Origin of the sequence: Streptomyces sp. NPDC090021, assembly GCF_044748225.1 — a bacterium.
Lineage (GTDB): Bacteria > Actinomycetota > Actinomycetes > Streptomycetales > Streptomycetaceae > Streptomyces.
Map to the genome: position 1 here is coordinate 73,115 of NZ_JBIVFO010000026.1, position 49,104 is coordinate 122,218.

Here is a 49,104-nt window from a genome sequence, read left to right on the forward strand (position 1 = left end):
CCTTTCCCGTAGCTGATGCCGAAGTCGGTAGGGATAACGACTACTTTGGCCATGGCACTGGCATTGCCGCGATGATCGCTGCAACGGGGAAGCATCCGACGGGGGATGGTGGCTACGGCCTCGCACCAGGTGTGAAGATCCTTCCGATCCGCATCCCCGACATGCTGGAGGCGGCATCGACGCCGTCTATGGTGGAAGCGATTCGATACGCCGCAGACTCGGATGCCAAGGTGATCAACATCTCTATGGGTCTGCACAGTACGGCTGAGCAGGATCAAGGGCGCGCCGCTGCCGTGAAGTACGCCCTTTCCAAGGGAAAGATCATCTTTGCTGCTGTGGGCAACTATGGAAACTCGACGAACGAGATTCAGTACCCCGCAGGGACTCCTGGCGTAGTTGGTGTCGGAGCAGTTGACCCCCAAGGCGAGCCAACCAGCGAGTCTCAGCACGGCCCGCAGGTGGATATGGCCGCACCTGGCAAGGACATCGTTACGGCCTGCAAGGGCAAGACGGGAATCTGTAAAACCAACGGCACCAGTGACGCCTCTGCCCTGGCCTCCGCCTCCGCGGCCCTGCTCTGGTCCGCGCACCCTGAGTGGACCAACAACCAGGTCCTGCGCGTGCTCCTGAATACCGCGGGGAAACCCGTCGACGGGTCTCAGCGCAACGACTACGTCGGCTACGGCATCGTCCGGCCCCGGATCGCGTTGCAGACGCCCGGGGACCCCGGTCCTGCCGATGTCTATCCGCTGCCCGACCTGGCCGCGGCGGCCAGTGGCGGAAAGCCTTCCGCGTCCGCCCCCACCGACCCCACGCCGTCCTCGCACGCCCCCCAGGCCGCCGCCGAGGAGAAGGGCGGCAACCCGCTTCTCTGGGTCGGGCTCGGGCTCGGGGCGTGTGTGCTCATCGGCGGGGCCGTGACCGCGGTGGTCGTACGCCGCAACCGTTGACCCGTCCCTGACCTGACCCGCTCCTGACCTGACCGGCTCCGACACGGAGGTTCCCGCGATGTCGTTCGACGAAGAGTGGTCGGCGGCTCGCGCCGCGGCCGCCTCCAACGCCGCCATGCGGCTCAACCAGGCTCCCGCCCCCACCCCCGGAGGCGGCGCCCCCGACCTCGCGCTCAACCAGGACCAGATCGGAGCGATCGGCTCCGAGGCGTACAAGCTGCACACCCGCCTGCAGACCGACGGCAAGCACGCCGCCACCGCGTCCGGCGAGGCCGCTGCGGCCCTGACCCGGGAGGCGTTCGCGAGCGGGGCCGCCCTCGCCAAGGCCAACACCCTCTGGGAGACCCAGGTGAAGACCCTCGTGGCCGCCTGCGCCAACATCTCCAACGGCCTGAACTACTCGCTCTCCTCCCACGCCAAGGACGAACAGCAACTTCACGCCGACTTCACGGCGTCCGCGATCGACGAGTACCTGAAGTAGGCGGGGGCAGCGCGCATGCTGACGTACGAGAACGTGATGAACGCGCCCCTGGACAAGCTCCAGTCAGCGGTCACCGACTGGACCGTGATGGCCGGCAAGCTGGACGAGATGGCCGAGGCCGCCCGCAACGGCATGAAGGCGAAGTCCGACAAGGCCGAGTGGAGCGGGATCACCGCCGGGGTGGCACGCGGGTTCGTCGACAAGACGGCCAAGGAGTTCGAGGACGCCGCCAAGGCGGCCAAGGGGATGCACCAGGTCCTCGCCGACGCACACGCCACCTTCAAGGCCGCCCAGGACGAACTGAAGAGGCTCGCCGCGGAGGCCCCGTCGGCCGGCTTCCGGATCGACGCCACCGGGCGGGTCAGCGCCATCGCGCTGCCCACCGAGGCCGAGCGGAACGCGGCCCGCCACGACCCCGACTACCAGCAGACCCTCAACGCGAACCGCAACGCCTGGCAGTCCCAGGTCAACCGGGCCGTCGAGAACGCCCAGGACGCCGACGACTCCCTGGTCCGCGTTCTCCAGGCGAACGCGTCGGACGAACACGACTTCAGCGGACCGAAGTTCACCACCCTCGACGCCGAACAGGTCTTCCGCGCAGCCAGCCTGTTGAAGAAGGTTACCGGCGCGGGCGGCACGGCCCGCAACGTCGAGGCGCTGCGCGAGCTGGAGGAAGTGCTCGACGACAACCGTGACGACCCCGAGTTCTCGACGGGCCTGTTCCGGACCATCGGTGCCGAAGGCACCCTGCAGATGTACGCCGCGATGTCCCTGGACGCGACCAGCCTGGGCGCCGCCGGCAAGGACCGGGCGCTCATGGTCTCGAACATCCAGGGCGACCTGGGCGCGATGCTCGGCCTCGCCACGCACAAGGATGTGCCGGGCCACCTCGACGCGGCCTGGACGACCCAGCTGATGAAGGCCGGGCGCAAGGAGATGGACGTCTTCGGCGGCGTCCGGCAGATCTACGGCTACCAGGCCCTCGGTGCGCTGCTGCGCGAGGGGAAGTACGACACGGAGTTCCTGACCTCGGTCGGCCGCGACATGGTCGCGATGGACCGCAAGGACCCGCAGGCCTGGGAGTTCCACACCCCGTACGGCATGGAATCGGTCCTCAACCAGGGGCCGGAGGGCGGCCGCGGCTTCTACCCCCTGACCGGGCTCATGGAGGCGCTGGGCAACAACCCGGACGCGGCGACGGCCTTCTTCAACGAGCCGGTCCGCGAGGACAGCAACAAGGACGGCATCGTCACGAAGGACGACAAGCCGGTCGGCGGCCAGCACGGCAAGGACCGGGGCATGGTCGACTACATGCTCGACAAGCCGCCGTACATGGACGGCTTCGACACCACTCGCACCGGAGACCTGCGCCCGGCCCAGCAGGCCCTCGGGGACGCCCTGATGGCGGCGGTGTCGGGCCGCGTGTCGGGCGACGAGGACGCGAAGCCCGTGCCGCACACCGAGGCGATGACGGCCGTGATGGAGCGGATCGTCGAGAAGGTGGGCGACAAGCCGGAACTGGTCGATGCGAAGCCGGGGGACCCTGAGGGCCCGCTGAACGGCCTGTCCGGTCACTTCGGGCAGATGACTGCGGAGTACATGCCGGACATCCAGGCCGCGGCGGACAACACCAGTCGGCTGATCAAGGCCAACGGTGTGATGGCCGAGTTCAACAAGGCCGACATGGCGGCGTTCGTCGGCGCGGTGGCGCAGGACCCGGACGCGTACGGAGCCATCACCAACGCCCAGCGGGCGTTCACCACGACGCTCATCAACGACGTCATCGCGCACCGTGCCGAGTACGAGGAGATCGACGCGGCGATCACGGTCGCCGTCCACCCGGGTGGCCAGCTCGCGGGCATCCTCTCCGAGGCCAGGGCCGAGGGCACGTTTGCCGAGAACGGCCACAAGGCGGAGGAGTACGTCAAGGGCGTCGAGGACAACGCCAAGTGGGTCAACCGCGTCATCAGCGCGGCGGGCGGCAAGTACGTGGAGATGGTGCCGCTCGCCGGAGACGTCGTGGAGTGGCTTCAGGAGGACATCACGGAGAGCGTGGTCGAACGGGCCAAGAAGGACCAGGCGAGCAAGGCGGGCGATGCCGACCACGAGGCCGTACTCAGCTACACGCAGGCCCAGGTGGAGGCCGGCGAATCCGCCGCGCAATCGGTCCGCAAGGCCGCGGAGGGTACGGGCATGAACCAGCGGAGCATCGACGCCCTGGCTGGCACGGCCGCGGCTCAGACGGCGAACGCGCACGCGGTCGGCCGCGGTCAGGTCGTCACGTCGAACGGCGGTTCCTGATGGGCCGCGCCCCCCGTGCCCGTACCGCACCCCTGCTCGCCGTCGCGCTGGCCGTGGCGGCCGTACTGACGGGGTGCGCCGAGGAGCGGAAGGCGGCGGCGCCGCACCTGCCGGAGCGCACCTGTTTCGGCGTCTTCACCCGCTCCGACCTGGAACCTCTGATGGGCGATGGGCAGACGGTGACGGTGTCCGGTCCGGCCGACGCCCGGCTGACCGCGCAGCGCCGCGCGGCCACCTGCAACGTCGATGTGGACGGCCGGGGCCGTGTCCTGGTCGCGGCGACTCGCCAGCCTGTGGGGCAGAGCTTCTTCTGGCCCCCGACCGACCAGAGCGAACCCGCGCCCGAGTCGCTCGCTCTCGGCGACAAGGGGATCCTGTGGGACACGGGTGCCCGCGTCGCCCTCACCTGCAAGGGGGCCGAGGACTCCTTCGAGCTGGAATTGTCGCTGAGCGGCTCGGTCGAGCACATGAAGCCGGGTACGTCCCGTGCCCTGTTCACCTCGCTCATGACCAAGTACGTCGAGTCCGCCAAACAGCAGACCCGGTGTGGGGTCTAGCCGGTGGTCCTAGGACCACGGGCCGACGTCGGGATACGTCGAATGGACAGGGTCGAAACCGGGCTGTGCACCTTACGCTGGGGCGATGAGCGCCCTCGAACCCCGCGTGCCCCAGAGAACCGCACCCCTCCCGCCCCCGCCCGGGGGCGGGGTCATGGGGTCCGCGTACCGGACGCTCAGCATCGGCATCATCTCCGTCGTCTTTCTCATCGCCTTCGAGGCGACCGCCGTCGGCACGGCCATGCCCGTCGCCGCCCGCGAGCTCGACGGGATCGGGCTCTACGCCTTCGCCTTCTCCGCCTACTTCACGACCAGCCTCTTCGGCATGGTCCTGTCCGGGCAGTGGGCCGACCGGCAGGGGCCGCTCAAGCCGCTGACCGTCGGGATCGCCGCGTTCGCCGCGGGGCTCGTGGTCTCCGGGACCGCCGGCGCCATGTGGGTGTTCGTCCTCGGCCGCGCCGTGCAGGGTCTCGGCGGGGGGCTGGTCATCGTCGCGCTGTACGCCGTCGTCAGCCGGGCCTACGAGGAGCGGCTGCGGCCCGCGATCATGGCCGCCTTCGCCGCGAGCTGGGTCGTCCCCTCCATCGTCGGGCCACTGGCCTCGGGCACGGTCACCGAGCACCTCGGCTGGCGGTGGGTGTTCCTCGGCATCCCCGTGCTCGTCGTCGTACCGCTCGTCGTCGCGCTGCCCGCGATACGCCGCACCGCCTCCGGCCCCGTGGGCGCCGAGCCCCGGGCCGTCGACCGGCGGCGGATCCGGCTGGCGCTCATGATCTCCGTCGGTGCGGGCCTCCTCCAGTACGCCGCCCAGGACCTGCGCTGGATTTCGCTCCTGCCGGGCATCGTCGGCGCGGCCCTGCTGGTGCCCGCCGTGCTCGGGCTGCTGCCCCGCGGGACGTACCTGGCCCGGCGCGGGCTGCCGTCGGTGGTGCTGCTGCGCGGGGTCGCCGCGGGGTCGTTCATCGCGGCCGAGAGCTTCGTACCGCTGATGCTGGTCACCCAGCGGGGGCTGAGCCCGACCATGGCCGGCTTCTCGCTCGCGCTGGGCGGGCTGACCTGGGCCGGCGGCTCGTGGGTGCAGTCGCAGGGGCGGACGGCCCCCTACCGGGAACGGCTGATGGTGATCGGCATGGTGCTGGTGGCGCTGGCCGTCGCGGCCGCGCCCGCCGTGCTCATCGAGTCCGTCCCCGTCTGGACGCTGGCGCCGGCCTGGGCCGTGGGATGTCTCGGCATGGGCCTGGTGATCGGCTCCACCAGCGTGCTGCTGCTGAAGCTGTCCGCACCGCAGGAGGTCGGCGCCAACTCCGCCGCCCTGCAGATCTCCGACGCGCTCGCGAACGTCGTCCTGCTGGCCGCCGGAGGCGCCGCCTTCGCCGCACTCGGCGGCGGCGCGGTCGGCGCCGCGCACGCGGTGACCGCAGGCGGGGCGGGCGGCGCCTCGCACCCCGTCGCCTTCGCCGTGGTGTTCCTGCCGATGGCGTGCGTGGCGCTGGTGGGGGCGTGGGTCGCGACCCGGCTGGAGCCGGCTCCCGAATCCGCGTGACACCGCGTGACACCGCGTGGTACCGCGCGGTACCGTCATTCCATGGCTGGTCTCAACGTCAGATTCACCGAAGAAGAGCTGGACGCCCTGCGCGAGCGCGCCGAGGCGGAGGGCCGGAGCATGCAGTCCTTCGCGCACGACGCGGTCATCAAGGCCATAAACGAGCACTCCCGACTGTTCAACGAGGCGGCGGAGCATGTGCTGAAGGCGAGCGCAGAGCTGAACCGGAGGCTTGCCTGATGCACTACCTCACGCTTCCCGAGCTACTCAACCTCGCGGAGCGTCTGGGAGCGGACGAAGTGCGCGACTACGGTCTCCTCGACTCGGCACTGGCGCGCCCGCAAGCGAGCGTGTTCGGCCAGGACGCCTACCCGGACGTCTGGCAGAAGGCAGCGGCTCTGATGGAATCGCTGGCTCGCAACCACGGGCTGGTAGACGGGAACAAGCGCATTGCCTGGTACGCGACCTGGGTCTTCCTCCACATGAACGGGCATCCGCTCGACCCCGAGTTCGACGTGGACGAAGCCGAGCAGTTCGTGCTGGACGTGTGCCAGGGGGCTCTCGACGTACCCAAGATCGCTGCGCAGCTGCCGAGGTTCGCGCGCTGAGGCAGGCGATGTGACGCTCGCCGCACCGCCCGAGGTCACGGGCCTGTCCCTCCGCGAGGGGCGGGCCCGCCCCGGTAAGGTGGCCCGGTTGTCCTACGTACGACCGCCGCCGAGAGCACGAACCGGAGACCGTGACTACTACCGCCTCCCACCACCTCTCACCCGCCTTCCCCGGCCGTGCCCCGTGGGGCACCGCCAGCAAGCTGCGTGCCTGGCAGCAGGGAGCGCTGGACCGCTATATCCAGAACCAGCCCCGGGACTTCCTCGCCGTCGCGACCCCCGGCGCAGGCAAGACCACCTTCGCCCTCACCCTCGCCTCCTGGCTGCTGCACCACCACGTGGTGCAGCAGGTGACCGTCGTCGCGCCCACCGAACACCTGAAGAAGCAGTGGGCGGAGGCCGCGGCCCGGATAGGCATCCGGCTGGACCCCGAGTACTCGGCCGGACCGCTCAGCAAGGACTACCACGGCGTCGCCGTCACCTACGCCGGTGTCGGCGTACGCCCCATGCTGCACCGCAACCGCTGCGAGCAGCGCAAGACCCTGGTGATCCTCGACGAGATCCACCACGCCGGTGACTCGAAGTCCTGGGGCGAGGCCTGTCTGGAGGCGTTCGACCCGGCGACCCGGCGGCTCGCGCTGACCGGTACGCCCTTCCGGTCCGACACCAACCCCATCCCGTTCGTCACCTACGAAGAGGGCAACGACGGGATCCGGCGGTCCTCCGCCGACTACACCTACGGCTACGGCAACGCCCTCGGCGACGGCGTCGTCCGGCCGGTCATCTTCCTCTCCTACAGCGGCAACATGCGCTGGCGGACCAAGGCCGGCGACGAGATCGCGGCGCGGCTCGGCGAGCCGATGACCAAGGACGCCATCTCGCAGGCCTGGCGTACCGCCCTGGACCCGCGCGGCGACTGGATGCCCAACGTGCTGCGCGCCGCCGACCAGCGCCTCACCGAGGTCCGCAAGGGCATCCCCGACGCGGGCGGCCTCGTCATCGCCTCCGACCAGGACTCGGCGCGCGCGTACGCCAAGCTCATCCGGGAGATCACGGGAACGAAGCCGACCCTGGTGCTCTCCGACGACACCGGGGCGTCGAAGAACATCGACACCTTCAGCGCGAACGACGACCGCTGGATGGTCGCGGTCCGCATGGTGTCCGAGGGCGTCGACGTACCGCGCCTCGCGGTCGGCGTGTACGCGACCACGATCTCCACCCCGCTGTTCTTCGCCCAGGCCGTCGGACGTTTCGTGCGCTCGCGCAGGCGCGGCGAGACGGCCTCCGTGTTCCTTCCGACCATCCCCTACCTCCTCGGCTTCGCCAACGAGATGGAGGTCGAGCGCGACCACGTGCTCGACAAGCCGAAGAAGCAGGGCGAGGAGGACCCGTACGCCGAGTCCGAGAAGGAGATGGACGAGGCGAACCGGCAGGAGGACGAGGACACCGGCGAGGACGAGCAGATGTCCTTCGAGGCGCTGGAGTCCGACGCCGTCTTCGACCGGGTGCTCTACGACGGTGCCGAGTTCGGTATGCAGGCGCACCCGGGCAGCGAGGAGGAGCAGGACTACCTGGGCATTCCCGGCCTGCTGGAGCCCGACCAGGTGCAGATGCTGCTGCAGAAGCGGCAGTCCCGGCAGATCGCGCACAGCCGGCGCAAGCCGGACACCGAGGCGGACCTGCTGGAGCTCCCGGCCGAACGGCGGCCCGTGGTTTCGCACAAGGAACTGCTGGAGCTGCGCAAGTCGCTCAACACGATGGTGGGCGCGTACGTCCACCAGAGCGGGAAGCCGCACGGGGTGATCCACACGGAGCTCCGCCGCGTCTGCGGCGGGCCGCCGAGCGCGGAGGCGACGGCGGGGCAGATCCGCGAGCGCATCAAGAAGGTCCAGGAGTGGGCCACCCGTATGCGGTGAGTGCCCGGGGTGCCGGGGGTGCCCGGAGTACCCGGAGTACCCGGGGTGCCGGGAGTGCCCGGAGTATCGGGAGTGCCCGGAGTGTCGGGAGTGCTGTGTGTGCGGCGAGTGCCGCGAGTGCGGTGGGTTCGGTGAGTTCGGTGAGTTCGCCCAGAACGTGGGACGGGGTCCGTGCGGAGGTTCGCACGGACCCCGTCCTCGTTCCGTCGGTACCGCGTCCGTGCGAATCGTTGTCACAAAACGACACTTGAGCCGATCAGGAAACGGCATAAACGGGTAGCACGCGCCCGGATTCTGGACGAGCCCTTCCGCTGAGCGGACCTGCTCGCTACATTCCCCGCATCGAACGCACCGTGGCAGCGCCGCCGCGGGAGCGCAGCCGGTGCAATGGCCGCTACCGGCGGCCTCTCCTGTGCGCCGCCGCGGGACCGGCGCGCGCCACCCCGAGAGTCACCGCCGCTCACCGAAAGAGGGAGAGGCGTCGTGACCGCGGAAACCTCCCAGACTCTCGACAGAGGGCTCAGAGTCCTCAAACTGCTCGCCGACACCGACCACGGTCTGACCGTCACCGAGCTCTCCAACCGCCTCGGCGTCAACCGCACGGTCGTCTACCGGCTCCTCGCCACGCTCGAACAGCACGCCCTGGTCCGCCGTGACCTCGGCGGCCGGGCGCGGGTCGGGCTCGGGGTGCTGCGGCTGGGCCGGCAGGTCCACCCGCTCGTGCGCGAGGCGGCCCTGCCCGCGCTGCGGTCCCTGGCCGAGGACATAGGCGCCACCGCGCACCTGACCCTCGTCGACGGCACCGAGGCGCTCGCCGTCGCCGTCGTGGAGCCGACCTGGACGGACTACCACGTGGCCTACCGGGCCGGCTTCCGCCACCCGCTGGACCGGGGTGCCGCCGGGCGGGCCATCCTGGCCGCCCGTCAGGGCTCCCTCATCGAGCCGGGGTACACGCTGACCCACGGCGAGCTCGAAGCGGGTGCCAGTGGGGCCGCGGCGCCGCTGGTGGGCATCAGCGGGCTGGAGGGGAGCGTCGGCGTGGTCATGCTCGCCGACGCCGTGCCGGAGCGGGTCGGGCCGCGGGTGGTCGATGCGGCGCGTGAGGTCGCCGACGCCCTTCGCTAGGCCGCGGGCTCGGCGGATCCGTGGCCTTCTGTTCGCATGCCGGGTGCGGCGCCGCCCGGGGGCGCTGCCCCCGGGCCCCCACGCCTCAAACGCCGGCGAGGCTGAAAGAGCGCCTCGAACGCCGGCGGGGCCGGACGGGCGGCGGGGCCGGATGGTGCGTGGGGCCGGTGCGGTGGGGCGGATAGATTGGGCGGGTGCTTTCTCGTCTGACTCGTCTGCCGCGTCCCGCCGCCCTGGCCGTCTGCGCCGTGCCCGTGCTCGGGCTGTTCGCCGCCGCGGCCTTCGCGCCGCTGCCCTTCGTGGTCGCCGTACCCGGGCTCACGGCCGACGTGCTGGGGTCCGACCAGGGCAAGCCCGTCATCACCATCTCCGGGGCCCCGGTCCGGGACACCAAGGGGCAGCTGCGGATGACCACCATCCGGGCCACCGGGCCGTCCTCGACGATGACGCTGCAGGAACTCGTCGGCCACTGGTTCAAGACCGATCAGGCGGTCATGCCGCGGGAGGCGGTCTACTCGTCCGGCGGAAGCGACGAGGAGATCGAGAAGCACAATCTGGAGGAAATGGCCAGGTCGCAGTCGGCCGCCGCCGACGCCGCCCTGGGCTTCCTCCACAAGGACCCCAAGGACGTGAAGGTCGACCTCAACCTCGCCGACGTCGGCGGCCCGAGCGCCGGGCTCCTCTTCTCCCTGGGCATCATCGACAAGCTCGACGGTGACGGCAGCGGCGGCGACCTCACCGGCGGACGCAGCATCGCCGGCACGGGCACCATCACCGCCGACGGCAAGGTCGGCGCCGTCGGCGGGGTGGCCCTGAAGACACAGGCCGCGAGGCGGGACGGGGCCAGTGTGTTCCTCGTACCGAAGGACGAGTGCGCGGACGCGCAGTCGGAGCTGCCCGAGGGGCTGCAGCTCGTCCCCGTCACTTCGCTGACGGACGCGGTGAACGCTCTTCGCGCGCTGAACCGGGGAGAGCCCGCCCCGTCCTGCTGACGTCCGGAGTCCGGTCCATCGCCCGCCACGCCGGGAAGACCATCGGCGCGAGCGTGGTGAGCAGGTACGTGCCGCCGAACAGCAGCAGCGCCGTGCCCACCCCGAGGCCGTCGACGAGCAGGCCCGCCGCCAGGCCGCCCATCGGCATGGTCAGCTCGCAGCCCGCCGTGGTCACCCCCGCGACCCGGCTGCGCAGTTCCTCGGGGACCTGCTCGTACATGACCGTGGACAGGATCGGGTTCAGCATGCCCGCGCCCAGGCCGGCCAGCGCCATCGTCACCGCGAGCGGCAGCGTCGTGTCGGTGAGGGCGGCCACCGCGTACCGGGTCGCGCCGGAGAGCAGGAAGGCCGCCGCGAACACCGTGCGGCGCGGGAACCGCTCGCCCCACACCCCGTAGAGCAGGGCGCCCAGCAGGGCGAAGCCGCCGAAGAGGGAGATCATCAGGCCGATCGTGGTGGCGCCGCCGAGGACGTCCCGGCCGTGCACGGGCAGCAGGACCGAGGACCAGCCCTGGTCCAGGCCGTTGGTCATCATGACCATCACCGTGATGCCCAGCAGCAGCCGGGAACGGGTCAGGAAGGCCCATCCCTCGGCGAGTTCGGCCCGGTACGCGGTGAACGAGACCTTGCCCGCGGCCCGTTGCGGCTCGGCGGCGGGGACCCCGCGCAGGAACGCGAGGACGAGCAGCGCCGAGATCCCGAAGGTGGCCGCGTCCAGCAGCAGGACGGTCTCGGCGCCGAACGCCGCGATCAGTACGCCGGCCACCGCGGCCCCGATCATCCGGGCCCCGCGCGAGACCGCGTCGTAGAGGCTCGCGGCCCGCGCGAGGGTGGTGCCGGCGTGCTCGGCGAGGTTCGGCAGGAGCACGCCCCGGGCGGTCAGCCCGGGGGTGTGCACGAGGCCGCCGACGGCCATCAGCGCGCACAGCATCCAGAACTCCAGCACGCCCAGGTGGTGAAGCAGGGGGATCGCGCCGACGGACAGGCCGCAGATCAGGTCGGAGAAGGCGGAGACCCGGCGGCGGCCGAGCCGGTCGATGACGGGTCCGCCGACCAGGGCGGCCACGACGACGGGCAGGGTGGCGCAGAAGGCGACGACCCCGGCCCGGCCGGCGCTGCCCGTGGTCTGCAGCACGAACCACGGGACGCCGATCAGGGTGAGCGAACTACCGGCGATGGAAACGGTGTTGGCGGCCAGTACGGCGACCAGCGGACGCCGGCTCGTGCGGCTTGAGGCCTGGCTGCGGGCATGGTCGACGGAGGGCACGGCGAACTCCTTCGGGTGCGGTGGCAGTGGTGGTCTCGCGGCGCGGCGGGAGGCCGCGCGCGGCTGCTACTCGGGCGCGGAGCGCGGGAGGACGTGCGTGTGGATGCGTACGGTCCGGGTGTCCTGGGCCTCGGGCAGGTCCCGGTAGGTGTTGATCACGTCGTGCAGCCGGCCGACCATTTCCTCGCTCTGCGCGGGCGTCAGCCGCAGGGTGAAGTCGCTGAGGTCGGCGCCGGGTACCCAGCGGCCCAGCCGGGTCTGCGCCTCGGAGATCCAGGCGGAGACCTCCTGGGTGTGGTTCGAGGCGACCGCCTGCAGGAAGACCGCGGCCGCGCTGCTCGTCGCCGGGTCGGCGTCGTGGATCAGTGAGCCGTCGAAGCCGGTGCCCTCGTGCGCGGCCTGCCACCAGCGCTCCCGGCCCTTGCCGTGCCCGGCCGCGTCCTCGACGAAGCCGTGGGCGGCGAGCTGGCGCAGGTGGTAGCTGGTGGATCCGCTGGACTCCCCGAAGCGTTCGGCGAGTTGGGAGGCGGTGGCCGGGCCCTTGCGGCGCAGGTCGGCCAGTAGCTGCATCCGCAGGGGGTGGGCGAGGCCACGCAGGGCGCGGGCGTCGAGCATGCGGAGGGTGGGCTCCACGGGCTCCCGCCCCTCGGCGGGCGTGGGCGTCTTCGCGGGGCGGCTCGTGGGGCGGCTCTCAGGACGGCTCTCGGGCATGCCCCGACCCTAGGGATGCAAAGAATTCTGTGCAAGGGTTTCTTTGCATAGAACTCTTTGCAAGTCCCTGCTGGGGTCACGGGGTCACGGGGTCACGGGGCCCGGTTGTCGTCTTCCGCGGCCTGCTCCACCAGCGGGATGATCCGGAAGGGCACCGGGTTCTCCATCACGATCGCCGTCGAGGCCCGGACGATCCCGTCGAAGCCCACGACGCGGTCGATCACCCGCTGGAGATCGGCGTTCGAGCGGGCCACCAGCCGGCACAGCATGTCGCCGTGCCCGGTGGTGGTGTGCAGCTCCAGCACCTCCGGGACCCCGTCCAGGTGTGCCCGTACGTCGGCCCCCTGCCCCTGCTTGATCTCCAGCGTGGCGAACGCCGTCACCGGATATCCGAGCGCGGTCGGATCGACCTGCGGGCCGAACCCGCGGATGACCCCGCTGGACTGCAGCCGGTCCAGGCGCGCCTGCACCGTCCCGCGGGCCACGCCCAGCCGCCGCGAGGCCTCCAGGACCCCGATCCGGGGCTCGCGGGCCAGCAGGACGATGAGCCGGCCGTCGAGTTCGTCGATGCCCATGGACGCCTCCGGGTGCCCACGCGTGCTCGTGGGTGGTCATAGTGCACAGATGTCTCAGTCATCCTCCGACGCAGCTGTGCACTTTGTACAGTCATTCAGGAAACTATTGCGCAGCTTGTGGATCGGCGGGACTCTGCGCTCATGACTGAGTCTCTGGCGAACCTCGAAACCACCCCGCAGACCGCGCGTGAGGCCGACCCCTTCCCGGTGAAGGGCATGGACGCGGTCGTCTTCGCCGTCGGCAACGCCAAGCAGGCCGCGCACTACTACTCGACCGCCTTCGGCATGAAGCTCGTCGCCTACTCCGGACCGGAGAACGGCAGCCGCGAGACGGCCAGCTACGTCCTGACCAACGGCTCCGCCCGCTTCGTGCTGACCTCCGTCATCAAGGCGACGACCGACCACGGCCGCTTCATCGCCGAGCACGTCACCGAGCACGGCGACGGCGTGATCGACCTCGCCATCGAGGTCCCCGACGTCCGCGCGGCGTACGCGTACGCCGTCGAGCAGGGCGCCCGCGGCCTCGACGAGCCGTACGAGGTCAAGGACGAGCACGGCACGGTCGTGCTGGCCGCGATCGCGACGTACGGCCAGACCCGCCACACGCTGGTGGAGCGCGGCGACTACACCGGCCCCTACCTGCCGGGCTACGTGGCCGTCGAGCCGATGGTCGAGGGCCCTGCCAAGCGCACCTTCCAGGCCATCGACCACTGCGTCGGCAACGTGGAACTCGGCCGGATGAACGAGTGGGTCGCCTTCTACAACAAGGTCATGGGCTTCACGAACATGAAGGAGTTCGTGGGCGACGACATCGCGACCGAGTACTCGGCGCTGATGTCCAAGGTGGTCGCGGACGGCACCAAGAAGGTCAAGTTCCCGATCAACGAGCCGGCGATCGCGAAGAAGAAGTCGCAGATCGACGAGTACCTGGAGTTCTACAACGGCCCCGGCGTCCAGCACATCGCCCTGGCCTCGAACGACATCGTCGCCACGGTCCGCTCCATGCGCGCGGCGGGCGTCCAGTTCCTGTCCGTCCCGGACACCTACTACGACACGCTCGGCGAGTGGGTCGGTGACACCCGCGTGCCGATCGACGAGCTGCGCGAGCTGAAGATCCTCGCCGACCGCGACGAGGACGGCTACCTGCTCCAGATCTTCACCAAGCCGGTCCAGGACCGCCCGACCGTCTTCTTCGAGATCATCGAGCGCCACGGCTCGATGGGCTTCGGCAAGGGCAACTTCAAGGCGCTGTTCGAGGCCATCGAGCGCGAGCAGGAGAAGCGCGGCAACCTCTGAGCCGCACGCGTGCCTCCAGGCCCCCGGCCCCGGCCGGGGGCCTCGGGCTGCGGTCGGCCCGGTGCGTGTGACGACACGCCGCCGCGTGGTGCCCTCCGGAGGGGAGTGGGCCGGCGCGGCGCCCGCCCGCGCACCGGGCCGCACGCGCGGCCCTTCGGCTGACCGCCGGGCCGACAGCAGTACGCCCGGGCCCCGCCGTGCCCCGCCGTGCCCCGCCCCGCCGTGCCGCGCTGTACGGGGGCCTGCCCGGCCGCCGGGCCGCCCGGCGGCCTTGCGTCCGCGGGGCGACGAGTGCCGCGGCGTACGGTCCGGTCCGCGCCGTCAGCGGCGGGGGGACGGGGACGGGGACGGCGACGGGGACGGGGACGGTGACGGGGACGGCTTGGGGTTCGGCTTCGGGAGTTCCGGCTCGACCCACGGCGTGACCGGCCGCAGGTGCTCCGGGCCGCCCGGCGGCGGCTGGCCGAGCGCCGCCAGTGCCTCCTTCGCCAGAGGCCCCCGCACCGGCGAGAAGTGCGGATTCGTCCGCAGCGCCTCCTGCAGGTGCCGCCGCGCCGCCGCCTCGTCACCGAGCGCCTGCTCGATCATCGCCCGGTGGTAGGCGAAGTCCGCACTGCGCAGCCCCGGCTCCGTCGCCTTCTTCGCGTACTCCAACGCCGCCGTGTCGTCGCCCGCCCGGTGCAGCGCCCACCCCAGCGCGTCCGCGGTCTGCATGCTCTTGTGCCGCTCCCACTCCTGCGACAGCCGCCGCACCGCCGCCGCCGGATCGCCGTGGTCCGCCTCGTACAGGCCCAGGACCACGTCGTCGTCCACCCCGTTCGCACCGTCCCGGGCCGCCATCGTCGCCAGCGACGCGTACTGCTCGCGGGCCTCCTGCGCCCTCCCCAGCGACTCCAGCAGCTCACCCAGCTCCCGCGCCAGCTGCGGCACCGGGGTCCGTCCCAGCGCCATCCGGTAGTCCCGCACCGCCTCCCCGCCGCGCCCCAGCGCCCCCAGCGCCCGCGCCCGGCCCGCCAGGGCCTCCCCCTGCGCCGGATCCGTCCGCAGCGCCCCCTCGTACTGCCGCAGCGCCTCCGCCGCGTCGCCCCGCTCCCAGGACAGCTCCCCGAGCCGGAACAACGCGTACGCCTTCTCCGCCGGGGACTTCGCCGAGGCCGCCGCCGACTCCATCGACACCACCGCGTCCTCGCGCCAGCCGCGGTCCCGGTACACCTGCGAGGCCCGGACGTGCGCCGCCAGCCCCGGCCGCAGCTCCAGCAGCAGCTCCATCGCCTTCTGCGCACCCTTGTAGTCGCCGAGCCCCGTGTACGCGTCCACCAGCACCGGGTACGCCGTCCACCGCTTCGGCGACTGCGCCCGAACCAGCTCGCCCCACTTCCTGGCCGTCCCGAAGTCCCGCCGGGCATTGGCCAGCGCGCCCATGCCCGTCATGGCGTCGAAGTTGCCCTTCTCCGCCGGACGCACCTCCAGCGACCGCTTCAGCGCCTTCTCCGCCTTCGGGTACCAGGTCGGATCCGCGGTCCGCCGCGCCTGTTCGAGATAGGCGGAGCCGAGGACCGCCCACGAGGCATCGTCGTCGGCGTGTGTCGCGACCCACTTCTCCCGGTCCGCCACCAGCGCGACCACATCCGCCGCCGAGGCGGGCGCACCCATGCCCACCGCCGAAGCGGCACGTTCGCTCGGCCCGGGCGGGCGCGCGTCGTCACCGGTCCGGGCCGGCCGGATCAACAGGGCCCCGGCGATCAGGACCACCGCCACCCCGGCGGCCACGAGCGTCTTGCGGCCGGTGAAGGTCACGGGCGGCGCCGGCGTCTGCGAATCCTCGTCGATACGGTCCATGAGGTCACTGTGCGTCAATATGAAGAGCGCGCCGAGGTGGCCGAAGACGGGCGCGGGCGTGTTCACACCGATGGCCCCGGGTGCCACGCTGGCCCCATGGATGATGACCTCTCCGACCCGTCCGCACGTCTGCGCGCGAGCCTCCTCGAAGGGCTCCCCGCCGAGGCCCTGCTCACCGACCCCCAGGTGACCGCCTCCTACGCCACCGACATGGCCAGCTTCTGCGCCGCCGGCACCCCGGCGGTCGTCGTCCTGCCCCGGACCGTCGAACAGGTCCAGCACGTCATGCGCGTTGCCACCGCCCTACGGATCCCCGTGGTCCCGCAGGGCGCCCGGACGGGCCTGTCGGGCGGCGCCAACGCCTCCGACGGCTGCATCGTGCTGTCCCTGGTCAAGATGGACCGGATCCTGGAGGTCAGCACCGTCGACCGGATCGCCGTCGTCGAACCGGGCGTCGTCAACGCCGTCCTCTCACGGGCCGTCGCCGAACGGGGCCTGTACTACCCGCCCGACCCCTCCAGCTGGGAACAGTGCACCATCGGCGGCAACATCGGCACCGCCTCGGGCGGCCTGTGCTGCGTCAAGTACGGCGTCACCGCCGAGTACGTCCTCGGCCTCGACGTCGTCCTCGCGGACGGGCGACTGCTGCGCACCGGCCGGCGCACCGCCAAGGGCGTCGCCGGATACGACCTCACCCGGCTCTTCGTCGGCTCCGAGGGCAGCCTCGGCATCGTCGTCCAGGCCGTCCTCGCCCTCAGACCGGCGCCGCCCCGGCACCTGGTCCTGGCCGCGGAGTTCCCCTCCGTCGCCGCCGCCTGCGAGGCGGTCTGCGCCGTCATGGAGGCGGGGCTGAGCCCCTCGCTGCTGGAGCTGATGGACCGTACGACCGTCCACGCCGTCAACGCCCTCGCCAGGATGGGCCTGCCCGAGGCCACCGAGGCCCTGCTGCTCGCCGCCTTCGACACCCCGCACGCCCCCGAGGACCTCGCCGCCGTGGCGGAGCTGTGCACCGCCGCCGGAGCCACCGCCGTCGTGCCCGCCGAGGACGAGGCGGAGTCGGAACTGCTGCTCCAGGCCCGCCGGACGGCCTTCCCCGCGCTGGAGGCCCTCCGGCCCGCCACGATGATCGACGACGTGTGCGTGCCGCGCTCGCGGCTCGGCGAGATGCTCGACGGGACCGCCGCCATCGCCCGCGCCCAGAACCTGCTCATCGGCGTCTGCGCGCACGCCGGCGACGGCAACACCCATCCGATCGTCTGCTTCGACCCCGCCGACGAGGACGAGGCGCGGCGGGCCCGCGAGTCCTTCGGCGAGATCATGGCGCTCGGCCTCTCCCTCGGCGGGACCATCACCGGCGAACACGGCGTCGGGGTCCTGAAGAAGGAATGGCTCGCGCGTGAACTCGGCCCGGTCGGACTGGAGATGCAGCGCGCCGTCAAGCAGGCTTTCGATCCACTGGGGATCCTCAACCCGGGCAAGCTCTTCTGAGACCCGGGCGAGTTCCTCCGAGACGCGGGCGAGTACCTCCGGCACCGGGCCGAGTCCCTCCGGGACCCGGCCGAGTCCCTCCGGGACGCGGGAGGGCTCTTCCGGCCGTATGAGGCGGAGGTGCCCGCCGGGCCGGCGGTGGCCGCCCGGTCTGCGGCGCCCGCCCGGGGTCCGGGGACCGCGCGTCATCACAGGTCACCGTCCGCCGACTCGTCCGACGGCCACGGGTCGCGCAGCCACGGGTCGTCGGCCGGGGTCGGCGTGAGCAGCTCGGCCAGTGCCGCCTCCAGGCCGAGCCGCTCGGCCTCGCTGCCCGGCGGCACGACGCGCAGGGTCCGCTCCAGCCAGGCCGACACGGCGAGGGAGGGCGCCTCCAGGAGGGCGTCCCCGTCGGGGGAGCTGAGCGCCATGCAGAGCACCGCCTCGTTGTCGACCTTCGTGGGCCAGATCCGGACGTCGCCGTGACCGCACGGGCGGAACACCCCCTCGACGAGCAGCTCGCGCGCGAAGGTCCAGTGGACCGGGGTGCTGGAGCCGGTGTGGAAGGTGATGTGGACGGCGTACGGGTCTTCCGTGAGGTAGAGCAGGCGCGCCGGGACGGGGATGCTGCGCTCTGGGGAAAGGACCAGCTTCAGTTCCAGCTCGCGCTCGATGACGGGGTGGTGCATGACGGCCTCACTTCGGTCGGTGCGTGGGGCCTGGTGGCACCCCACACCTGCGGAGAGCCTCCGTGTGCCCGGGTATGACGCGACTTTCGACGACGAGCACGAGATTGGCCGAATCCTGTCGGATGGCTGAAAACCGTCAGGGGGGTGACGTTCGCTCAATGGCTTGGATTCTCCCGTTACCGGACCTGTCGGGCCACGGTTCTTGGCTATGGTCCTCCCCTTGCACAAGCCTCAAGCCACGATCGGAGTTGGGGACATGACGGCCTCCCCTGGTGACGGCGAGCACGCGGCCCGCGAGGGCTACTACCCGGATCCGTCCATCCCGGGGTACATCAGGTACTGGAACGGCGCGGCCTGGGTCCCGGGCACGAGCCGCCCTGCCCCGGCGGCGCCCGCACCCGTCCCCACGCCGGTGCCCGTGCCTGTGCCCGCCCCCGCTCCGGTCCGCCCGTTCCCCACCCCGGCTCCCGCCGCCGCGCCCGCCGTCGCCGCGCCCGCCGTCCCGCGCGCCGAGGAGACGGGACCGGTGTTCCTGGACGAGACCTCCGTGACCGAGGCGCTGCCGGAACCCGGCCCCGGGCCGGAGCCCGCCGCCGGGCAGGCGCCGGCTCCCGCCTGGCAGGCCGACCCGGTGCACCAGGCCGGCTTCGGCGGGCCGCGCGACCGCCGGGTGTCGTGGGGCGGCCCGAAGGAGGCGGAGGCGGAAGCGGAGGTGGAACCGGAGCCCGCGCCCCGCCCCGCGCCCGCTCCCGACCCGGAGCCGGAGCCGACCCCGGCCCCCGGGCAGCCCCATGCCCGGCCCGCGGGGATCTCGCTGGCCCGTACGCCGTCCGACGCGGCCGCGCCCGCCCGGCTCCCCGCACAGTCCTCCCCGGGCATCCTGTCGGCGCGTTCTCCGGCCGCGCAGGTCCCCGCGGCCCCCGCCGCCCCGGCCTGGCCCGACGCCCCCGGAGCGGGCGGCACCGGCCCCACCGGGATCACCTCCTCCTGGCCCGAGGCGACCCCCGCGCCCGGCCCCGGCCCCGGGCGCGCCGCCGCTGCCGCCGCCGCCCGCCCCGAGGTGGGGGAGCCCCGGCCCGCCGGGGTCCGCCCGAAGGTCCCGCTGCCCGCCGCGGACACCGCCCGGCCGGAGCCGGAGCCGGTGCCGGAGCCGGTGCCGGTGCCGGCGACCGGGGGATGGGAGCCGCGCGGACCGGAGGAGGCCCGTACGGGTGCCCGTACCGATCGCGCCGCCACGTCCAGAGCCGTGTTCGAGCGGATGGCCGAGCGGGCCGTGCGCCCGGCCGGGCTGGTGCGCCGGCTCCTCGCCCGGACCCTGGACTCCCTCGTGTTCGTCGCCGTCGCCGTCGCCGTCGCCCTGCCCCTCCTGCCGGGGGCCGAGGCCCATGTGCGGGCAAAGGTGGACGCCGCCCGGGCGAGCGGCCGCACCACCACCGTCTGGCTGCTCGATTCGACCATCGCCGGCAGCCTCGGCGTGGTCCTCGGGGCCGTCCTCCTCTTCGGCCTCCTCTACGAGGTGCTGCCCACCGCCCGCTGGGGGCGCACCTTGGGCAAGAAGCTGCTGGGCGTCCGGGTGCTGGCCACCGCGACCCTGCGCCCGCCGTCCTTCGGCGCGGCCCTGCGCCGCTGGCTCGTGTACGCCTTCCTGGGCCTGCCCGGCAGCCTGTGGTGCCTCGTGAACCACCCGCGCCGACAGGCCTGGCACGACAAGGCCGCCGGTACCTACGTGGCCCGCTAGGTGTACGGCCCTGTGAGGTGGGGGACGCGGCGTCCGGTGGCACGGGACCTCCTCGGGCCCGCAGGGCCGGGGGAGGCACCGCAAGGCGGAGGGGCGCCCGAGTGCCGGACGTACCCGGGCGCAGCGGGCCGGGCGGGGCTTCGCCGACAGGGCCCAGCGGCTCCCCGGGGGTATGTCCGCCCCGAACGGACGCGGTCCCGTTGCGGGGGAGCCGGAGCCGGGTTCGACTCGGGCCATGAGCACCGATCAGCCGCCGCCGGGCCAGCCGCCCGAGGAAGACCCGTTCCTCAAGAAGCCCCAGGAGCCGACGCCCCCGTCGGGCGGTTCGCCGTACGGGCCGCCGCCCCCCGGAAGCGGCGGCCCGCCCCCGCCGCCCCCGGGAGGTCCGGGCTCCGGCGGCGGGGGATACCCGCCCCCTCCGCCCCCGTACGGTGGCGGAGGCGACCCGTACGGCGGCAGCGGCGGCTACGGCATGCCCGACCCGCTGGCCGGCATGCCCCCGCTCGCCGACTTCGGCAAGCGGCTCCTCGCGCGCGTCATCGACGTGGTGATCGTGGCCGTTCCGCTGTTCCTCATCCAGCTGGCCTTCGGCACGAACCGCTACACGGTCGAGACCGATCGCGGCGAGGACGTCAGCGAGGTCTTCACCAGGTCGTACAGCGGCAGTGGTCTGCTCATGACCCTGATCTCGATCGTCGCCTACCTGGGCTACGACTGGTGGTTCACCAAGAAGGACGGCCGCACGGTCGGCAAGAGGGCGATGGGGCTGCGCGTCGCCATGCTCAACGACGGCACCGTGCCGGAGTCCGGCGCGGCCCTGACCCGGGCCGCCGTGCTCTGGCTGCCTACGCTGATCTGCTGCTTCTGCCTGTGGCCGATCGCGCTGGTCATTTCGATCCTGGTCGACAAGCCCTACAAGCAGGGCCTGCACGACAAGGCCGCCAAGACCGTGGTGGTCCAGGCGACCTAGTCCTGGGCGGGCGAGCGACGCGGGCGGCCTCCCCCGGGGAGGCCGCCCGCGTCGCGTCCTGCCCGCGCCGAGGGCGAAGCGTCAGTGGTGGACGGGGTGTTCGGCCGAGGCCGTCCGCGGTTCGGGCCTCGCCTCCGCGGCCGGCGCGCCGGCGCCCGTACGCGCCGCGTGGCGGCCGCGGCGCTTCGCAGCGGGCACGGTGAGGGCGACGAGCAGGCCCAGGGCGAGCGCGGCGGCGGCGATGACCGCGACGCCGAGCCCGGTGCTCGTCTGCGAGAGCAGCAGCATGGCGATCGTCGACACGATGACCGTGGCGGACCCGTACGCGAGCTGTGCGGCAGTCGGACGCGGCATGGCGATATCCGTCCTCGGTGAGGGGAGGGGGAGTCGGCTCAACCAACGTCGCGCGTCAAGTGACTCCATGACGGGATGCCCGGGGCGGGCCACCGGTAAGCGTGACCTAACACACGGTGCCGGAGCACAGGGGGCGCACGGGGTCACGTTTCGCGCCCCGCAGGGGGAGAAAGGGGGACGGTACGGACCCGTTGCGGGGTCGGGAAGGGGTCGTTCGCCCCGTATGGCAGCGGAACGTCCGGATAGCGGAACTCCCTGACCGCATAGTGCAGTTGTAAGGTTCAAGTCAAGGTCTGTCTTTTCTCGCGTCTCTCCGGTCAAATGTCGTCACTTGAGACGCGCGCCGCGCGGAACCCCCCGCTCCTATGGAGAAGTTCCGAACTCAGACGTTGCGGCCGCGGGAGGGGAACGACATCAAGTGACCAGCAATTCCGCCCGACGGCGTGCGATCCGTGCTGCCGCCGTCACCGTGACCATGGCCGCCTGTGCGACCAGTGCGACCTTCTTCACCGTCACCGCGGCCCAGGCCGAGGGCAGGGCCGCGGCCGCCCCGGTGGCCGACCGGCAGGACCCGACCACTCCTGCCAAGGTCGTCGAGCACGACCTCAAGGGCCCGTTCAGCGAGCAGCAGGCCGAGCAGCGCAAGGCCGCCCTGGACCAGGTGCTCCAGGGCAAGAAGGACGTCGAGCAGCGCGGCGCCTCCAAGGTCGTCAAGCTGGACGACAAGAAGTACGTCGAGCTCGGCCGCGAGAAGACCGACAAGATCTTCACGATCCTCGTCGAGTTCGGTGACCAGGTCGACAACACCACCATGCACGACCCGGACGGCCCCGGCCCCAAGCCGGCCGTTCCGAAGTACGGCGGCACCCCCGGTCCGCTGCACAACACGATCGCCCAGCCCGACCGCGCCAAGGACAACAGCACCGCCTGGCGCGCGGACTTCAGCCGTCAGTACTTCCAGGACCTGTACTTCGCCACCGGCGAGGGCAAGCACTCCCTGAAGACGTACTACGAGAAGACCTCCTCGGGCCGTTACTCGGTCGAGGGCGAGGTCGCCGACTGGGTCAAGGTCCCCTACAACGAGGCCCGTTACGGCTCCAACTACTGCGGCCAGAGCAACTGTGCCAACGTCTGGGACACCGTCAAGGACGGTGTCACGGCGTGGGTCGACGCGCAGAAGAAGGCCGGCAAGAGCGACGCCGAGATCAAGGCGAAGCTGGCCCAGTACGACGTCTGGGACCGCTACGACTTCGACGGCGACGGCAACTTCAACGAGCCCGACGGCTACATCGACCACTTCCAGATCGTCCACGCGGGCGAGGACGAGTCGGCCGGTGGCGGCGTGCAGGGCCCCGACGCCCTGTGGGCGCACCGCTGGTACGCCTACGGCACCTCGGTGGGCAAGACCGGCCCCGACAACAACAAGGCCGGCGGCACCCAGATCGGCGACTCCGGTATCTGGGTCGGCGACTACACGATGCAGCCCGAGAACGGCGGCCTCGGCGTCTTCGCCCACGAGTACGGTCACGACCTCGGTCTGCCCGACCTCTACGACACCTCCGGTGGCGGCGAGAACGGCGTCGGCTTCTGGTCCCTGATGTCGGCCGGCTCCTGGCTCGGCACCGGCAAGGACTCCATAGGCGACATGCCGGGCGACATGACCGCCTGGGACAAGCTCCAGCTGGGCTGGCTGAACTACGACACGGCCAAGGCCGCGACGAAGTCCACCCACAAGCTCGGTGTGGCGGCGTTCAACACCAAGGACAAGCAGGCCCTGGTCGTCGAACTGCCGAAGAAGAAGGTCCAGACGGACATCGTCGCGCCCGCCGAGGGCTCCACCCAGTGGTGGAGCAACATGGGTGACGACCTCAAGAACACCCTGACGCGCTCCGTCGACCTGACGGGCAAGTCCTCCGCCGCCCTGTCCCTCAAGGGCTGGTGGGACATCGAGGCCGACTACGACTACCTCTACACCGAGGTGTCCACGGACGGCGGCGCCAACTGGACCGCCCTCGCCGGCACCGCCGACGGCACGGCCATCCCGGTCGACGCCGCCGGCAGCCCGTCGCTCACCGGTGTCTCGGAGGCCTGGAAGAACCTGCACTTCCCGCTCGACGCCTACGCGGGCAAGAAGGTCGACCTCCGCTTCCGCTACCAGACGGACGGCGGCGCGGGCGGCAAGGGCTTCACCGCCGACGCCCTCACCATCACCGCGGACGGCTCCACGCTGTTCACCGACGGCGCCGAGAACGGCGACAACGGCTGGACCGGCAAGGGCTTCTCCCGCATCGGTGCCGGCTTCACCAAGGACTACGCGCAGTACTACCTGGCCGAGAACCGCCGCTACGTTTCGTACGACTCCACCCTCAAGGTGGGCCCGTACAACTTCGGCTTCGGCAACACCAGGCCGGACTGGGTCGAGCACTACCCGTACCAGGACGGTCTGCTCATCTGGCAGTGGGACACCAGCCAGAAGGACAACAACACCAGCCAGCACCCGGGCCAGGGTCTGATCCTCCCGATCGACGCCAACGCCAAGCCCATGAAGTGGGCCGACGGCACCCTGCTGCGCAACAAGATCCAGCCGTACGACGCCACCTTCAGCGCGTACTCGACGGACGCCTTCACGCTGCACAAGAACGGCGAGGAGCTGTTCCTGAAGCCGAAGCGCGCCAACCTGGTCTTCGACGACCACAAGGGCAAGTACTACTACGACGAGAACCCGACCGGATCGGTGAAGGTCACTGACACCAACACCAAGATCAAGATCCTGAAGGAGACCTACGACGGTGAGGTCATGACCGTCCAGGTCGGCCCCTCGAAGTAGAACTTCGGTAAAATCGCAGGTCAAAGCATGATCGGCCGTCGCCCTCTAGCGGGCGGCGGCCGATCGCGTTTAGATGCCCCGGTACGAGGTTCTTATTGACGGGGGAGATGACAGACATGCCCGGTGGAGGTTTCGTCAGATTGCCAGGCGGCAGCGTGGTCGTCGCGCTCACGCTGCCGAGGCCGTCCGGTGAGGGCGGAAATGTCCGCGTGCTGGTGCACGCCGCGAACCGGGCCCGCGCCCTGACCAGGCTGCGGAACCTCGGAATGCGGGCGGTCTACCTGCGGGGCAACGCACAGCCGCCCACACCCGACGAGGTGACGGCCGTCCTGCACCATCCGGACGGCCTGCTGTGGCGCGGCGCTCCCGACCGCGCCCAGGAGCTCTGGCACCCGATCAGAGCCCTGCTGGGCACGTAGGGCCCGGGGCGGGCACGCGGCGCCCGCGGCGCGGCCGTGCCCCGGCACTCTAGGACGACCGGGGCCCGACCGCGCCCACGAGGGTCACACCGGCCGCGCGGAGTTCCTCCAGAGCCCGCTCGGTGGTGTGCGGGGCCACGGCCGCCGTCAGGTCCAGCAGGACGCGCGTGGTGAAGCCCGCGCGGGCGGCGTCGAGGGCGGTGGCCCGCACGCAGTGGTCGGTGGCGATGCCGACCACGTCGACCTCGCCGACGTGGCGCTCCCGCAGCCAGGCGGCGAGGCCCTCGCCGTTCTCGTCCGCCCCCTCGAAGCCGCTGTAGGCGGCCTCGTACGCGCCCTTGTCGAAGACGGCGGCGACCGCACCCGAGGCCACGGCGGGCGCGAAGTTCGGGTGGAACCCGACCCCCTCGGTGCCGGCCACGCAGTGCACCGGCCAGGAGGTCTCGTAGTCCGGCTCGGCCGGGGGGCGCGCGAAGTGCGTCCCCGGGTCGATGTGGTGGTCGCGGGTGGCGACGACGTGCCGGTACCCGGCGGTGGCCTGCCCGATCAGCTCGGTGATGGCGGCGGCGACGTCGGCTCCGCCGGTGACCGCGAGGCTGCCGCCCTCGCAGAAGTCGTTCTGTACGTCGACGACGATCAGTGCGCGGTGCATGACGTGTCCTTCGGCTCGATGTGCTGATACGGGGGCGGGGCCCTGCGGGGGCTCTTCCCCCACCCCGCCCCTTCCCGAAACTGGGGCTCCGACCCAGGCCCCCTACGGCGCTCCGCGCCCGCGCCTCAGTCGCCGGCCGGGCTCTGCTTGAGCCCCGCCGGCGATTGAGGCGCGGGGGCTCGGGGGCGGAGCCCCCGCAACGGAGCCGCACCGGTCGGCCCCTCCCGCCGGGCGTGCCCGCAGGGCTAGACGTACTCGGTGGGGATCACTGCCTCGCCCCGCGACAGCTGGGTCGCCGACAGCGGCAGACCCGCGCGCGCCGCGCGGTGGCGGTCGCGGGCCGCCTCCAGCGGCTCGCGGGCGACCACCTCGCCGGCCTTGACCAGATGCGTCAGCAGCTGCCGGTCGGCCAGGGCCGAGGGAACCGGGCCCACGCCGACCACCTCCGCCTCCGCCACCCCGTCGGCGTCCCGCCGCCGCGCCGCCCACTTGCGGCCGCCGATGGAGGTCTTGCCGCCCGAGGACTTCTTGGCCACCGGGACCAGCGCCGCCTTCGGGTCCGCCGAGGTGGCCCGCGCCACCAGCTTGTAGACCATCGAGCACGTCGGGTGCCCGCTGCCCGTGACCAGCTGCGTGCCCACACCGTAGGCGTCCACCGGAGCCGCCGCGAGCGAGGCGATGGCGTACTCGTCCAGGTCCGAGGTGACGACGATCTTCGTCGAGGTCGCCCCCAGCTCGTCCAGCTGCTGGCGTACCCGGTGGGCCACCAGCAGCAGGTCCCCGGAGTCGATCCGCACGGCGCCCAGGTCGGTGCCCGCCACCTCGACGGCGGTCCGCACGGCCTCGGCCACGTCGTAGGTGTCCACCAGGAGGGTGGTGCCGCGCCCCAGCGAGGCCACCTGCGCCGTGAAGGCGTCCCGCTCGCTGTCGTGGACCAGGGTGAAGGCGTGCGCGCTGGTGCCGACGGTGGGGATGCCGTACCGGAAGCCGGCCGCCAGGTCCGAGGTGGAGGTGAAGCCGCCCACGTACGCGGCCCGCGACGCGGCCACGGCCGCCAGCTCGTGCGTGCGCCGGGCGCCCATCTCGATCAGCGGCCGGTCCCCGGCCGCCGAGGACATCCGGGAGGCGGCCGCGGCGATCGCCGAGTCGTGGTTCAGGATCGACAGGATCACCGTCTCCAGCAGCACGCACTCGGCGAAGCTGCCCTCCACGCGCAGGACCGGGGAGCCGGGGAAGTAGACCTCGCCCTCCGGATAGCCCCAGATGTCGCCGGAGAAGCGGTACGAGGCCAGCCAGTCCAGCGTCCGCATGTCGACGACGGCCCGCTCGCGCAGGAACTCCAGCACCGCGCCGTCGAAGCGGAAGTTCTCCACCGCGTCCATCACCCGGCCGGTCCCCGCGACCACCCCGTAGCGGCGCCCCTCGGGGAGCCGCCGGGTGAACACCTCGAAGACCGAGCGGCGGTCGGCGGTGCCGTTGGCCAGGGCGGCCTGCAACATCGTGAGCTCGTAATGGTCCGTGAAGAGCGCTGTCGACGGCACGTCCACCGGCAGGCCCAGGTCCGCAGGGTTCATGGCGGCGATGCTAGCGCACATTTCGTCAGAGTGACGAGATGTGGGTCCCGTTTGTGCAACGGGCCCGTCACGGTGGCAGCATGGGACAAGTGAGTGTTGCTCCCATTGAGATCGAACGCACCGAGTCGGCCGAAGAGACCTTCGCGGTCCCGGAACCCGACGTTCCCTGGGTGACCCTGGTGCACAACGACCCGGTCAACCTCATGAGCTACGTGGCGTACGTGTTCCAGGCGTACTTCGGATACTCGAAGGACGTGGCGCACAAGCTGATGCTCGACGTCCATCACAAGGGGCGGGCGGTCGTCTCGAGCGGCACCCGCGAGGAAATGGAGCGCGACGTGCAGGCCATGCACGGCTACGGCCTGTGGGCGACCCTCTCCCAGGACCGCACCTGATGGGCCGGTCCACCGGGATGTTCGAGTCCCTCAAGGGCGGCGGCGCCGCCATCGCGCTGGACGAGATCGAGATCTCCATCCTGCGCTCCCTGGCCGTCCAGATGCTGGAGCTGATCGGTCCCGGCGCCCCCGAGCCCGCCGAGGACGCCGACCCCCTCGCCGCGCTGTTCGCCGAAGGTCCCACCGAGCCCCCGTCCGACCCGGCGCTGGCCCGGCTCTTCCCCGACGCCTACGGCTCCCCGGACGGCGCGGCCGACGAGGGCGTGGACCCGGCCGAGACCAGGGCCCGCTCGGCGGAGTTCCGCCGCTTCACCGAGAACGACCTGCGTGCCCGCAAGCGCGACGACGCCCTCGCCCTCGTACGCAGCCTCGACGCGCTCACCCCGGCCGGCGAGGAGGCCGCCGTGCTGGAGCTGACCGGCGAGCTGCCGCTGCGCTGGCTGGGCGGGCTCAACGACCTGCGCCTGACCCTCGCCGCCCGGCTCGACATCACCGAGGACGACGAGAGCGCGGCCCTCTTCCGGCTGCCGGACGACGACCCGCGCAAGCCCATGGTGATGGCGTACCTGTGGCTCGGCGGACTTCAGGAATCCTTGATCGAAACCCTCTGAGGACCTTCAAAAGCACGGCATTGTTCGCTCAGCGGACGCTCAAATCCGGATAACGATCAGATCACCGTCATGCGGTGATCTGTCATGATCGTCGATGTTTGTCCGGAAAATTTGATGTGGTGCGCCACTTTTCTCCCCCTCGGGCGGCCGTGACGACGTGATAGATCTTCACGACCGCCGGAGAGACGCCACCCATGTCTCCCGGCCTGCTTGGACCGGCAGACCGCCGGCGTGCAACTCCATCCGTATCCGGGGGGATCGAGGACCCGATTCGCAGCCGATGAAGGCGCGGGTCGGCGTGGAGAAAGGCGCACCACACATGACCTCAGTGCAGGTCGAGCAGCACGGCAACACGCCCGGTCAGGGCACTCGGGGCGACGGCGGCGAGGGGTACCACCGCACGCTCGGCGCCCGCCAGATCCAGATGATCGCGATCGGCGGAGCCATCGGCACCGGCCTCTTCCTGGGCGCCGGCAAGGCGATCTCCAAGGCCGGCCCCAGCCTGATCCTGGCCTACGCGATCGCGGGCCTGGTCATCTTCGTCATCATGCGGGCCCTGGGCGAGCTGCTCATGTACCGGCCCGTCTCCGGCTCCTTCTCGGACTACGCCCGCGAGTTCCTGGGCCCGTTCTGGGGCTACGTCACGGGCTGGACGTACTGGCTGTTCTGGGTGGTCACCGGCATCACCGAGGTCACCGCCGCCGCGCAGTACATGTCGTACTGGACCCACGACAGCTTCCCGCAGTGGGCCTACGCGCTGATCTTCACGGTCATCCTCTACGGCGCCAACCTGATCTCCGTGAAGCTCTTCGGCGAGCTGGAGTTCTGGTTCTCCATGGTCAAGGTCACCGCCATCGTCGGCATGATCCTGATCTGTGCCGGCATCCTCACCATCGGCTTCTCCGACGCCGCCGAGACCGCCTCCGTCGCCAACCTCTGGAACGACGGCGGCTTCTTCCCCAAGGGCATCGGCGGCACGCTGATGACCCTGCAGATCGTGATGTTCGCCTTCCTCGCGGTCGAGCTGGTCGGCGTCACCGCCGGTGAGTCCAAGGACCCCGAGAAGACCCTGCCCAAGGCCATCAACACCGTGCCGTGGCGCATCGCCGTCTTCTACGTCGGCGCGCTCATCATGATCCTCTCGGTCGTCCCGTGGACGCACTTCCAGCCGGGCGTCTCGCCCTTCGTCGCCGCCTTCGAGCGCATGGGCCTGGGCATCGGCGCCGCGATCGTCAACTTCGTCGTCCTGACCGCCGCCCTGTCCTCCTGCAACTCGGGCATGTACTCCACCGGCCGCATGCTGCGCGACCTCTCGCTCAACGGCCAGGGCCCGAAGGTCTTCACGAAGCTCACCAGGAGCGGCACCCCGCTCATCGGCACCACCTTCTCCGCCTCGCTGATGCTCGTGGGCGTCTGGATCAACTACGTCGCCCCCGGCAAGGCCTTCGACTACGTCGTCTCCTTCGCCACCATCTCCGGCATGTGGGCCTGGATCATGATCCTGCTCTGCCAGATCCGCTACCGGGCCAAGGCCAACCGCGGCGAGCTGCCCGGCTCGAAGTTCAAGGCCCCCGGCGCCCCCTACACCAGCTGGTTCGCCCTGGCCTTCCTCGGCATGGTCATCGTGATGATGGGCGCCGACAAGGACGCCCGCGTCTCGCTGTACTGCGCCCCGCTGTGGGGGATCATCCTGGGCGTCGCCTACCTGGTCATGAAGAACCGAGACCCGCGCGGCGCGGCCTTCACCAAGGCCTCCTGACAGCGGTTCCCGGCCGCCTGCCGCGGCCGGGAGCCCTGCTCCCGTGGACATCCCGTCCACCATGCGGGCCCTTCCGTACCACTCCTCGGTACGGAAGGGCCCCTCTGCTTATCCTGTCGCTCATGCTGACCCTCACCCAGGCCCTGTACGACCGGATCGTCGAGCACGCCCGCCAGGACCACCCCGACGAGGCGTGCGGTGTCGTGGCCGGCCCGGCGGGCACCGGCCGCCCCGAGCGGTTCGTCCCGATGCTCAACGCGGCCCGCTCGCCCACGTTCTACGAGTTCGACTCGAAGGACCTCCTGAAGCTCTACCGCGAGATGGACGACCGCGACGAGGAGCCGGTGATCGTCTACCACTCGCACACCGCGACCGAGGCCTATCCCTCGCGCACCGACGTCACGTACGCGAACGAGCCCGGAGCCCACTACGTGCTGGTCTCGACCGCCGACGAGGACGGTCTCGGAGACTTCCAGTTCCGCTCGTACCGGATCGTCGACGGCGTGATCACCGAGGAAGAAGTGCAGGTCGTCGAGGCCTACTGACCACCATGCGAGCAGATGCCGTCCACGATGCGGGATCACACTCCAAACCGGGGACCGGGAATCGTTAACATGACCGCATGGTTCCCCACGACGTGAGCATCGAGACGCCCGGCAGGCTGCTGCTCGTGGCCCGGCTGCACGTCGACCTGTGCCGCCTCGCCAGCGCCATCTGTCCTGCGGCCTGAGCACCAGAGCCCCCTCGCGCGGGGGCCGACGAACCGCGCGCCCGTTTCCCCCGCACCCCGCACACCTGCCTACGTCCTGACGACTGGAGCCCAGCCATGGCCATCGAGGTCCGCATTCCCACCATCCTCCGCACCTACACCGACGGCGAGAAGGCCGTGAACGGTGAGGGCGCCACGCTCGCCGACCTCTTCGCGGACCTGGAGACCCGGCACCAGGGCATCCGGGAGCGACTCGTCGACCAGGCCGCCGGCGGTCAGCTGCGCCGCTTCGTGAACGTCTACCTCAACGACGAGGACGTCCGCTTCCTCGACGGCATCTCCACCGCCCTCAAGGACGGCGACAACGTCACCATCCTCCCGGCCGTGGCCGGCGGATCGAAGTAATGCGCTACGACTCCCCCCTGGCCGCGGTCGGCAACACACCGCTGGTCCGGCTGCCCCGGCTCTCGCCCTCGGAAGACGTACGGATCTGGGCCAAGCTGGAGGACCGCAACCCGACCGGCTCGATCAAGGACCGCCCCGCGCTCCACATGGTCGAGCAGGCCGAGAAGGACGGCCGGCTCCGACCCGGCTGCACCATCCTGGAGCCCACCTCGGGCAACACCGGCATCTCGCTGGCGATGGCGGCCAAGCTCAAGGGCTACCGCATCGTGTGCGTGATGCCGGAGAACACCAGCCAGGAGCGGCGCGACCTGCTGGCCATGTGGGGAGCCGAGATCATCTCGTCGCCGGCCGCCGGCGGCTCCAACACGGCCGTCCGGGTGGCCAAGGAACTGGCCGCGGAGCACCCGGACTGGGTGATGCTCTACCAGTACGGCAACCCCGACAACGCGAACGCGCACTACGCCACCACCGGCCCGGAGATCCTCGCCGACCTCCCGTCGATCACCCACTTCGTGGCCGGCCTGGGCACCACCGGCACCCTGATGGGCGTCGGCCGCTACCTGCGCGAGCACGTGCCGGGAGTCAAGATCGTCGCGGCCGAGCCGCGCTACGACGACCTCGTGTACGGGCTGCGCAACCTGGACGAGGGCTTCGTCCCCGAGCTCTACGACGCCTCCGTGCTCACCACCCGCTACTCGGTGGGCTCCTCCGACGCGGTCACCCGTACGCGGGAGCTGCTCCAGCAGGAGGGCATCTTCGCGGGCGTCTCCACGGGCGCCGCCCTGCACGCGGCGATCGGCGTCGGCCGCAAGGCGGTGGCCGCGGGGGAGAGCGCCGACATCGTCTTCGTCGTGGCCGACGGCGGCTGGAAGTACCTCTCGACCGGCGTCTACACCGCGGCGACCACGGAGGAAGCCATCGAGGTCCTCCAGGGCCAGCTCTGGGCCTAGGGTCTGCTCGGCGGATCATGCCCTGGGCCCTGAGCCCTGCCTGGGCCCTGAGCCCTGGGCCCTGAGCCCTGGGCCCTGAGCCCTGGGCCCTGAGGGTCCGGGCCGTGTCCGGCGGCCGCCCCCGGGCCCCGACCCGCCGGCGGGGCCCGGCAGCAGCCCTGCGCGGCGGCCGGGCCGTCAGGCCGAAAGGTGTTCCGCGAGGACGGCGGCGTGACTGGAGCCCGGATCCCTGACCGCGGTCAACAGCGTCATCGGCCCGGTTCCGGCCAGGCCCCGCAGGCGGGCCAGCTCCGCCACCGCCTCCGGCTCCGCCAGCTCCGCCTCGTACCGCCGGCGGAACTCGTCGGCCGAGCCCCCGTCGTGGAACCACTTGCGCAGTTCCGTCGACGGGGTGACCGCCTTCGGCCACTTGTCCACGCCCGCCGCCGCCTTCGCCAGGCCCCTCGGCCAGAGCCGGTCCACGAGCACCCGCAGCCCGTCCGCTCCCGGCTCCGGGGGGTCGTACACCCGCCGCAAGCGGATCTCCGGCATCACCGACCGCCTCCCAGTCCCTTGACCTCGTCCCAGATCGCCGGGTCCAGCATCCCCAGCCGCGCCCGGAAGTCCCACAGCGACACCTCGTCCGGCCGGTCCGCCTCCAGGAAGGCCGCCCGGCCCTGCGCCCCCACCGTCCCCGGGGGCAGCGCAATCACCCCGGCCCGCTGGTCGTGGTACTTCGCGGTGATCCACGCGACCCGCGCCCGGTGCTCCCGTACCGGGCCCACGCCCAGCACCAGGCAGGTCCGGCCGTCCGCCAGGGCCCACAGCTCACCGGGCTGCGGGTGCGGCGGCCGGCCGGTTCCGTGCGCGGGCGGGCGGCGGCGGGGGACACCCAGCCGCCCCCCGGCGATCAGCATCACCAATGCCAGGGCCACGACCGCGGCCACCGCGGGCCACCAGGACGTGTCCATGTTTCGACCGTAGCCGCGCGGGAAGGCCCCGGCACGGCAACGTCCGTGCCCCCCGTCGCTCCCCCGGGTGACAGCGCAGGTGATTCCCCCCACAACGGCCTGCCGCGGAGGAGCGACCGGCCGTTTCGCGCCTTACGCTCGACCCACGCACGGCCCGCATTCCGTCCACGGACCGTCCACGGAGGTTCACGCTCCATGAAGCTCACCGTCGTCGGCTGTTCGGGGTCGTTCCCGTCCGCGGAATCGGCCTGTTCGAGCTACCTCGTCGAGGCCGACGGCTTCCGGTTGCTGCTCGACATGGGCAACGGCGCCCTCGGCGATCTCCAGCGCCACTGCGGTCTCTACGACCTCGACGCGATCTTCCTGAGCCATCTGCACGCCGATCACTGCATCGACATGTGCGCGTACTTCGTCGCCCGCTTCTACCGCCACGAGGGCGGCCGCTGCGGCACCATCCCCGTCTTCGGTCCCGAGGGCACCGAGAAGCGCCTGACCACGGCCTATGACGACGTCCCGGACGAGCGGTCGATGAGCGAGGTCTTCGACTTCCGCACCCTGAAGCCGGGGGCCTTCGAGATCGGCCCCTTCCAGGTCCGCACCGAGCGGGTCGCGCACCCCGTCGAGTCGTACGCCATCCGCGTCGAGCACGGCGGCCGCTCGCTCACGTACTCCGGGGACACCGGCGTCTGCCCCGAGCTGGGCCGGCTCGCCGAGGGCGTCGACCTCTTCCTGTGCGAGGCGTCCTTCACGCACGGCAAGGAGGACATCCCGGACCTCCACCTCAACGGCCGCGAGGCCGGCGAGTACGCGCACGCCGGCGGCGTCGGGCGGCTCGTCCTGACCCACATCCCGCCGTGGACCGACCCCGCGCAGAACCTCGCCGACGCCCGCGCGGTATACGACGGCCCGGTCGACCTGGCGTACGCGGGCGCGGTCTACGAGGTCTGACCACGACCGCGCCACCGCGCCGCCGCGCCGCACGTACGCGGAAGCCCCCGCCCTCCCGGAAGGGAGAGCGGGGGCTTCGGGGTGATGGGGCGGGGCCTACTTGGCCTCGGCCTTGACCAGCTCGGCGAGCTCCTCGTCGGACTCGCGGCCCGGCGTGGGGATGTTGAACTTGGTGATCGCGAAGCGGAAGATCACGTAGTACAGGACCGCGAAGCACAGGCCCACGATCGCGAGCCCCAGCGGGTTGGTGGCCTTGCCGAGGTTCAGCAGGTAGTCGACCGCGCCCGCCGAGAAGCCGAAGCCGTCCTTCATACCGAGGCTCCAGGTCAGCGCCATGGAAACACCGGTCAGGACCGCGTGGATCGCGTACAGCACCGGCGCGATGAACATGAAGGTGAACTCGATCGGCTCGGTCACACCGGTGACGAAGGCGGTGAGCGCGAGGGAGAACATCATGCCGCCGACGACCTTGCGGCGCTCGGGGCGGGCCGCGTGGGTGATCGCGAGGCAGGCGGCCGGGAGGGCGAACATCATGATCGGGAAGAAGCCGGTCATGAACTGGCCCGCAGTCGGGTCACCGTGCAGGAAGCGGGCGATGTCGCCGTGGTAGTCGGTGCCGCCGTCGTTGTACGTGCCCGCCTGGAACCACGGGAAGGAGTTGAGCAGGTGGTGCATGCCGATCGGGATGAGCGCGCGGTTGGCAACACCGAAGATGCCCGCGCCGACGGCGCCGGAGCCGACCAGCCACTCGCTGAAGCCGTGGATGCCGGTGCCGAGGACCGGCCAGATCAGGCCGAAGACGATGCCGATCGCCAGGCCGGCGAACGAGGACAGGATCGGGACGAGGCGGCGACCGCCGAAGAAGCCCGCCCAGTCGGGCAGCTTGGTCCGGTAGAACTTCTGGTACAGCAGGGCCACGACGATGCCCATCACCACGCCGCCGAGGACGCCGGCGTTGACCGGGGCGTCGACATGGACGATCTTGCCCTCCACGACCTTGGCGACCTTGGGGAGGTTGCTGTCGGTGAAGGTGGCGAGCACCTTCTGGAAGACCAGGTAGCCGGCGACGGCCGCGAGCGCGGTGGAACCGTCCGACTTCTTGGCGAAGCCGATCGCGATGCCGACGCAGAAGAGCAGCGCCATGTTGCCGAGGATGGCGTCGCCGCCGGCGGCCATGTATCCGGCGAGCTTCTGGACGAAGTCGGGGAACGAGGCACGTGCCAGCATGTCGTCCTGGCCGAAGCGGACCAGCAGCGCGGCGGCGGGCATCACGGCGACGGGGAGCATGAGGCTCCGGCCGATGCGCTGCATGACGGCCATCACGCCAGCGCCCTTCTTCTTCTCCGCCGCGGGGGCGGTAGCCGTGGACACAACTTCCTCCAGTGGGCAAGGCGACGCCGACAGGGAAAGACGGGGGGCGGCGACGTCTCAGAAATGGGGGTACGCGGGCTCGGACAGGTCCGCGTGGTCTACACCAATCGTGGTGTAGACCAGTTGTAGCACGGTGGGGGATAGATAAGGAACCTTCGTTTTCCTGTGGTCTACGCCACACGGAGCCGGGGTGTCCGGAGCCTCCCCGGCGCCCGGGCTCGCGGAGCGGGTGAAGGCCCTCGGATCCCGGATCCGAGGGCCTTCGGTGGCCGCGCCGAACAGCCTTGTCCGCCAAGCCGGTTACGCCTTGGTGTTCTCCGCCCGCATCGCCTCGATCTCCTCGTCCGACTCCCGGCCCGGCGTCGGGATGTCGAACTTCGTGATCGCGAAGCGGAAGACGACGTAGTAGACGACCGCGAAGCCCAGTCCGATCGGGATGATCAGCCAGGGCTTCGTGGCCAGCCCCCAGTTGATGACGTAGTCGATCAGACCCGCCGAGAAGCTGAAGCCGTCATGGACGCCGAACGCCCACGTCACCGCCATCGACACGCCCGTCAGCACCGCGTGCACCGCGTACAGCGCCGGCGCGACGAAGAGGAAGGAGTACTCCAGCGGTTCGGTGATCCCGGTGACGAACGAGGTCAGCGCCACCGACAGCATCAGCCCGCCGACCTCCTTGCGCCGCTGCGGCTTCGCACAGTGCGCGATCGCCAGCGCCGCCGCCGGCAGGGCGAACATCATGATCGGGAAGAAGCCGGTCAGGAACAGCCCCGCATCCGGGTCGCCGCTGAGGAACATGTTGATGTCGCCGTGCACCACCTCCCCGTTCGGCTTGGTGTAACTGCCGAACTGGAACCACACCGGCACGTTCAGGAACTGGTGCAGGCCGATCACCAGCAGCGCGCGGTTCGCGACGCCGAAGATCCCCGCACCCCAGTAGTCCAGGCCCACCAGCCAGTCGGAGAAGCTCTCCAGCGCGTCACCGATCGGCGGCCAGACCCACAGGCAGAGCGCGGCGAAGGCGATCGCCACGAAAGCCATGATGATCGGGACGAGCCGGCGGCCGTTGAAGAAGCCGAGCCAGTCCACCAGCTTCACCCGGTGGTAGCGCTGCCAGAACCAGGCGGCCAGCAGGCCCATCACGATGCCGCCGAACACCCCCGGATTCTGGAAGGTGTACTGGGCGAAGGTCTCGTCCGGCCCCAGACAGCCGCCCCCCACGTCCCTCGTGCCCTCCGGGCAGGGCACCGGGAACGCGCGCAGCACACTGCGGTAGACGAGGAAGCCCGCCACCGCCGCCAGCGCCGTCGAGCCGTCCGCCTTCTTCGCCATCCCGATCGCGACGCCGACGCAGAAGAGGAGCGGCAGGCCGAGATCCGCGTTGAGCAGCGCGCCACCCGCGGCGGCCATGACCTTGGCGATCTGGGACCACACACCGCTGCCCTCGGCGTCGATCAGCCCCAGCCGGTTCAGGATGCCGGCCGCCGGCAGGACCGCGATCGGCAGCTGCAGGCTCCGCCCCATCTTCTGCAGCCCCTGGTAAAGGGTGTTGCGCCGCGACGGTCGCGGTACTGCGGCGGCGCTGCTCGCACTCATCGGCGTCTCCCTGACCGGCCCCGGTTTTTTTGGATGCGGCAGCAGTTGCGTGCACACTGGTGTAGACCAGTTGTGGGCAGGTTGCTGCTGATCGTCATCATTCGGCAGGGACCGGACACGCGCTCGCGTAGATGGGCCAACCGTGCGTTACCGTGACAACGCGGGCCGTGCGGAGGCTCCATGTTCCGGCCGCTGAGACTCGTTCTTCGCATCACTCAGGGAGAAACACATGGCCACCAAGGCTGAGAAGATCGTCGCCGGGCTCGGCGGCATCGAGAACATCGAAGAGGTCGAGGGCTGCATCACCCGCCTGCGCACCGAGGTCATCAACCCCGACCTCGTCGACGAAGCCGCCCTCAAGGCCGCCGGCGCCCACGGCGTCGTCCGGATGGGCACCGCGGTCCAGGTCGTCATCGGCACCGACGCCGACCCGATCGCCGCCGACATCGAAGACATGATGTGATCCGGACTCCCTGAGTCCGAGCCGCTCGGCCCGAACGACACCGAGCACCCGCAGACCCCGTCCCGCCACCAGGACGGGGTCTACGCGTTGCCGGGCACCCACTAGGCTCGGACACATGTCTCGCATCGACGGCCGTACGCCCGAACAGCTCCGCCCGGTCACCATCGAACGCGGATGGAGCAAGCACGCCGAGGGCTCCGTCCTCATCTCCTTCGGAGACACCAAGGTCTTCTGCACCGCCTCCTTCACCGAAGGCGTCCCGCGCTGGCGCAAGGGCAGCGGCGAGGGCTGGGTCACCTCCGAGTACTCGATGCTGCCGCGCTCCACCAACACCCGCGGCGACCGCGAGTCCGTCCGCGGCAAGATCGGCGGCCGCACCCACGAGATCTCCCGCCTCATCGGCCGCTCGCTGCGCGCCGTCATCGACTACAAGGCCCTCGGCGAGAACACCATCGTCCTGGACTGCGACGTCCTCCAGGCCGACGGCGGCACCCGCACCGCCGCCATCACCGGCGCCTACGTCGCCCTCGCCGACGCCGTCGCCTGGGGCCAGCAGAAGAAGCTGATCAAGGCCGGCCGCAAGCCCCTCACCGGAACCGTCGCCGCCGTCAGCGTCGGCATCGTCGACGGCGTCCCGCTCCTCGACCTCTGCTACGAGGAGGACGTGCGCGCCGAGACCGACATGAACGTGGTCTGCACCGGCGACGGCCGCTTCGTCGAGGTCCAGGGCACCGCCGAGGGCGAGCCCTTCGACCGCAAGGAACTGAACGCCCTCCTCGACCTCGCCGCCGGCGGCTGCGCGGACCTCGAAGCCATCCAGCGGGGCGCACTCGGCCTGTAGCCGGCAACCGCCGGACACCGCCCTGCGTCCCTACGGGCAACGGGCGCGGGCGCACGGTGTCACCACCGCGCGCCCGCGCGCTCGTACGCGCACTCGTCCTTGCACTCGTACACGTCCACTCGGGAGAACCGCATGAAGCTCCGCATAGCGGCAGTAGCCGTGGCAGCCGTCCTGACCGTCCCGGCCCTCACCGCCTGCGACGCCATCTCCACGGCGATGGACTGCGCGAACACGGCGGTCGCCATCACGGACGGCGCGAACGACCTCCAGCAGGCCGTCTCCCAAGCGGGCAACAGCCCCCAGGACGCCATGAACGCACTCGACCAGATCGAGACCAACCTCAAGAAGATCGGCGACCAGACGGACAACGCCGACCTCGGCAAGGCCATCGACTCGATGAACACGGCCGTCAACAACGTCCGCACCGCCATCGACAGCGGCAACACCGTCCCGGACATCCAGCCGGTCGCGGACGCCGCGAGCGAGATCTCCAAGGTCTGCACCCCGGGATAATGAGGCCATGACCTCGACGCCCAGCCGCCTGATCCTCGCGACCCGCAACGCGGGCAAAGTCTCCGAACTGCGCGCCATCCTCGCCGACGCCGGCCTGCCCCACGGGCTGGTCGGCGCGGACGCGTACCCGGAGATCCCCGACGTCAAGGAGACCGGCGTCACCTTCGCCGAGAACGCCCTCCTCAAGGCCCACGCCCTGGCCAGGGCCACCGGTCTCCCGGCGGTCGCCGACGACTCCGGCCTGTGCGTGGACGTCCTGAACGGCGCCCCCGGCATCTTCTCCGCGCGCTGGGCCGGCCGCCACGGCGACGACAGGGCCAACCTGGACCTGCTCCTGGCCCAGCTCGGCGACATCGCCGACGAGAACCGCAGCGCCCACTTCTTCTGCGCGGCGGCCCTGGCCCTGCCGGACGGCACCGAACGCGTCGTGGAGGGCCGCCTCCTGGGCACCCTGCGCCACACCCCCTCGGGCACGGGCGGCTTCGGCTACGACCCGATCCTCCAGCCCCTGGGCGAGACCCGCACCTGCGCGGAACTCACCGCGGCCGAGAAGAACGCCATCTCCCACCGAGGCCAGGCCTTCCGAGCCCTGGTCCCCTTCATCCGAGCCCTGCTGCCCTGACGGGCGGATACGCCGAAGGCCTGTCCTCCCGGAGCCCGGGAGGACAGGCCTTTCGCGTTGGTACGCCCGATCGGATTCGAACCGACAGACACGACCACCTAAAGATCGCCGCTCAGCCGTTGGCGTACGGGCGCAAGCCAAGACCACTGTACTGGGTGGTGCAGGGATGCGGGTGGGTGCTAGCTGCCGGATCTGCCGGGTCTTCCACCGCGGCACCACGTGCTGGTGACCGCGTGGCAGTTGGGACACAGGAGCCGCAGGTTCTCATGTAGGTCATTGCTCCAGTCGCCATCGATGTGGTCGACCTCCAGCGTCATCGGCTGCCCGTGCCAGACCGGAGGCGTTCCACACATGGCACAGCATTCAGGTACGCCGACCTCGCGCAGCGCGCGCAGGAGCAGATGGGAGCGAGTACGGCGCCGCCCGTCGTGGCGCACGAGAACGTCCTCGGCCCGCCGTACCGGGATGGTGCCGGTTTTGCCGCGGTGGTGTGCCTGGCCGAGGAAGTGCGCGGTCGACAGTCCGTCCTCGCGGATCCAGGACTTGAGCGCCTCGTTCATGCTTCCCGAAGGCTCGCGGCCCAGCCGCCTCAGGGTTTCGGCCAGTGTGTGGGATGCCGCGACGGCGTCACGCAGGACGGATGCCTCGGGCTTCACACGCCGTGCGTAGGCTCGGCGTCGAGGTGCCGGACCGCTGGCGCCGTGGACGCCCGTCACCGCCGCCGGCCCTTCGCCCGGCCGCGGTACGTGTCCGTGGTGGAGTGGCAGTTCGGGCACAACAGCCGCAGGTTTTCGGGGAGGTTGTTACGCCAGTCGCCGTCGATGTGGTCGACCTCCAGGGGGAGCGGGCGCCCCTGCCAGACGGCTTCTATGCCGCACATCCGGCATGCGTCGGGAACTCCCAGGGCGGCGAGGGCCCGCTTGAGGTGCGCGCTCTGCATGCGGCGGGCCTGCGGGCCTTCCTGCCTGACCAGTAGTGACTCCGGGGTCCTTCGCGCCTTCGGGCGTCCCGCTGAAGAAGGCAAAGCGAAATGGGAGGTGTCTATCCCGAACGCCTTCACCCTGCGGCTGATGTGGGTGTGGTGACCGCCCACCACGTCGAGACCGAGCCGTCTGAGGACCTCGCACATCGTTGTGGACGCGGCGACGGCCTCCGCCAGTACCTCTCTCGTCCACCTCACCCCTTCACGCTCGAAGTGCGACACGTCCACCCCGAGCTTCCGCATGCGGTCGCGCAGGTAACGCCGCGACGGGCCGCTCGGGTCCACGCCCAGCCTCCGTAACGCCTCCGTGAGCGTCCGCGCTCCCGCTGCAGCCTCCGCCAGGCGTTCCCTCGTGTACGGACTGACCGGCATCCCGTTCCCCCTCTCGTCCCGGCCGCGTGTGCGGCTCTCGTATGGAGCAACGAGCCGATAGTCGGACGGTCACGGGCTGTCCCGTCCGATAAGCGGAGCGGGCCGCCCCGGTCAGGGGCGGCCCGCTCCGGGAGGACGGGGAGCTCAGATGCCCAGGTCCTTGATGATCTTGGCTACGTGGCCCGTCGCCTTCACGTTGTAGAAGGCGTGCTCGACCTTGCCCTCCTCGTCCACGACCACCGTGGACCGGATGACGCCCGTGACCGTCTTGCCGTACAGCTTCTTCTCGCCGAACGCCCCGTACGCCGCCAGCGTCTCCTTCTCCGGGTCGCCGACCAGGGTGACCTTCAGGTGCTCCTTCTCGCGGAACTTCGCGAGCTTCTCCGGCTTGTCGGGGGAGACGCCGATGACGTCGTATCCGGCCGTGGCCAGTACGTCCAGGTTGTCCGTGAAGTCGCACGCCTGCTTCGTGCAGCCCGGCGTCAGGGCGGCGGGGTAGAAGTAGACGATGACCTTGCGGCCCTTGTGCTCGGCGAGCGATACCTCGTTGCCGTCCGCGTCGGGCAGGGTGAAGGCCGGGGCGGTGTCGCCCGGCTGCAGTCGCTCGCTCATCTGACAGTCTCCTCGGGAGGGGATCGGTACGTCACGAGACTAAGCTGACAGACTGTTCACGGCGGACTACGCCCCCCACACGATCACGACCACGACCACGACGACGGAGGCAGCGCGGTGCCGGAAGCCAGGACCCCCGCACAGATCGAGGCGGACATCGTCCGCCGCCGCGAGCAGCTCGCCGAGACGCTCGACGAGATCGGGGTGCGCATGCACCCGCAGACGATCATCGGGGACGCGCGGGCCCGGGTCGCCTCGACCGTCGACCAGACCGCGGGACGGGCCTTCGCCGCGGTGAACCGCGTCGTGACGGACGTGCGGGACGGCCTGCGTCACCCGGACGGCACACCGCGCCTGGAGCGCATCGTGCCCGTGGCGCTGGTCGCGGCCGGTCTGGTCGGACTGCTCGTCGTCTCGGCGCGCCACAAGCGCGGATGACCCTGCGCGGTACGGGACGGGCGCGGGCAGGTAGGTTCGTGGCGTGAGCGAGAACACCACCCACGACAAGCTGCCCATCCGCATGCTGCACGACCGCGTGCTCGTGAAGTCCGACCTGCCCGAGGGCGAGCGGCGCTCCGGCGGCGGCATCCTGATCCCGGCGACGGCCGCCGTGGGCAAGCGGCTGGCCTGGGCCGAGGTCGTCGCGGTCGGGCAGAACGTCCGGACCGTCGAGCCCGGGGACCGGGTGCTGTACGACCCCGAGGACCGTGCCGAGGTCGAGGTGCGCGGTGCGACGTACGTGCTGATGCGCGAGCGGGACCTGCACGCCGTGGCCGCGGAGCGGCTGGAGGGGTCGGACGACTCCACGGGGCTGTACCTCTGACCGGACCGATGGTCGCGGGCAAGGGCTGGTGGCCCGGGTCACCGGCCCTTTTCGCTGTCCTTTGCTACGGTGGGTGAGAACCCGACGAGACGCGCCGTACCGGGTAGGACAAGACGACGCACCCCGTATCGCTCGATGTCTCGGAGGTGCCGTCATGGCCTGGGTTCTTCTTCTCGTCGCCGGTCTGCTCGAAGTCGGCTGGTCGATCGGCATGAAGTTCACCGAGGGCTTCACCCGGCTCTGGCCCAGTGTGTTCACGGGTGCCGGGATCGTGGCCAGCATGGTGCTGCTGTCCTACGCCGCCAAGACCCTGCCCATCGGCACGGCGTACGGGGTGTGGGTGGGCATCGGTGCAGCCGGTGCGGCCGTGCTCGGTATGGCGGTGCTGGGTGAGCCCGTCACCGCCGCCCGTGTCTTCTTCATCTGTCTGCTGCTGGTCGCCGTGGTGGGGCTGAAGGCGACCTCCGGTCACTGAGCCTGCGGCTACTCCAGGAACGCGGACGGCGGGCGCGGGCCCCCGAAGACCCCGCCGCCGTCCCAGCCGCCCGAGCCGGCCCCGCCTTGGGTGCCCGTGGTGGTGCCGCCCTCGTCGCCCCGGCTGGTGCCGCCGTCGTCCTGGCCGCCCTGGGTGCGCCCTCCGGTGTCCTGGCCGCCCTGGGTCCGGCCGCCGTCGCCGCCGCCCCCGCCGTCCTGGCCCCCGTTGTTCCGGCCGCCCTGGGTGCGGCCGCCGGAGTCCTGTCCGCCGTTGTCCTGGCCGCCGGAGGGCGGGGTCGGCCGCCGGGGAGGGGGCGGGGTGCCGTCACCGGGTGTCTCCTGCGGCGGGTCCGACTGCGGGGAGGGCGGCGGCGGGGGCTGCGCGGCGCCCGGCTGGAGGTCGAGTTCGAAGTCCACGGGGTCGGTGCCCTCCAGCGCGGCCTTCGTGTACGCGGCCCAGATCCGGGCCGGGTAGCCGCCACCGCCGATACGGGGCTCGCCGAGGGCCCCGTACAGCGACTCCAGGGTGCCGGTGTCCGGGTCCTGGCCCATCATCGCGACGACCGTGACGAGGTTCGGGGTGTAGGCCGCGAACCACGCCGAGCGGTCCAGTTCAGCGGTGCCGGTCTTGCCCGCGGCCGGATGGCCGGCGGCGAGGGCCGCCGTGCCGGTGCCGTTGTCCACGACGCTGACCAGCATGGACGTGGTGGTGTCGGCGGCCTCGCGGCTGATGGCCTGGACGGAGGGGCGGTCGGGAAGGGTGATCTTGTCGCTGCCCTTCGCGATCTCCTCCAGGAAGGTGTAGGGGGTGCGGCGGCCGTGGTCGGCGAGGGTCGCGTACGCCTGGGTCATGTCGAGGACGCTGGCCTGGAGGGTGCCGAGCGCCATGGCCGGGCCGACCACGAAGTTCGGGGTGTCCTCGGGGATGCCGAGGTCGATGGCGGTCTTCTTGACCCTGGCGGTGCCGACGTCGACGGCCATCTGTGCGTAGACGGCGTTCACGGAGAGGTCGGTGGCGGTGTTGACGGTGATGTTCCCGTAGGAGATCTGTCCCTCGTTCTCCGGGGCGAAGCGGATCCGGCCGCCGACGACGGGGCGTTTGTTGTCGCCGTTGTAGAGGGTGTGGGGGGTGATCCGGCGGCCGTCCTGGGTGCGGGAGTCGTTCTCGACGGCGGACGCGAAGACGAACGGCTTGAAGGTGGAGGCGACCTGGTAGTCGTGCCGGGTGGCGTTGTTCACGTACTGCTTGGTGTAGTCGACGCCGCCGTACATGGCGACGACCTTGCCGGTGGACGGGTCGATGGAGACGGCGCCGGCCCTGACCACCCGGTCCGTCTTGCGCGTGCCGGGGTCGAGTTTGCCGAGCATCTGGTCGTCGACGGCTGCGACGAGGTCGGTCTGGTGGCGGCGGTCGATGGTGGTCGTGATCCGGTAGCCGCCCTCGGCGAGGGTCTGGTCGTCGAGGATCTCGCGGTCGAGGATGAATTCCTTGATCGCTTCGACGAGGTAGCCGCGCTGCCCGGACAGGCCGGCGGCGGCGCGGACCTTGCCGGGCTCGGGGAACCGGGTGGCCGCCCGTTCGGCGGCGGGCAGCCAGCCCTTCTTGACCATGCCGTCGAGGACGTAGTTCCAGCGGGCGAGGGCGCGGGTGCGGCTCTTCGGGTGGGAGACGACGTCGAAGGCGCTGGGGGAGTTGAGCAGGGTGGCGAGGTAGGCGCCCTCGGCGGTGTTGAGGCTGCTGACGTCCTTGCCGTAGTACGCCTGGGACGCGGCCTGGATGCCGTAGGCGTTGCGGCCGAAGTAGCTGGTGTTCAGGTAGCCCTCAAGGATGTACGCCTTGGACTTCTCGCGGCCGAGTTTGATCGCGATGAAGAACTCCTTGGCCTTGCGCTTGAGCGTCTGTTCCTGGCCCAAGTAGTAGTTCTTGACGTACTGCTGGGTGATCGTCGAGCCGGACTGGGTGCCCTTGCCGGTGGCCGTGTTCCAGGCGGCGCGGACCATCGCCTTGGGGTCCACCGCCCGTTCGGAGTAGAAGTCCCGGTCCTCTGCGGCCAGTACGGCCTCCTGGACGGTCAGCGGGATCTGCGAGAGGGGCACGTTGACGCGGTTGACCTCGCCGTCGCGGGCGATCTGGGAGCCGTCGGAGTAGAGGTAGACGTTGGACTGCGCGGTCGCGGCGGCGTTGGCCGGCGGGATGTCGACCAGCAGGTAGCCGGCCACGAGGCCGCCGCCGATCAGGAGGGTGAGGAGCAGAACGGCGCCGAGGACCGTGCGCCAGCCGGGGAGGAGACGGCGACGGCCGGTCCGCCCGCGGCGCGCCTTTCCGCCGGGTCCGCCGGGTCCACCCGGTCCACCGGCCCCGGCGGATCCTGCGCCCCCGGCTCCCCCGGCTCCCCCGGCTCCCCCGGCTCCCCCGGCGGCCCCGGCGGATCCTGCGGGTCCGCCGGGTGGGGTGTCCGGGTCGCGAGGGGTCCAGCCCGCGGGTGGTGACTGGTCGCTCATCTCCGGGACTCCTCGACGCTGTTCGAAACATCCACTTCTGTACCTCATGGTGTCTACCCGATGGCCGGTGACCACCGCCCCGGACGGGGGTAAATCGGTCGCGTGGCTCGCCCCTCCGCACTAAGCTCGCGCGCTTTGGCCGACGTAGGAACGACGTGGAAAACGGAGGGGATACGGTGCGCCAGAGAGTGCGCCTCTACGCGGCGGTCGCGGCCGGCGGGTTCCGCCGGTACGCCACCTACGGCACGGCGACCGCGGCGGGCGTGTTCACCAATACCGTGTTCGGGTTCATCGTCGCGTTCACGTACGCCGCCCTGTGGGACCAGCGCCCGGGGCTCGGCGGCTACGACCTGCCCCAGGCCCTGACGTTCGTCTGGGTGAGCCAGTCGCTGCTGGCGGCCGGGGCGTTCATCGGCGGCGGGTTCCAGGAGGAGATCCAGGAGCGGGTCCGCACCGGCGATATCGCCGTCGACCTGTACCGGCCCGCGGACCTGCAGATGTGGTGGCTCGCGGCCGACCTGGGCAGGTCCGCCTTCCAACTGCTGGGGCGCGGTCTGGTCCCGCTCGCGGCGGGGGCGCTGGCCTTCCGGCTGGCGCTGCCCTCGGACCCCTGGCGATGGCTGCTGTTCCTGGTCTCCGTCGTGCTCGGGCTGGTGGTGAGCTTCGCCGTGCGCTACCTGCTGGGGCTGCTGGCCTTCTGGCTGATGGACGGGGCCGGGATCAACCTGATGGCGACCGTCGTCTCGATCTTCTTCTCGGGGATGCTGCTGCCGCTGACCGTCTTCCCCGGCGCCTTCGGCGAGTTCGTGCGCGTACTGCCCTGGGCGGCGATGCTCCAGGTCCCGCTGGACGTGCTGCTGGGCGTGCACTCGGGGGCGGGGGACGCGGCCGGCGCGCTCGGCTTCCAGGCCGGCTGGGTCCTCGTACTGCTGGGAGCCGGGCGGCTGATGCAGTCGGCGGCGACGCGGAAGGTGGTGGTCCAGGGTGGCTGAGTGGTGGTCCAGGGTGGCTGAGGCGACCGGGACGGCCGGGCCGGCCGAGGCGCTGCCGGAGCGGGAGTTCACCGGTCCGCAGGTGCCGCAGGTGCCGCAGGTGCCGCGGGTGCCGCGGGTGCCGCGGGTGCGCGGCCGGGTCCGGGAGGGGCTGCGCGGCTACGGCCTGATCGTGGCCATGTGGATCCGGTCGACGATGACGTACCGGACGTCCTTCGTCCTGTCGACGGTGGGGAACGCGGCGATCACGCTGCTGGACTTCATCGCGATCTCCATCATGTTCTCGCACGTGGACGTCCTCGGCGGCTTCATGCTGCCCGAGGTCGCCCTGCTGTACGGGTCCTGCTCGGCGTCCCTGGGGCTGGCGGACCTGCTGCTGGGGAACACCGACCGGATCGGCGCCCGGATCCGCGACGGCTCGCTCGACACCATGCTGGTGCGTCCGGTCCCGCTGCTCGCGCAGGTCGCCGCCGATCGCTTCGCGCTGCGCCGGGTGGGCCGGGTCGTGCAGGGGCTGGGGGTGCTGGGCTGGGCACTCTGGTCGCTACGGGTGGACTGGACGGCCGGGAAGGTGCTGCTGGTGCCCGTGATGCTGCTGTCCGGTGCGGCGATCTTCGCGGCGGTGATGGTGGCCGGAGCCGCCTTCCAGTTCGTCGCCGGGGACGCGGCGGAGGTGCAGAACTCCTTCACCTACGGCGGCTGCACGATGCTGCAGTACCCGCCGACGGTCTTCGCGACGGAACTGCTGCGCGGGGTGACCTTCATCGTCCCGCTGGCCTTCGTCAACTGGCTGCCCGCGCTGTACGTGCTGGGGCGGCCCGATCCGCTGGGACTGCCGGGGTGGGTCGCGTTCCTGAGCCCGCTGGTGGCCCTCGCGGTGTTCGTGCCCGCGTCGCTGGCCTGGCGCGCGGGCGTCCGTTCGTACCGGAGCACGGGGAGCTGAGCCGTGGTGGACGATGATGCGCTGATCTCGCTGGACGGGGTCGAGAAGGTCTTCGACGTACGGCGCCGGGTGAGCCTGATGCGCCGGGAGAAACGCCGGGTCAGGGCGGTGGACGGGATCAGCTTCGCGGTCGCGCGGGGCGAGATGGTCGGCTACATCGGGCCCAACGGGGCCGGCAAGTCGACCACGATCAAGATGCTGACCGGCATCCTGAACCCGAGCGGCGGCCGGCTGCGGGTCGCGGGCATCGACCCGGCGAGGGAGCGGGTGCGGCTCGCGCACCGGATCGGGGTGGTGTTCGGCCAGCGCACCACCCTGTGGTGGGACCTGCCGCTGAAGGACTCGTACGGGCTGATGCGGCGGATGTACCGGGTACCGAGGGCGCGGTTCGAGGAGAACCTGGAGCGGTGCGTGGACCGCCTGGACCTGGCCGAGCTGCTCGACGTGCCGGTGCGCCAGCTGTCGCTCGGGCAGCGGATGCGCGGGGACATCGCGGCGGCGCTGCTGCACGACCCCGACGTGCTGTACCTGGACGAGCCGACGATCGGGCTCGACGTGGTGAGCAAGGCGAAGGTGCGGGGCTTCCTGCGACAGTTGAACGAGGAGCGCGGCACGACCGTGCTGCTGACCACGCACGACCTCCAGGACATCGAGCAGCTCTGCGAGCGGGTGATGGTCATCGACCACGGGCGCCTGATGTACGACGGAGCGCTGGGCGGGCTGCACGCGGCGGGGGCGGCGGGGGAGAGCGAGCGGACGCTGGTGGTGGACCTGGAGCGGGAGCTGGCGCCGATCAGCGTGCCGGGGGCGCGGGTGGTGAAGGTGGAGGGGCCCCGGCAGTGGCTGGCGTTCCCGGCGGGGCAGTCGGCGGCGCCGCTGGTGTCGGCGGTGGCGGCGCGGTACCCGCTGGTGGACCTGTCGGTGCGGGAGCCGGACATCGAGGACGTGATCGCGCGGATGTACGCGGGGCGGGACTGAGCGGGGCCCGCGCGGGGCCTGCGCGGGGCCTGCGCGGGGCCTGCGCGGGCGCGGCTCGGGGACGGTCTCAGGGTTCGCTCGGGGACGGTCTCAGGGGCCGGACCATACAACTCCCGCGCGCGCGTGCATAGTCTGGTGCGCATGAGTGACGAGCGGCCGGAGAAGCAGTTGCCGGAGTTGAGGGCGTCGGATGCCGACCGGGACCGGGTGGTGGAGCGTCTGCGCGACGCCGTCGCCGAGGGCCGGCTCGACATGGAGGAGTTCGAGGAGCGGCTGGAGGCGGCGTACAAGTCCCGTACGTACGCGCAGCTCGAACCGCTGACGGCGGACCTGCCGGCCGCCACCGGACCGGCCGCCGCGCCGCCCGCGGCGGCGGCCGGAACCGCCGCCTGGCCGGGCCGGATCGGCGGGACGGGTTCGTCGTCGCTGGCCGTCGCAGTGATGTCGGGTTTCCAGCGCAAGGGCCGTTGGACGGTCCCGGCCCGCTTCGACGCGGTGGCGTTCTGGGGCGGCGGCGAGCTGGACCTGCGCGAGGCGGACTTCGCGCAGCGCGAGGTGGTGATCAACTGCGTCGCGATCATGGGCGGCATCGAGATCACGGTGCCGCCGGGGGTGGACGTGGACGTGCGGGGCTTCGGCTTCATGGGCGCCTTCGACCAGCGCGACAGTCCGGGCCGGACGGAGCCGGGCGCTCCGCGGGTGGTGGTGACGGGCCTCGCCTTCTGGGGTGGTGTGGAGGTCAAGATCAAGCACCCGAAGCCCCCGCGCGGCGGCCTGTCCCTCCGTAAACCGTAGCGCTGCGCGGGCTCGGCGGTACGGGTCGGCTCCCGCCGGGGTGACCACGGCCCCTGCGCCGGACTCGGCGGTACGGCCTGTGCCTGTGCGTGTGCGTGTGCCTGTGGCGGACTCGGCGGTGTGGGCGGGGTTTCGGCTGGTCGGTGGTGTGGGGGTGTGGGTCGGTGCCCCGGCGGAGTGTCTCCTCGGCTCGGCGCGGACTCCTTGTCCCGGCCAGGCGGCCTTGGTCGCGCCTCGTCCTGCGGGGACACTCCGCCGTGTCCCCGCCCCACGCCACAGCTCCGCCCGGACGACACCACGCCCTCCCGGAGCCTGCCCGTACCGCTGGAGGAGGGCCGGGCAGGGGTGTCCCCGCCCTACGCCATGGCTCCGCCCGGGCGACGCCACGGTTTTCCGGAGCCTGCCCGTACCGCTGGAGGGGGGCCCGGCAGGGGTGTCCCCGCCCTACGCCGCGGCTCCGCTCGGGCGACGCCACGGTTTTCCGGAGCCTGCTCGTACGGCTGGAGGGGGGACGGGCAGGGGTGTCCCCGCCCTACGCCGCGGCTCCGCCCGGGCGACACCACGCCTTCCCGGAGCCTGCCCGTACGGCTGGAGGGGGGACGGGCAGGGGTGTCCCCGCAGGACGAGGCGCGACCACCGGGTACAGC

The 49,104-nt window shown here is 71.3% G+C and carries 51 protein-coding genes, 1 tRNA gene and 1 riboswitch (1 of these 53 running past the window's edge); of the genes, 35 read left to right on the top strand and 17 right to left on the bottom strand.

Features of this window, described 5'->3' with window-relative positions; genetic code table 11:
• From mycP to ACIPXC_RS21610, 10 genes are all read left to right on the top strand, one after another.
• Positions 1-950: the 3' portion of a type VII secretion-associated serine protease mycosin gene (gene mycP, locus ACIPXC_RS21565; protein ID WP_401620533.1), read on the top strand. Its footprint begins 226 nt before the window's first position; 950 of the gene's 1,176 nt are visible here — the last part of the coding sequence; its start codon lies off the left edge, out of view; the stop codon is at positions 948-950.
• 58 nt (positions 951-1,008) lie between these two features.
• On the top strand, positions 1,009-1,431 hold the full coding sequence (locus ACIPXC_RS21570; protein WP_401620535.1) for a hypothetical protein: 423 nt from the start codon (positions 1,009-1,011) through the stop codon (positions 1,429-1,431).
• 15 nt (positions 1,432-1,446) lie between these two features.
• Complete coding sequence (locus ACIPXC_RS21575; protein ID WP_401620538.1) at positions 1,447-3,732, top strand: hypothetical protein; 2,286 nt, start codon at positions 1,447-1,449, stop codon at positions 3,730-3,732.
• Complete coding sequence (locus ACIPXC_RS21580; RefSeq protein WP_401620541.1) at positions 3,732-4,289, top strand: hypothetical protein; 558 nt, start codon at positions 3,732-3,734, stop codon at positions 4,287-4,289. Before ACIPXC_RS21575 ends, ACIPXC_RS21580 begins: the two co-directional genes overlap by 1 nt.
• 85 nt (positions 4,290-4,374) lie before the next feature.
• Entirely contained in the window at positions 4,375-5,832 is a 1,458-nt protein-coding gene (locus ACIPXC_RS21585) for an MFS transporter (protein ID WP_401620544.1), read from the top strand.
• 42 nt (positions 5,833-5,874) lie between these two features.
• Positions 5,875-6,072 (top strand): Arc family DNA-binding protein, encoded by a 198-nt coding sequence (locus tag ACIPXC_RS21590; protein ID WP_037923309.1) that lies wholly within the window; start codon positions 5,875-5,877, stop codon positions 6,070-6,072.
• Complete coding sequence (locus ACIPXC_RS21595; RefSeq protein ID WP_401620547.1) at positions 6,072-6,440, top strand: type II toxin-antitoxin system death-on-curing family toxin; 369 nt, start codon at positions 6,072-6,074, stop codon at positions 6,438-6,440. Before ACIPXC_RS21590 ends, ACIPXC_RS21595 begins: the two co-directional genes overlap by 1 nt.
• Positions 6,441-6,571: 131 nt before the next feature.
• The gene (locus ACIPXC_RS21600; RefSeq protein WP_030825325.1) at positions 6,572-8,356 is read left to right on the top strand and encodes a DEAD/DEAH box helicase; all 1,785 of its coding nucleotides are present in this window, start codon (positions 6,572-6,574) and stop codon (positions 8,354-8,356) included.
• Between the two features lie 483 nt (positions 8,357-8,839).
• Positions 8,840-9,481: an IclR family transcriptional regulator gene (locus ACIPXC_RS21605; protein ID WP_030662724.1), complete on the top strand. Its 642-nt coding sequence runs from the start codon at positions 8,840-8,842 to the stop codon at positions 9,479-9,481.
• 194 nt (positions 9,482-9,675) lie between these two features.
• Positions 9,676-10,473, top strand: a complete 798-nt coding sequence (locus ACIPXC_RS21610) for a S16 family serine protease (protein WP_401620552.1) — start codon at positions 9,676-9,678, stop codon at positions 10,471-10,473.
• On the opposite strand, the gene ACIPXC_RS21615 is transcribed toward ACIPXC_RS21610, so the two are convergent.
• From ACIPXC_RS21615 to ACIPXC_RS21625, 3 genes are all read right to left on the bottom strand, one after another.
• Positions 10,403-11,740 carry an MFS transporter gene (locus ACIPXC_RS21615; RefSeq protein ID WP_401620554.1) on the bottom strand — a complete coding sequence of 446 codons (1,338 nt, stop codon included), beginning with the start codon at positions 11,738-11,740 and terminating at the stop codon, positions 10,403-10,405. The two genes, ACIPXC_RS21610 and ACIPXC_RS21615, sit on opposite strands and share 71 nt — an antisense overlap.
• 66 nt (positions 11,741-11,806) lie before the next feature.
• Complete coding sequence (locus ACIPXC_RS21620) at positions 11,807-12,451, bottom strand: ArsR/SmtB family transcription factor (RefSeq protein ID WP_401620557.1); 645 nt, start codon at positions 12,449-12,451, stop codon at positions 11,807-11,809.
• Positions 12,452-12,543: 92 nt separating this feature from the next.
• Complete coding sequence (locus ACIPXC_RS21625; RefSeq protein WP_401620560.1) at positions 12,544-13,026, bottom strand: Lrp/AsnC family transcriptional regulator; 483 nt, start codon at positions 13,024-13,026, stop codon at positions 12,544-12,546.
• Between the two features lie 141 nt (positions 13,027-13,167).
• Between ACIPXC_RS21625 and hppD the strand changes: the two genes are divergently transcribed.
• Positions 13,168-14,322 carry a 4-hydroxyphenylpyruvate dioxygenase gene (gene hppD / locus ACIPXC_RS21630; RefSeq protein ID WP_401620563.1) on the top strand — a complete coding sequence of 385 codons (1,155 nt, stop codon included), beginning with the start codon at positions 13,168-13,170 and terminating at the stop codon, positions 14,320-14,322.
• Between the two features lie 321 nt (positions 14,323-14,643).
• Here the strand turns inward: hppD and ACIPXC_RS21635 are convergent, their stop codons facing one another.
• On the bottom strand, positions 14,644-16,161 hold the full coding sequence (locus tag ACIPXC_RS21635) for a tetratricopeptide repeat protein (RefSeq protein ID WP_401620566.1): 1,518 nt from the start codon (positions 16,159-16,161) through the stop codon (positions 14,644-14,646).
• A gap of 96 nt (positions 16,162-16,257) precedes the next feature.
• On the opposite strand from ACIPXC_RS21635, the gene ACIPXC_RS21640 reads away from it, so the two are divergent.
• Positions 16,258-17,649 carry an FAD-binding oxidoreductase gene (locus ACIPXC_RS21640; RefSeq protein WP_401620569.1) on the top strand — a complete coding sequence of 464 codons (1,392 nt, stop codon included), beginning with the start codon at positions 16,258-16,260 and terminating at the stop codon, positions 17,647-17,649.
• Positions 17,650-17,837: 188 nt separating this feature from the next.
• Here ACIPXC_RS21640 and ACIPXC_RS21645 read toward each other — a convergent pair whose 3' ends face one another.
• Positions 17,838-18,317, bottom strand: a complete 480-nt coding sequence (locus ACIPXC_RS21645) for an SsgA family sporulation/cell division regulator (protein WP_401620572.1) — start codon at positions 18,315-18,317, stop codon at positions 17,838-17,840.
• Positions 18,318-18,573: 256 nt separating this feature from the next.
• Between ACIPXC_RS21645 and ACIPXC_RS21650 the strand changes: the two genes are divergently transcribed.
• Entirely contained in the window at positions 18,574-20,055 is a 1,482-nt protein-coding gene (locus ACIPXC_RS21650; protein WP_401620575.1) for an RDD family protein, read from the top strand.
• A 235-nt stretch (positions 20,056-20,290) separates the two neighbouring features.
• Positions 20,291-21,025, top strand: a complete 735-nt coding sequence (locus ACIPXC_RS21655) for an RDD family protein (protein ID WP_401620577.1) — start codon at positions 20,291-20,293, stop codon at positions 21,023-21,025.
• Between the two features lie 81 nt (positions 21,026-21,106).
• On the opposite strand, the gene ACIPXC_RS21660 is transcribed toward ACIPXC_RS21655, so the two are convergent.
• A complete protein-coding gene (locus ACIPXC_RS21660; protein ID WP_401620580.1) occupies positions 21,107-21,379 on the bottom strand; it encodes a hypothetical protein in 273 nt (90 codons plus the stop codon).
• Positions 21,380-21,854: 475 nt separating this feature from the next.
• On the opposite strand from ACIPXC_RS21660, the gene ACIPXC_RS21665 reads away from it, so the two are divergent.
• Together ACIPXC_RS21665 and ACIPXC_RS21670 are read left to right on the top strand one after the other, a co-directional pair.
• On the top strand, positions 21,855-24,206 hold the full coding sequence (locus ACIPXC_RS21665; protein WP_401620657.1) for an immune inhibitor A domain-containing protein: 2,352 nt from the start codon (positions 21,855-21,857) through the stop codon (positions 24,204-24,206).
• A gap of 116 nt (positions 24,207-24,322) precedes the next feature.
• Entirely contained in the window at positions 24,323-24,625 is a 303-nt protein-coding gene (locus ACIPXC_RS21670) for a hypothetical protein (RefSeq protein ID WP_030825287.1), read from the top strand.
• 49 nt (positions 24,626-24,674) lie between these two features.
• Here ACIPXC_RS21670 and ACIPXC_RS21675 read toward each other — a convergent pair whose 3' ends face one another.
• The gene (locus tag ACIPXC_RS21675; RefSeq protein ID WP_401620582.1) at positions 24,675-25,277 is read right to left on the bottom strand and encodes a nicotinamidase; all 603 of its coding nucleotides are present in this window, start codon (positions 25,275-25,277) and stop codon (positions 24,675-24,677) included.
• Positions 25,278-25,522: 245 nt separating this feature from the next.
• A complete protein-coding gene (locus ACIPXC_RS21680) occupies positions 25,523-26,851 on the bottom strand; it encodes a nicotinate phosphoribosyltransferase (protein WP_401620585.1) in 1,329 nt (442 codons plus the stop codon).
• Positions 26,852-26,931: 80 nt separating this feature from the next.
• Between ACIPXC_RS21680 and clpS the strand changes: the two genes are divergently transcribed.
• The 7 genes from clpS (at position 26,932) to ACIPXC_RS21715 (ending at position 31,680) form a co-directional block, all read left to right on the top strand.
• Positions 26,932-27,246 carry an ATP-dependent Clp protease adapter ClpS gene (gene clpS, locus ACIPXC_RS21685; RefSeq protein ID WP_046774742.1) on the top strand — a complete coding sequence of 105 codons (315 nt, stop codon included), beginning with the start codon at positions 26,932-26,934 and terminating at the stop codon, positions 27,244-27,246.
• Entirely contained in the window at positions 27,246-27,857 is a 612-nt protein-coding gene (locus tag ACIPXC_RS21690; RefSeq protein WP_401620588.1) for a DUF2017 domain-containing protein, read from the top strand. The genes clpS and ACIPXC_RS21690 overlap by 1 nt, the downstream gene beginning before the upstream one ends.
• A gap of 319 nt (positions 27,858-28,176) precedes the next feature.
• Positions 28,177-29,616, top strand: a complete 1,440-nt coding sequence (locus tag ACIPXC_RS21695; RefSeq protein ID WP_401620591.1) for an amino acid permease — start codon at positions 28,177-28,179, stop codon at positions 29,614-29,616.
• Positions 29,617-29,738: 122 nt separating this feature from the next.
• Positions 29,739-30,161 (top strand): Mov34/MPN/PAD-1 family protein, encoded by a 423-nt coding sequence (locus tag ACIPXC_RS21700; RefSeq protein WP_401620593.1) that lies wholly within the window; start codon positions 29,739-29,741, stop codon positions 30,159-30,161.
• 77 nt (positions 30,162-30,238) lie between these two features.
• On the top strand, positions 30,239-30,346 hold the full coding sequence (locus ACIPXC_RS21705; RefSeq protein ID WP_310941867.1) for a putative leader peptide: 108 nt from the start codon (positions 30,239-30,241) through the stop codon (positions 30,344-30,346).
• Positions 30,347-30,442: 96 nt separating this feature from the next.
• Positions 30,443-30,730 carry a MoaD/ThiS family protein gene (locus tag ACIPXC_RS21710; protein WP_401620597.1) on the top strand — a complete coding sequence of 96 codons (288 nt, stop codon included), beginning with the start codon at positions 30,443-30,445 and terminating at the stop codon, positions 30,728-30,730.
• On the top strand, positions 30,730-31,680 hold the full coding sequence (locus tag ACIPXC_RS21715) for a PLP-dependent cysteine synthase family protein (RefSeq protein ID WP_401620600.1): 951 nt from the start codon (positions 30,730-30,732) through the stop codon (positions 31,678-31,680). The genes ACIPXC_RS21710 and ACIPXC_RS21715 overlap by 1 nt, the downstream gene beginning before the upstream one ends.
• A gap of 177 nt (positions 31,681-31,857) precedes the next feature.
• On the opposite strand, the gene ACIPXC_RS21720 is transcribed toward ACIPXC_RS21715, so the two are convergent.
• Entirely contained in the window at positions 31,858-32,211 is a 354-nt protein-coding gene (locus ACIPXC_RS21720) for a DUF488 domain-containing protein (RefSeq protein ID WP_401620603.1), read from the bottom strand.
• On the bottom strand, positions 32,211-32,630 hold the full coding sequence (locus ACIPXC_RS21725) for a hypothetical protein (protein WP_401620605.1): 420 nt from the start codon (positions 32,628-32,630) through the stop codon (positions 32,211-32,213). Before ACIPXC_RS21725 ends, ACIPXC_RS21720 begins: the two co-directional genes overlap by 1 nt.
• 195 nt (positions 32,631-32,825) lie before the next feature.
• Between ACIPXC_RS21725 and ACIPXC_RS21730 the strand changes: the two genes are divergently transcribed.
• A complete protein-coding gene (locus ACIPXC_RS21730) occupies positions 32,826-33,578 on the top strand; it encodes an MBL fold metallo-hydrolase (protein WP_401620607.1) in 753 nt (250 codons plus the stop codon).
• A 96-nt stretch (positions 33,579-33,674) separates the two neighbouring features.
• Here ACIPXC_RS21730 and ACIPXC_RS21735 read toward each other — a convergent pair whose 3' ends face one another.
• Entirely contained in the window at positions 33,675-34,898 is a 1,224-nt protein-coding gene (locus ACIPXC_RS21735) for a PTS transporter subunit EIIC (RefSeq protein WP_401620660.1), read from the bottom strand.
• A 351-nt stretch (positions 34,899-35,249) separates the two neighbouring features.
• Entirely contained in the window at positions 35,250-36,545 is a 1,296-nt protein-coding gene (locus ACIPXC_RS21740) for a PTS transporter subunit EIIC (RefSeq protein ID WP_401620610.1), read from the bottom strand.
• A 229-nt stretch (positions 36,546-36,774) separates the two neighbouring features.
• Here ACIPXC_RS21740 and ACIPXC_RS21745 point away from each other — a divergent pair, with 229 nt between their 5' ends.
• From ACIPXC_RS21745 to rdgB, 4 genes are all read left to right on the top strand, one after another.
• Positions 36,775-37,008, top strand: coding sequence for a glucose PTS transporter subunit EIIB (locus ACIPXC_RS21745; RefSeq protein WP_030662640.1), 234 nt, complete (start codon positions 36,775-36,777; stop codon positions 37,006-37,008).
• 115 nt (positions 37,009-37,123) lie between these two features.
• Complete coding sequence (rph, locus tag ACIPXC_RS21750) at positions 37,124-37,849, top strand: ribonuclease PH (protein ID WP_030962816.1); 726 nt, start codon at positions 37,124-37,126, stop codon at positions 37,847-37,849.
• A 132-nt stretch (positions 37,850-37,981) separates the two neighbouring features.
• Positions 37,982-38,362 (top strand): hypothetical protein, encoded by a 381-nt coding sequence (locus ACIPXC_RS21755; protein WP_401620615.1) that lies wholly within the window; start codon positions 37,982-37,984, stop codon positions 38,360-38,362.
• A gap of 7 nt (positions 38,363-38,369) precedes the next feature.
• Positions 38,370-38,984: an RdgB/HAM1 family non-canonical purine NTP pyrophosphatase gene (gene rdgB, locus ACIPXC_RS21760; protein WP_401620618.1), complete on the top strand. Its 615-nt coding sequence runs from the start codon at positions 38,370-38,372 to the stop codon at positions 38,982-38,984.
• A 58-nt stretch (positions 38,985-39,042) separates the two neighbouring features.
• Here rdgB and ACIPXC_RS21765 read toward each other — a convergent pair.
• The 4 genes from ACIPXC_RS21765 to bcp all read right to left on the bottom strand — a co-directional run bounded on the left by ACIPXC_RS21765 (position 39,043) and on the right by bcp (position 40,950).
• Positions 39,043-39,118 (bottom strand) — tRNA-Leu (locus tag ACIPXC_RS21765).
• A gap of 45 nt (positions 39,119-39,163) precedes the next feature.
• Entirely contained in the window at positions 39,164-39,640 is a 477-nt protein-coding gene (locus tag ACIPXC_RS21770) for an HNH endonuclease (protein ID WP_401620621.1), read from the bottom strand.
• Between the two features lie 56 nt (positions 39,641-39,696).
• Positions 39,697-40,338 (bottom strand): HNH endonuclease signature motif containing protein, encoded by a 642-nt coding sequence (locus ACIPXC_RS21775; RefSeq protein ID WP_401620624.1) that lies wholly within the window; start codon positions 40,336-40,338, stop codon positions 39,697-39,699.
• A 144-nt stretch (positions 40,339-40,482) separates the two neighbouring features.
• Positions 40,483-40,950, bottom strand: coding sequence for a thioredoxin-dependent thiol peroxidase (gene bcp, locus ACIPXC_RS21780; RefSeq protein WP_401620627.1), 468 nt, complete (start codon positions 40,948-40,950; stop codon positions 40,483-40,485).
• A gap of 117 nt (positions 40,951-41,067) precedes the next feature.
• On the opposite strand from bcp, the gene ACIPXC_RS21785 reads away from it, so the two are divergent.
• From ACIPXC_RS21785 to ACIPXC_RS21795, 3 genes are all read left to right on the top strand, one after another.
• The gene (locus ACIPXC_RS21785) at positions 41,068-41,388 is read left to right on the top strand and encodes a DUF3618 domain-containing protein (protein WP_401620630.1); all 321 of its coding nucleotides are present in this window, start codon (positions 41,068-41,070) and stop codon (positions 41,386-41,388) included.
• A gap of 43 nt (positions 41,389-41,431) precedes the next feature.
• Positions 41,432-41,773, top strand: coding sequence for a co-chaperone GroES (locus tag ACIPXC_RS21790; protein WP_030852162.1), 342 nt, complete (start codon positions 41,432-41,434; stop codon positions 41,771-41,773).
• A 53-nt stretch (positions 41,774-41,826) separates the two neighbouring features.
• A riboswitch (guanidine-III (ykkC-III) riboswitch) is annotated at positions 41,827-41,896 on the top strand.
• A 31-nt stretch (positions 41,897-41,927) separates the two neighbouring features.
• The gene (locus tag ACIPXC_RS21795) at positions 41,928-42,248 is read left to right on the top strand and encodes a DMT family transporter (protein ID WP_401620633.1); all 321 of its coding nucleotides are present in this window, start codon (positions 41,928-41,930) and stop codon (positions 42,246-42,248) included.
• Between the two features lie 8 nt (positions 42,249-42,256).
• On the opposite strand, the gene ACIPXC_RS21800 is transcribed toward ACIPXC_RS21795, so the two are convergent.
• Complete coding sequence (locus ACIPXC_RS21800; protein ID WP_401620636.1) at positions 42,257-44,749, bottom strand: transglycosylase domain-containing protein; 2,493 nt, start codon at positions 44,747-44,749, stop codon at positions 42,257-42,259.
• A 188-nt stretch (positions 44,750-44,937) separates the two neighbouring features.
• On the opposite strand from ACIPXC_RS21800, the gene ACIPXC_RS21805 reads away from it, so the two are divergent.
• From ACIPXC_RS21805 to ACIPXC_RS21820, 4 genes are all read left to right on the top strand, one after another.
• Positions 44,938-45,741, top strand: a complete 804-nt coding sequence (locus tag ACIPXC_RS21805) for an ABC transporter permease (RefSeq protein ID WP_401620663.1) — start codon at positions 44,938-44,940, stop codon at positions 45,739-45,741.
• Between the two features lie 82 nt (positions 45,742-45,823).
• Positions 45,824-46,684, top strand: a complete 861-nt coding sequence (locus tag ACIPXC_RS21810) for an ABC transporter permease (protein WP_401620666.1) — start codon at positions 45,824-45,826, stop codon at positions 46,682-46,684.
• Positions 46,685-46,690: 6 nt separating this feature from the next.
• The gene (locus tag ACIPXC_RS21815) at positions 46,691-47,662 is read left to right on the top strand and encodes an ATP-binding cassette domain-containing protein (protein WP_401620669.1); all 972 of its coding nucleotides are present in this window, start codon (positions 46,691-46,693) and stop codon (positions 47,660-47,662) included.
• A 141-nt stretch (positions 47,663-47,803) separates the two neighbouring features.
• Positions 47,804-48,457 carry a DUF1707 domain-containing protein gene (locus ACIPXC_RS21820; protein WP_401620639.1) on the top strand — a complete coding sequence of 218 codons (654 nt, stop codon included), beginning with the start codon at positions 47,804-47,806 and terminating at the stop codon, positions 48,455-48,457.
• Positions 48,458-49,104 lie beyond the last annotated feature (647 nt).

Coding starts and splice junctions, on each gene's coding strand:
- ACIPXC_RS21570 (WP_401620535.1), top strand. CDS start 1,009: ATGTCGTTCGACGAAGAGTGGTCGGCGGCTCGCGCCGCGGCCGCCTCC.
- ACIPXC_RS21575 (WP_401620538.1), top strand. CDS start 1,447: ATGCTGACGTACGAGAACGTGATGAACGCGCCCCTGGACAAGCTCCAG.
- ACIPXC_RS21580 (WP_401620541.1), top strand. CDS start 3,732: ATGGGCCGCGCCCCCCGTGCCCGTACCGCACCCCTGCTCGCCGTCGCG.
- ACIPXC_RS21585 (WP_401620544.1), top strand. CDS start 4,375: ATGAGCGCCCTCGAACCCCGCGTGCCCCAGAGAACCGCACCCCTCCCG.
- ACIPXC_RS21590 (WP_037923309.1), top strand. CDS start 5,875: ATGGCTGGTCTCAACGTCAGATTCACCGAAGAAGAGCTGGACGCCCTG.
- ACIPXC_RS21595 (WP_401620547.1), top strand. CDS start 6,072: ATGCACTACCTCACGCTTCCCGAGCTACTCAACCTCGCGGAGCGTCTG.
- ACIPXC_RS21620 (WP_401620557.1), bottom strand. CDS start 12,451: ATGCCCGAGAGCCGTCCTGAGAGCCGCCCCACGAGCCGCCCCGCGAAG.
- ACIPXC_RS21625 (WP_401620560.1), bottom strand. CDS start 13,026: ATGGGCATCGACGAACTCGACGGCCGGCTCATCGTCCTGCTGGCCCGC.
- hppD (WP_401620563.1), top strand. CDS start 13,168: ATGACTGAGTCTCTGGCGAACCTCGAAACCACCCCGCAGACCGCGCGT.
- ACIPXC_RS21635 (WP_401620566.1), bottom strand. CDS start 16,161: ATGGACCGTATCGACGAGGATTCGCAGACGCCGGCGCCGCCCGTGACC.
- ACIPXC_RS21640 (WP_401620569.1), top strand. CDS start 16,258: ATGGATGATGACCTCTCCGACCCGTCCGCACGTCTGCGCGCGAGCCTC.
- ACIPXC_RS21645 (WP_401620572.1), bottom strand. CDS start 18,317: ATGCACCACCCCGTCATCGAGCGCGAGCTGGAACTGAAGCTGGTCCTT.
- ACIPXC_RS21650 (WP_401620575.1), top strand. CDS start 18,574: ATGACGGCCTCCCCTGGTGACGGCGAGCACGCGGCCCGCGAGGGCTAC.
- ACIPXC_RS21655 (WP_401620577.1), top strand. CDS start 20,291: ATGAGCACCGATCAGCCGCCGCCGGGCCAGCCGCCCGAGGAAGACCCG.
- ACIPXC_RS21660 (WP_401620580.1), bottom strand. CDS start 21,379: ATGCCGCGTCCGACTGCCGCACAGCTCGCGTACGGGTCCGCCACGGTC.
- ACIPXC_RS21665 (WP_401620657.1), top strand. CDS start 21,855: ATGGCCGCCTGTGCGACCAGTGCGACCTTCTTCACCGTCACCGCGGCC.
- ACIPXC_RS21670 (WP_030825287.1), top strand. CDS start 24,323: ATGCCCGGTGGAGGTTTCGTCAGATTGCCAGGCGGCAGCGTGGTCGTC.
- ACIPXC_RS21675 (WP_401620582.1), bottom strand. CDS start 25,277: ATGCACCGCGCACTGATCGTCGTCGACGTACAGAACGACTTCTGCGAG.
- ACIPXC_RS21680 (WP_401620585.1), bottom strand. CDS start 26,851: ATGAACCCTGCGGACCTGGGCCTGCCGGTGGACGTGCCGTCGACAGCG.
- clpS (WP_046774742.1), top strand. CDS start 26,932: ATGGGACAAGTGAGTGTTGCTCCCATTGAGATCGAACGCACCGAGTCG.
- ACIPXC_RS21690 (WP_401620588.1), top strand. CDS start 27,246: ATGGGCCGGTCCACCGGGATGTTCGAGTCCCTCAAGGGCGGCGGCGCC.
- ACIPXC_RS21695 (WP_401620591.1), top strand. CDS start 28,177: ATGACCTCAGTGCAGGTCGAGCAGCACGGCAACACGCCCGGTCAGGGC.
- ACIPXC_RS21700 (WP_401620593.1), top strand. CDS start 29,739: ATGCTGACCCTCACCCAGGCCCTGTACGACCGGATCGTCGAGCACGCC.
- ACIPXC_RS21705 (WP_310941867.1), top strand. CDS start 30,239: ATGGTTCCCCACGACGTGAGCATCGAGACGCCCGGCAGGCTGCTGCTC.
- ACIPXC_RS21710 (WP_401620597.1), top strand. CDS start 30,443: ATGGCCATCGAGGTCCGCATTCCCACCATCCTCCGCACCTACACCGAC.
- ACIPXC_RS21715 (WP_401620600.1), top strand. CDS start 30,730: ATGCGCTACGACTCCCCCCTGGCCGCGGTCGGCAACACACCGCTGGTC.
- ACIPXC_RS21720 (WP_401620603.1), bottom strand. CDS start 32,211: ATGCCGGAGATCCGCTTGCGGCGGGTGTACGACCCCCCGGAGCCGGGA.
- ACIPXC_RS21725 (WP_401620605.1), bottom strand. CDS start 32,630: ATGGACACGTCCTGGTGGCCCGCGGTGGCCGCGGTCGTGGCCCTGGCA.
- ACIPXC_RS21730 (WP_401620607.1), top strand. CDS start 32,826: ATGAAGCTCACCGTCGTCGGCTGTTCGGGGTCGTTCCCGTCCGCGGAA.
- ACIPXC_RS21735 (WP_401620660.1), bottom strand. CDS start 34,898: ATGGCCGTCATGCAGCGCATCGGCCGGAGCCTCATGCTCCCCGTCGCC.
- ACIPXC_RS21740 (WP_401620610.1), bottom strand. CDS start 36,545: ATGAGTGCGAGCAGCGCCGCCGCAGTACCGCGACCGTCGCGGCGCAAC.
- ACIPXC_RS21745 (WP_030662640.1), top strand. CDS start 36,775: ATGGCCACCAAGGCTGAGAAGATCGTCGCCGGGCTCGGCGGCATCGAG.
- rph (WP_030962816.1), top strand. CDS start 37,124: ATGTCTCGCATCGACGGCCGTACGCCCGAACAGCTCCGCCCGGTCACC.
- ACIPXC_RS21755 (WP_401620615.1), top strand. CDS start 37,982: ATGAAGCTCCGCATAGCGGCAGTAGCCGTGGCAGCCGTCCTGACCGTC.
- rdgB (WP_401620618.1), top strand. CDS start 38,370: ATGACCTCGACGCCCAGCCGCCTGATCCTCGCGACCCGCAACGCGGGC.
- ACIPXC_RS21775 (WP_401620624.1), bottom strand. CDS start 40,338: ATGCCGGTCAGTCCGTACACGAGGGAACGCCTGGCGGAGGCTGCAGCG.
- bcp (WP_401620627.1), bottom strand. CDS start 40,950: ATGAGCGAGCGACTGCAGCCGGGCGACACCGCCCCGGCCTTCACCCTG.
- ACIPXC_RS21795 (WP_401620633.1), top strand. CDS start 41,928: ATGGCCTGGGTTCTTCTTCTCGTCGCCGGTCTGCTCGAAGTCGGCTGG.
- ACIPXC_RS21800 (WP_401620636.1), bottom strand. CDS start 44,749: ATGAGCGACCAGTCACCACCCGCGGGCTGGACCCCTCGCGACCCGGAC.
- ACIPXC_RS21820 (WP_401620639.1), top strand. CDS start 47,804: ATGAGTGACGAGCGGCCGGAGAAGCAGTTGCCGGAGTTGAGGGCGTCG.